The following is a 55,304-nucleotide window of genomic DNA, read 5'->3' as shown; positions in this document are numbered from 1 at the left end:
ATCCCGCCTGCGAAGTGGTCATCGAGATCAACTTCGCCGAAGCCGTGCGCGGCGCCGACCTGCTGCCCTACATGCAAAGCCTGCGCGCCGTGGGCCGCAAGCCCATGCGCGTGTTCGCCGAAACCGACCAGCGCCGCCACCGCGCGCGCGTCCATGCCGGCGAATCGTACGCGTCCATGCAACTGGCCGTGCTGCTGGCCAACCGCAGCGGTCCGCTCACCGCCATCGAATGGTCGCAGGCCTGGGCCCGCGCCCAGGACATGGCCGAACGCTTCGACGCCACAATTGAAGGCCCAGACCAGCAGGCGGTCCTGGAGCAGGGCGCTCGTCTGGACGACACCTGCGCCGCCCTGGATACCCAAGTCGGCCTGACCCTGCTGCTGGGTTCGGCCCAGCCGGCCGCCGAAGTGCTGGCCGTGGCGCGCGACACCGGCTTCGTGGCCGACGGCAACCGCCTGGCCTGGCCCGCCGAAAACGGCGTGGCGCGCTTCACGCTGGCGCGTGCCGACGGCGCCGCCTTTGATGCGGGCATGGGCGGTATCGAGCGCCTGTATCTGCTGCTCGACGTGCCGTGCAGCCCGGCGGACACCCGGGCGTTCGGACGCATGGTCGACGTGGGCCGGGATCTGGCTCAGCGCCTGCGCGCCGAACTGGTGGACGACCAGGGCAAGCCCCTGGCCGACGGTTCCGACATTGTCATCGACGAGCGCCTGCAGGTGTTGTTTGGCCAGCTTGAACAAGCGGGCCTGCCCGCCGGCAGCGAGCGCGCCCAGCGGGTGTTTTCCTGATGAGCAGCGGGTCTGGCGGTGAAAGCGCGGCGCAAGCCGCGGCGCGCCTGCGCACGGAAATCGAACAGCACAACGTCCGCTATTACGTCTACGACGAGCCTTCGGTCTCGGATGCCGAGTACGACGGGCTGATGCGGGAACTGCAGGCCCTCGAGGCCGAGCACCCGGAACTGGTGACGCCCGAATCCCCCACGCAGCGGGTTGGGGCCGCGCCCGTGTCCGCGTTTGGCAGCGTGCGCCATGTGGTGCCCATGCTGTCGCTGAACAACGCGTTCGACGAGGAAGAGGTCGCAGCATTCGACCGCCGCGTCGCCGACACGCTGCGGGGCGCCGGCATGCTGGGCCCGGCGCAGCAGCCCGACTATTTCTGTGAATTGAAGCTCGACGGTCTGGCCATCAGCCTGCGCTACGAGGACGGCCGCCTGGTGCAGGCCGCCACCCGCGGCGACGGCCAGACGGGCGAGGACGTCACGTCCAACATCCGCACGATCAAGGCGATACCCCTGCAGCTCAAGGGCGCGGCCCCGAGGGTGCTGGAGGTGCGCGGCGAAGTCCTGATGAACCGCGCCGACTTCGAAAAGCTGAACGAGGCCCAGGCCCGGCGTGACGAAAAGGTGTTCGTCAATCCGCGCAATGCGGCGGCGGGCAGCCTGCGCCAGCTCGATCCGCGCATCACGGCCAAGCGGCCCCTGCGCTTCTTTGCCTACGGCTGGGGCGAGGTCCACGGCCTGCCCGGCGCCCAGAGCGGCCTGTTCGACGAGGCATCGGCCGGCGCCGAACAGGCGTCGCAGCTGCCCGAAAAATCGCACGGCGCCATGCTGGAATGGCTGGCCAGTCTGGGCCTGCCGGTGAATGTCCTGCACAACCATCGGGCCACCGGCGCCGAAGGCCTCATGGCGTTCTACGCCAAGGTGGGCGCCATGCGCGCCAACCTGCCCTACGATATCGACGGCGTGGTCTACAAAGTGGACTCGCTGCCTGCGCAGAAGGTGCTGGGCTTCGTGGCCCGCGCCCCGCGCTTCGCGCTGGCGCACAAGTTCGCCGCCGAAGAGGCCACCACCACGCTGCTGGACATCGAAGTCCAGGTGGGCCGCACGGGCGCCATCACGCCCGTCGCGCGGCTCAAGCCCGTGTTCGTGGGCGGCGTCACTGTCACCAACGCCACGCTGCACAACGAGGACGAGATCCGGCGCAAGGACGTGCGCATCGGCGACACGGTCATCGTGCGCCGCGCCGGCGACGTGATTCCCGAAGTGCTGGCGCCGGTGCTGGAAAAGCGGCCGTCGGACGCACGGGAATTCGTCATGCCCACGGCATGCCCGGTCTGCGGATCCGCCATCGAACGCCTGGAAGACGAAACCATCGCGCGCTGCACCGGCGGCCTGTTCTGCGGCGCGCAGCGCAAGCAGACGCTGTGGCACGCCGCCAGCCGCAAGGCCCTGGACATCGAAGGTCTGGGCGAAAAGCTCGTGGACCAGCTGGTCGACAGCGGCCGCGTCAAGACGCTGGCCGACCTGTACAGCCTGCGCCCGCTGGAACTGGTGGGGCTGGACCGCATGGGCCAGAAATCGGCCGACAACCTGGTGGCGGCCATCGACAAGGCGCGGGCGCCCGGCCTGGCCAGGCTGTTGTTCGCGCTGGGCATCCGCCACGTGGGCGAGACCACGGCGCGCGACGTGGCGCGGCATTTCGGCAGCATCGACGCCATCATGGACGCCGATGAGGACGCCTTGTCCTCGGTGCCCGACGTGGGCCCGGTCGTGGCGGCATCCATCCGCCACTTCTTTGCCGAACAGCACAACCGCGACGTCATCGAACAGCTCAAGGCGCAGGGCGTGAACCCCGTGGCCGAAGCCGCGCCCCAGGGCACGACCCTGGCCGGCAAGACCTTCGTGCTGACCGGCACGCTGCCCAACTGGACACGCGAAGAGGCGTCCATGCATATCCAGGCGGCGGGCGGCAAGGTCAGCGGTTCCGTGTCCAAGAAAACGGCCTACCTGGTGGCGGGCGAGGATTCCGGCAGCAAGCTCGCCAAGGCCCAGGAACTGGGCGTGGCGGTGCTGGACGAAGACGGGCTGAAGGCGCTGCTGGGCATGTCCTGAACCCGGGTACGCGCCGTTAAAAAAAAACTGCCCGCATATGCGGGCAGTTTCTTGTCTGGCGTGGCCTTACTGGATCTTGGCCTTGTCGCGCAGCTGCTTCTGGTAGTCGGCCAGGGTTTGCTGGCGCAGCATTTCTTCCAGTTGCGGGCGAACCTGGTCCAGCGGCGGGAATTCGACCGGACGGGTGTCGTCGACCATGATGATGTGCCAGCCGAACTGGGTCTGCACCGGCTTGTCCACCAGTTGGCCCTTCTTCAGCTGGGTCACGGCCTGCGCGAACGGCTGGACGTAGTTCGTCGGGGGAGCCCAACCCAGATCGCCACCCTTTTCGGCGCTGCCGGGATCCTTGGAGTTCTTCTTGGCCAGGTCGTCGAACTTGCTCTTGTTGCTCTTGATCTGGGCCAGCAGGTCATTCGCCGTCTTCTCGTCTTCGACGAGGATGTGGCGGACCTTGTATTCCATCTTGCCGGCTTGTTCCTTCTTGATCTTCTCGTATTCGGCAGTGACCTTGGCGTCGGAAACCGGGTTCTTCGCCAGGTAGTCGGCCATCAGGGCGCGAACCAGGATGCCTTGGCGGGCGAGTTCGATTTCGGTCTGGACGTCGGCCTGCTTGGCGATTCCGCTGGATTCGGCGGCTTGCACGAAGATCTGGCGGTTGATCATTTCCTGCTTGACCTGTTCGCGCAGTTGGGGCGAATCGGTGGCGCCCTGGCTGACCAGGAGCTTGACGAATTGATCCAGACTCTTTTGCGGGATGGCCTTGCCGTTGACGGTAGCCACGTTTTGCGCAAAAGCCGGCACGGCGATGACGCAGGCCGCAGCCAGCATGACGATGCGTTTCATGAATATCCTTTTACTTTCTATTTGGGAGCCTGGGCGTCAAGCGCAAGCGCATGAATCGGATAGGGGATCAAATCTTGCAAATGATGATACACCAGCCGGTGTCGCGCGACCGGCGAGAGCCCCGCAAAGCAAGACGCTACGATGATTACGCGATAGTGGCCGGCGCCGTTATTACTGCCTTCGTGGCCGGCATGCAAATGCGAGTCGTCAAGGATGTCCAGGCTGAGCGGTTCCAGGGCGGCAAGCCGTTCCCGGATCAGGGCGATGCGATCGGTGGTTTCTGACATGGAGGCGGGGGGAAAGTTCCGGCGCGCCGGCCTGGCGGCCGGCGCATGGGAAGGAGGGGGATCAGGGCTTGCCGGGCGGCGTCGCGCCGGGGCCGGAAGGCGTGTTTTCCTCGGTCTGGATGTGCTTGCCCAGCCACAACGACTGCCCGATCACGAACACGATCATCAGGCCCATCAGGCCGAAGGCCTTGAAGCTGACCCACTGCGATTCGGTGAAGTGCCCCGAGAACGCTACATACAGATTGAGCGCGCCGGCGACCAGGAAGAAGGCTGCCCAAATCATGTTGAGCTTGTCCCAGGCCGCGTCAGGCAGCTGGATCTGTTTTTCCATCAGGCGCCGGATCAGGTTGCGGCCAAACAACAGGCGGGCGAACACCAGCGCGCCGCCGAACAACCAGTACAGCACGGTGGGCTTCCACTTGATGAAGACGTCGCTGTGCAGCCAGATGGTCGCGCCGCCGAACACCAGAATGACCGTGAGGTTGATCCAGTGCATGGCTTCGGTGGGGCGGCCGGTCGCCTTGAGCCAGACGATCTGAGCCACGGCAGCGGCCATGGCGACGCCCGTGGCGGTGAAGATGTCCGTGTACCTGTAAGCGATGAAGAACAGGAGCAGCGGAAAAAGGTCGAACAGAAACTTCTTCATTCAGTCTTCTATGGGTTCAAACGTCATCGACAGGGAATTGATGCAGTAGCGCAGGCCGGTGGGCTCGGGGCCGTCGGGAAAGACGTGGCCCAGGTGCGAGTCGCACACGTTGCACAGCACTTCGGTGCGCACCATGCCGTGGCTGGTGTCGCGTTCCTCGCGCACCAGTTCGGGGTCCAGCGCCTGGAAGTAGCTGGGCCAGCCGCAGCCGGCGTCGAATTTGGTGTCGGATGCGAACAGCGCCGTGCCACAGCCCACGCAGCGGTAGATGCCGTGCGTGAAAGTATCCCAGTAGCGCCCTGTGAAGGCGCGTTCGGTACCCTTTTGCCGGGTGACCACGTATTCTTCCGGGGAAAGCTGGGCGCGCCATTCGGCGTCGGTTTTGCGTACTTTTTCCATATCAGCTCTTGGAGTCGCGATGCCCGAAATGGTTCGGGCATAATCCCGCCCCATGTTAATCGAGTTTGACCAGGCGGTAGTATCCACGCCCCAGGCGGAAGTGCTGCGCGGGGTGAGCGCGACCCTGGCCGAGCGCCGCATCGGCATCGTCGGCCCCAATGGCGCCGGCAAGAGCACGCTGGCGCGCCTGATCAACGGGCTGGTCATGCCCTCGTCGGGCAGCGTTCGCGTGGACGGCCTGGACACGCGCAAGGATCTCAAGGCCGTTCGGGGACGGGTCGGCTTCGTCTTCCAGAACCCCGAAAACCAGATCGTCTTTCCCATCGTGCGCGAAGACCTGGCGTTCGGGCTCAAGCGCCTTGCGCCCGACCGCGGGCAGCGTGAATCCCTGATCGAATCCCGCCTTGGCAGCCTGGGCGTGGGCCATCTGGCGGATCGCAGCAGCCACACCCTGTCCGGCGGCGAGCGCCAGCTGGTGGCGCTTGCCGCGGTGCTCGTCATGGAGCCCGCGCTGGTCGTGTTCGACGAGCCCACCACCCAGCTGGACCTGCGCAACCGCAACCGCGTGCGCGCGGCCATCGCCGGGCTGCCGCATGACGCCATCGTCGTCAGCCACGACCTGGAGCTGCTGGAGGATTTCGACCGGGTGCTGGTCGTGCGCGACGGCTTGATCGCCGCGGACGACACGCCCGCGCAGGCTTTGCGCTGGTACCGGGAACACTGCGGATGATGGAGCCGCTGTACGTTCCCGGCGCTACGCCCTTGCACCGGCTGCCGGCCTGGCTCAAGCTGGCGGCCCTGATGGCGGCGGGGGCGGGCCTGTTCGTGTTGCGAGCCCCAGGCTGGCTGGCGCTGGCTTTTGGCCTGTCGGCGGCATTGGTCTGGTCCACGGGCGTGGCCTGGGCGGCCGTGTGGCGCCAGGTGCGCGGACTGCTCTGGGTGTTGCTGGCCGTGGCGCTCTTCACAGGCTGGTTCCAGGGCCCCATGGAGGCGCTGGCCGTGGTGCTGCGCGTGGCGGCGATGGTCGGCCTGGCGCTGGCCGTTACCCTGGCCACCCGCACGTCCGACCTGATCGCGGTCTGCGAGAAGGCGCTCAAGCCCCTGGAACGCACGGGGCTGGTGGATGCGGAAAAAGTGGCGCTGGCGCTGGCGCTGGCGCTGCGCTTCGTGCCCGAGATCTGGCGCAATTTCCAGGAAATCCGCGAAGCGCAGGCGGCGCGCGGACTGGGCGCGAATCCTGTCGCGCTGATCGTGCCGCTGATTGTGCTGACGTTGAAGCGGGCCCAGGAAGTTGCGGAAGCCATCGACGCGCGCAGTCCCTGACGGGGCGCGCACGGATTTTCAAAAAGGTCACAAGGGGGAAATCATGAAATCCAACAATACGGTGCTGGTCGCGCTGTTCGCGGCGCTGATCGTCGTCCTGAGCCTGATGCCGCCGATCCCGATGCCCGGCATCCCGGTGCCCATTACATTGCAGACGCTGGGGGCCATGCTGGCCGGCGCCATGCTGGGACCCGTCCGGGGGGCGCTGGCCTGCCTGCTGTACCTGGCGCTGGCGGCTGTCGGCCTGCCCGTGCTGCCCGGCGGCCGTGGCGGACTTGGCGCCTTCTTCGGCCCCACCGGCGGCTTTCTCTTTGGCATGGTGGCGGGCGCCTTCGTGACGGGTTGGCTTGCGCGCCGCCTGGCCGCGCGCGCATCGCGCACCTGGATGGGCCTGGCCGGCTACGTGGCGGCGTGCGTCGTCGGCGGCATCGTGGTCGTGTACGCCTTTGGGGTGCCATGGCTGGCGGTCGTGGCGAAGATGGACCTCGGCAAGGCCGCGGCCGCAGTGGCGGTTTTCCTGCCCGGAGACCTGGTCAAGGCCGTGGTGGCCGCGTTCGTCGCGTCGCGGGTGGAACGCGTGTGGCCGGTGCTGGGGCGCTGAGGGCGCCAAAGACCCTGGCGTGCCAAGGGAATCCCCCAACTGACGCCTGCCACCCTTTCAAGTACAAGTTCGCCATTAACAAATGCGTTCGCCAAAACGTGGTTTCCGTAGCACATCAGGGAATTACCGTAGTTGCGCCAGGTCATCTGATACTGTTTTAACCATATAATATTTTTTTCTGTATAACTTTAAACAGGCTCGCTTCGCCTCGTTCGAGGCACATAAGAGCCACCACAGGAGACAAAAATATGCGCAAGCACTTCGGCTTGTCCGCGGCCGCGGCCGCTGTAGCCCTGACTCTGCCGCTTCTGGCGAGCGCACAGGTCAAGGTAGGCGTCACGGTGGCCAGCACCGGCCCCGCCGCCTCGCTGGGGATTCCCGAGCGCAATACGGTTGCCCTGCTGCCCAAGGAAGTGGCCGGCCAGAAGATCGAATGGATCGTCCTGGACGACGCCACCGACACGACGCAAGCCGTCAAGAACTCGCGCAAGCTGGCGTCCGACGACAAGGTCGACGTGCTGATCGGCACGTCCATCACGCCGGGCTCGCTGGCCATGGTGGACGTGGCTGCCGAGGCCAAGGTCCCGATGATCAGCGTGGCCGCCAGCGCCAAGATCGTCGAACCCGTGGACGACAAGCGCCGCTGGGTGTTCAAGACTCCGCAGAATGACGCCCTGATGGCCGGCGCCCTGGCCGACGCCATGGCCAAGTCCAAGGTCAAGACCTTGGGCTTCATCGGCTTTGCCGACGCCTACGGCGACGGCTGGCTCGACGTGATGCAGAAGGCCGCCAAGGCCAAGGGCATCGAGATCGTCGCCATCGAAAAGTACGGCCGCACCGACACCAGCGTGACGGGCCAGGTGCTCAAGCTGGTCGGCGCAAAGCCCGACGCCATCCTGATCGCCGGCGCCGGCACCCCGTCCGCGCTGCCGCAAAAGGAACTGAAGGCCCGTAACTACGGCGGCACCATCTACCAGACCCACGGCGCCGCCAACAACGACGTGCTGCGCGTCTGCGGCAAGGACTGCGACGGCATGCTCCTGCCCGCCGGCCCGCTGCTGGTCGCCGCGCAACTGCCCGACAGCAACCCGGTCAAGAAGTCGGCCCTGGCTTACGTCGAAACCTACGAAAAGGCCAATGGCGCCGGTTCGACCAACACGTTCGGCGGCCACATGTGGGATGCCGGCCAACTGGTGGTCGCAGCGCTGCCGGTGGCGTTGAAGTCGGGCGCCAAGCCTGGCACGCCCGAATTCCGCGTCGCCATGCGCGATGCGCTGGAAGGCATCAAGGACCTGGCCGTCTCGCAAGGCGTGTTCAACATGTCGCCCACCGACCACGCCGGCTTCGACGAGCGTTCGCGCGTCATGGTCAAGGTGGAAAACGGCAAGTGGGTTTACCAGCCCGGTCTGTAAATTCCCAGGATTGCCCGATCGCGGGCCGCCCGATCCACGGGCGCCCGGTGCGCGGCGGCGGCTGAAAGGCAACCGCCGCGCAGGGCCCGGCAGTACTTCGCACCGGCCTTTCCGGCCGGTGTGTCGTATCAGTGTTCCGGGTGGGGCCGGAACACCAAGAAACCACAAGGTAGTTGTTAGATGGATTCATCAATTGCGCTGATCCTGCTGCAAGACGGTGTCGTCAACGGCGCCATCTATGCCCTCCTGGGCATGGCTCTGGTGCTGGTTTTCGCCGTTACGCGCGTCATTTTCATTCCCCAGGGCGAGTTTGTGGCGTTCGGCGCCCTGACCCTGGCCATGCTGGTGGACGGCAAAGTGCCGGGCACCGCCTATCTCCTGCCGCTGTTGGGCCTGGTGTGCCTGGCGCTTGAGCTGCTGCGCGCGCTGCGCACCCGCAGCGCCGCCGGCCTGCCCAAAGCCGTGCTTACGTGCCTCGTCCTGCCGCTGGCATTGTTCTGGCTCACGAAAAGCTATACCGCCGCGGACAACTCGCTGTGGCTGAACATGCTGCTGACGCTGTTCCTGGTGATCCCGATGGGGCCGATGGTCTATCGCGTCGTCTACCAGCCGCTGGCCGAAGCCACCGTCCTGGTGCTGCTGATCGTGTCCGTCGCCGTGCACTTCGCGCTCATGGGCCTGGCGCTCGTGTTCTTCGGCGCCGAGGGCTGGCGCACGCCGGCCTTCGTCAGCGGGCAAGTCGATCTTGGATTCATGACCTGGTCCGCGCAAAGCCTGTTCGTGGTCGCCACCTGCGCGCTGCTCATCCTGGCCCTGTGGCTGTTCTTCGGCAAGACGCTGTACGGCCGCGCGCTGCGCGCCACCGCCGTCAACCGCCGCGGCGCGCGCCTGGTGGGCATCAGCACCAACATGTCGGGTTCGCTGACGTTCACGCTTGCCGTGGGCATCGGCGCCGTGTCCGGCATGCTGATCGCGCCCATCACCACCGTCTACTACGACACCGGTTTCCTCATCGGCCTGAAGGGCTTCGTGGGCGCCATCATCGGCGGCCTGGCCAGCTATCCCATCGCGGCGGCGGGTTCGCTGCTGGTCGGCGTGCTGGAATCGTTCTCGTCCTTCTGGGCCAGCGCCTATAAGGAAGTGATCGTTTTCACCCTGATCATCCCGGTTCTGGTCTGGCGTTCGTTCAGCACCCATCACGCGGACGAAGAGGAATAAAAGCCATGAACCGCATTCTGCTTGCTGTATTTCTCGTCGTCCTGGCGGCATTGCCGCTGGTGTCGGCCACGCCCGAGTTCTGGGTGACGCAACTCAACTACATCGGGCTGGCCAGCCTGGTCGTGCTGGGCCTGGTGCTGTTGACCGGCGTTGGCGGCCTGACGTCGTTCGGCCAGGCGGCCTTTGTCGGCCTGGGCGCCTACACCACCGCCTACCTGACCACGCAGTACGACGTGTCGCCCTGGCTGGCGCTGCCCGCGGGGCTGGTGCTGACCGCCGTCGTGGCCTATCTGCTGGGCGCGATCACGCTGCGCCTGTCGGGTCACTATCTGCCCCTGGGCACCATCGCCTGGGGCCTGTCGCTGTATTACCTGTTTGGCAACATCGACTGGCTGGGCAAGCATGACGGCATCGCCGGCATCGAGCCCATCAGCATCTTCGGCATCTCGCTGGCCAGCGGCCGCCACATCTACTTCCTGATCTGGGCGTGTGTGCTGCTGGCGCTCTGGGCTACGCGCAACCTGCTCAACTCGCGTCCGGGGCGCGCCATCCGCGCGCTCAAGAGCGGGGCGGGCATGGCCGAGTCCATGGGCGTCAACACGGCGGCCTACAAGATCGTCATCTTCGTGTGGGCGGCCTTGCTGGCCTGCCTGTCGGGCTGGCTCTACGCCCACATGCAGCGTGCCGTCAGCCCCAGCCCCTTCGGCCTGAACTACGGCATCGAGTACCTGTTCATGGCGGTGGTCGGCGGCGCCGGTTACGTCTGGGGCGCCTTGCTCGGCTCCAGCGTCATCCTGGTGCTGAAGGACCAGTTGCAGAACCTGCTGCCCAAGTTGCTGGACACCAACGCCAACTTCGAGATGATCGTCTTTGGCGTCCTGCTGATCCTGATGCTGCAATTCGCCCGCAACGGCCTGTGGCCGATCCTGGCGGGCTGGTGGAGCAACATCACCGGCGCGAACGGCTCGCGGCGCAACCTGGCGCCGCCCGCCGCGGCGCCGGCGCTCCCGGCGCGCGAACGCCCGCAACCGGGCCAGGTGGTGCTGGAAGTCGACGCCATCCGCAAGGAATTCGGCGGCCTGGTCGCTGTCAACGACATCTCCTTCAAGGTCAGCTCTGGCGAAATCATGGGCCTGATCGGGCCCAACGGCGCCGGCAAGAGCACTACCTTCAACCTGATCAGCGGCGTGCTGCCGGTGACTCGCGGCCAGGTCACGTTCATGGGCCAGCGCATCGACAGCCGCTCGGCGCGCGAGATCGCCAAGCTGGGCGTGGGCCGCACGTTCCAGCACGTGCAGTTGCTGCCCGGCATGACCGTGCTGGAAAACGTGGCGCTGGGCGCGCATCTGCGCTCTGACGTCGGCGTGTTGTCCGGCGCCTTGCATTCGGACCGCGCCCGCGAGGCGCAGCTCTTGCACGAGGCCGCCCAGCAGCTCAAGCGCGTGGGCCTTGGCGAGTATCTGTACGAACAGGCCGGCAACCTGGCGCTGGGCCAGCAGCGCATCCTGGAAATCGCGCGGGCGCTTGCCTGCGATCCGGTGCTGCTGTTGCTGGACGAACCGGCCGCCGGCCTGCGCTACAAGGAAAAGCAAGACCTGGCGCGTGTGCTCGAGCAGCTGCGCGCCGAGGGCATGAGCATTCTGCTTGTCGAACATGATATGGATTTTGTGATGCGCCTGACCAACCACCTCGTGGTGATGGATTTCGGCACCAAGCTGGCCGAAGGCGTGCCGGCCGACGTGCAAAAGAACCCGGCGGTGCTGGAAGCCTACCTGGGCGGCATCGACGACGACCTGCCCGAAGCGGACCAGGCCAAGCCCGTGCCCGCGGGAGGCGTGTGATGAGCGCAACGAATTCCCCCGTCCTCGAAGTCAGCAACCTGTCGGCCCGCTACGGTAAGGTCGGCGCGCTGGTCGGCGCCACGCTGTCCGTTCCCGCCGGCAGCATCGTTACGGTGATCGGCGCCAACGGCGCCGGCAAGTCCACCATGCTGAACGCCATCATGGGATCGCTGCCCCAGACCGGCCATGCGGCCGGCACGGTCCAGTACGCCGGCAGCGACGTGTCGGGCTGGCAGGTCGAGCGCCGCGTGGCGGCCGGCATGTCGCTGGTGCCCGAGCGCCGCGAACTGTTCGGCACGATGTCCGTGGAAGACAACCTGCTGCTGGGCGGCTTTCGCCGTTACCGGGCCCGCGAAAGCGGCTGGCGCGACACGCTGAATGAAGTCTTCGACCTGTTCCCGCGCCTGCGTGAACGGCGCGCCCAGCAGGCCGGCACCCTGTCCGGCGGCGAGCGTCAGATGCTCGCGGTCGGCCGCGCGCTCATGGCCAAGCCAACCTTGCTGATGCTCGACGAGCCCAGCCTGGGCCTGGCGCCGCGCATCGTGCGCGAGATCTTCCACATCATCGCGCGCCTGCGCGAGACCGGCGTGGCGATCCTGCTGGTCGAACAGAACGCCCGCGCGGCGCTGCAGGTGGCGGACTACGGCTACGTGCTGGAAACCGGCGAAGTCATCCTGCACGGTCCTGCGCGCGAACTGGCCGGCGACCCCAAGGTCATCGAAAGCTACCTGGGGCTGGGCAAGGGCGCCGAGGCCGCCTGACCTCGCACGCGCACATGCGCAAGAACGCCGGAGGCCGCGAGGCGCCGGCGTTTTTTTTTGCGACCGGCCGCGGCCGCCCGGCACGACGCCGCGCCGGCCGGCTTCATGCGTGGGGTGTCCATTGCAGTATCAGTTCTTGTCCCATCGCGGGATCCGAAGTGGAATGGGCGCCGTTCTCGATGCGTCCGGCCAGACGGCGCAGGTATGACGGATCTTCTTTGTCATGCACGCTCAAGTCGTACCAGCCGCCGGTGCGGGACATATCCCACGACAGGCTGAGGGTCTGTCCGGCCGCCAGGGCGACCTCGGATTCGCGCGGGTAGTCATAGGCGTTGGCTGCAATGCGGCACGCGCGCGGGCGGGCGTCGGGATTGTGCAGCGTAAGCCGCAACGGCGCGCCTGGGCCCTCGTAGTCGGCGGCGGCCTGCAGCGCCGGCGCGGCAGCCTGCCCGGCATTCCCGGCGCAATGCCGGTGAAAGCCGTTTGGGCCCAGCACCCACAGGTCATAGCGGCCATCGCCGGCGGCGTTCCAGGATCCCTCCAGTTCCTTGCCGGACTCCACGGTATAGCGGCGGGGGCCGCTTTCCAGATCGAGACGGTTGTAGACGTGCAGCACCGCGCCGGCCGCGCCCGTATTCCTGAAACGCAGCTGGACGCGGCCGTCCTGCACGCGGGCATCCGTGTGCAGCGCGTAGGGCAGCGCGCGCGACGGCCGGACGCCCGTCTCTTGCCGGGCCAGGCCGGGCGACAGCGGCGCCGGCGGCTTGACCGTGCCGGGCAGCGCGGCGGCCTGCGCCGCGCGCTCGGCGGTGGCGGGCAGCCCGCGCAGGAGGTCCTGGTGGTCCGGCGCGGCGAAATCGAAGATTGACGTCAGGTCGCCGCAGACGGCCCGGCGCCAGGGCGAGATATTGGGCTCGGCCACGCCGAAGCGCCGCTCCACGAAGCGCAGCACCGAAGTGTGGTCGAACACCTGGGAATTGACCCAGCCGCCCTTGGTCCAGGGCGACAGCACATACATGGGCACACGCGGTCCCAGGCCATAGACCCCGTGCAGGTGCGCCGGCGTGTCATCCTTTTCCACGCCGGCCAGGTGCTCGTGGTATTCGCCGGCCGTGTCCGCCGTGGATGCGCCGGCGAGTTCGCCCGCGGCTTTGCGCGAGGGTGGCGCAGGCGGGGGCATGTGATCGAAGAAGCCGTCGTTCTCGTCGAACATCAGCAAGAGGACAGTCTTGCTCCACACTTCTGGATTCGCCGTCAGCGCGTCCAGCACGCGCGCCGTGTAGTCCGCGCCCTGGGCCGGGCTGGACGGGCTGGGGTGTTCGGAGCCTGCCTTGGTGGCGCAGATCCACGTCACTTGCGGCAGCGCGCCATCCAGCACGTCCTGGCGCAGCAGGTCCAGGTCGCGGGTGGTCAGCGCCTTGTCCTTCAATGCCGCCATGGATCCGGGCAGGCCCTGATAGGCGTCGCGGTAGGCCTTGAACCCGGCGGTGGGATTGAGCGAATAGTTGTCCGCCATGTTCTGGTAGATGCGCCAGGTGACGCCGGCGCGCTCCAGTCTTTCGGGATAGGTGGTCCAGGTATAGGCGCCCGCGGGATCGCCGCCCGTGAGCTTGTTGTAGACGTTCCCCAGGGCCGGTCCGTTGCCTTTGGCCAAGCCATCGTTGGTGCCGCTCCAGAGAAACAGCCGGTTGGTGTTGGTGCCGCCGGTGAATGAGCAGTGGTAGGCGTCGCACACGGTGAAGGCGCGGGCCATCGCGTACTGGAAGGGCATGTCCGCTTCCGTGTAGTACGCCATCGAATGGTTCTTCTTGGCGGCCGGCCAGCCGCCCATGCGGCCCGCGTCCCAGGCGTCCTGCGCGTTGGACCAGGTGTGCGGCGTGCTGGCCACGCGCATGGTCTCGTAGGCCTCGCGCGTGTCCAGGCGGTAAGGCAGTACAGTGCGCGGCGCGCCCTCGTCGGGCTTGCCGTTGTACTGCGCCCAGACCGTGCGATGGCGCGCATCCGGGCTGTCCGGCACGGGAATCGGAAAACGGTCGCCAAAGCCGCGCACGCCCGCCAGCCCGCCGAAGTAGTGGTCGAACGAGCGGTTTTCCTGCATGAAGATCACGATGTGCTCGACATCGCGGATCGTGCCCGTGCGGTGGTTGGCGGGAATGGCCAGTGCGCGGCGGATCGCCGCGGGAAACAGCGCCAGCGCGCTGCTGGCGCCGGCTAAGGCGGCGCTGTTGCGGAGGAAATTGCGTCTGCTGTTCATGGGCTGGCCCGACGATCGGAAGCCCACAGCGTACGCCGGATTTCCTGTTATTTGCCTGACGGCCAGCGTCCGCCCAGTGCGCGGGTGGCTTCGGCCGCGGCGTCCTGCACGAGCTTGGACATTTTCTTGACGGCGGCGGGCGTGTAGCGCTCTTTGGGGCCCGACAGGGAAATTGCGCCGCAGAGGTCGCCGTCGGGGCCGAACACGGGGCTGGCCACCGCCGCGCAGTTCGGATCGCGCTCGCCCATCGACGTGAGCATCAGGCCGGCCTGCGCGGCCGACTGGCCTTCAACCAGATAGGCGGTGAGCAGCTTGCCCGCCGCGCCCTTGTCCAGGGGCAGCAAGTCGCCGACACGGATGCGGTCCAGGGTGGAATGATGCGAATCCACCCGCAGCAGGCACACGCGCGATTGCGCGTCGTGGTAGACGTGGAACGATGCGCTTTCGGTGCCCTTGTCGACCAGCCCCTGCAACAGGGGCAGAATGGTTTCGGTAAGCCGGTAGGTGGCCTCATAGGCGCGGCCCAGATGGTGCGCGTAAGGCCCCAGGGCGTAACGGCCGTCGGCGCGGCGCACCACCAGGGCTGCCTTTTCAAGCGAAGCAATGAGCCGCAGGAGCGTGCTCTTGTAGAACCCCGTGGCCCGGGAAAGATCGGCAAGCGTGATCGGGTCGGTGCGCTGCGCGACGGCCCCGACGATGGTCAGGGCGCGTTCGACGGCGGCGACGCCGTCGGTGGAATTGTCCTGAGTAGGGGTGCGACTCATTGGATGGATGCGGGGGTAATTAGGCGTTGGTTCCCGACTCCGGGTCGATCACCCGGCTGATGACCGGGAAATAGCGGTTGCCGTGGCCCTGGGCGAGCGCCGCGTCGAACCAGTGGTCCACGTTGCGGGCCCCCAGCGCTGTTACGCCGGTCTGGTCGGCCAGCGCCAGCGCGTAGCGCAGGTCTTTGCGGGCGTAGTCCACAGGGAAGGCTTTTTCGGGAAAGTCTGCGGGCAGGATAGCCTTTAAGCCGTGGTTGCGCAACGCGAAGCTGTCCGCCGAGCCGCGGGTGAAGGTCTCCAGCAGCACCTTCGGATCCACGCCCGACCGGCGCGCGATGGCGCGCGCCTCGGACAGCGCCACCACGGTTTCGAACAGCACCATGTTGTTCAGGATCTTCACGACCTGCCCGCTGCCGACGGCGCCGCAATGGGTAATTTCGTTTGCGAAAGTGGAGACCAGCGGTTTGACGCGGGCGAAGACCTGTTCGTCGCCGCCGATCATGACCGACAGGGTGCCGGCCTCTGCGGCGGCGCGCGTGCGGGCCACGGGGGCGTCGATGAAAGTCGCGCCCTTGGCGGCGAATTCGCCGGCCAGTTCGCGCGTCACGTCCACTGGCGACGTGCTCAGGTCCACGATCAACTGGCCGCTGCGCGCGTTCGCCAGCAGGCCGTCGGCGGCGCGGGCAAGTTGCGCCACCACTTCGCCGGACGGCAGGGACAGGAACACCACGTCGCATTCGCGCATGATCTGCACGGCTGTCGCTGTGGTCACGCCGTGCGGGGCCAGGCGCTGCAGGGGCGCGGGGTCGTTGTCGCAGCCCAGCACGGGCAGGCCGCCCTTGACGGCGAGATTGCGGCAAATGGGCTCGCCCATGACGCCCAGGCCGATGAAGCCGGCTCGTTGAAATTCAGGCATGAGGATAGTCTCCAAAAAATACAGGGTGGCCGCTGTTGCGGCCTTGAATGATTTGCGGGAATGCGTCCGGCCTACATGCCGAAGTAGATGCCCTTGGATTGCTGGTACAGGCGCAGTCCGCTCACGCCTTTTTCGCGGCCGATTCCGCTTTGCTTGAATCCGCCGAATGGGGTGGAGATGGAAAGCTGCTTATAGGTGTTGATCCACACGCTGCCCGCTTCCAGGCGCTTGGCGACGCGCCAGGCGCGGCGGTAGTCCGCCGTCCAGATGCCGGAGGCCAGCCCATAGGCGCTGTCGTTGGCTTGATCGACCAGGTCGTCCTCGTCTTCGAACGTCAGCGCGCACAGCACCGGACCGAAGATCTCCTCGCGCACGACGTGCGCGTCGCGCGACAGGCCGCCCAGGATGGTGGGCCGGTAGAACGCGCCCGCGGCGAGCGCGTCGCCGTCGGGGCGTTCGCCGCCCAGCAACACCTGCGCACCCTCGCGCCGCGCCGAATCGACCATGCCTTCAATCTTTTCGCGATGGCCGAAAGAGGCAATGGGACCCATCTGCGCGCCCTCGGCGTCGGGCTGGTCGACCTTGAGCCGGGCGGCGCGCGCGACAAGCTTTTCGATGAACGACTCGGCGATGCTGCGCTGGACATACAGCCGAGAGCCGGCCACGCAGGACTGGCCGCTGCCCTCGAAGATGCCGCCGATGACGCCGTCTATTGCCGCGTCCTGGTCTGCATCCGCGAACACGATGTGGGGCGATTTGCCCCCCAGTTCCAGCGCAACGGGCATCAGCTTTTCCGCGGCGGCGTGCGCGATGGCGCGGCCGCTGGCGGTGCCGCCGGTGAACGAAACCATGCGTACGCCGCGATGTTCGACCAGGCGGCGGCCCACGGTGGACCCCAGGCCCGTCACCACGTTGAGGATGCCGGGCGGAAGGCCGGCCTCCAGCGCGATGCGGCCCAGTTCCAGGGCGGGCGATGAGGTGACCTCGGAAGGCTTGAGGATCACGGCGTTGCCCGCGGCCAGCGCGGGCGCGACCTTCTGCGCTTCCATCGTCAGTGGCGAGTTCCAGGGCGTGATCGCCACGACCACGCCGTACGGATCGTAGTGGGTCATGGACAGATAGTTGCCGCGCGTGGGAGTGACCTCGGCGCCCAGCGTTTCGCACACGCCCGCGTAGTAGCGGAAGGTGGCGGCGGCGCTGGCGACCTGCGCTTTGCATTCGGCCCAGACCTTGCCGTTCTCGATCATTTGCAGGCGCGCCAGCAGCGTGGCGTTGTGGTCCATGCCGTCGGCGATGCGGCGCAGGATGGCCGCGCGCTGGTGCGGCAGCATGTCGCGCCAGGCCGGCTGGCGCTGCGCCAGCCAGGCGGCTTCGACGGCCTGGTCCACCAGCGAGTCGGAGGCGGCGCTGACGCGGTAATTGCGGACGCCGGTGGCGGGGTTGACCGACTCGAACGTGGTGTCGCCGCAGGCGATCCATTCGCCGCCGATAAGCATGGATTTAAGGGTTTCCGATGATTCGGACATGAAGTGTGTTTCCTCTCTTGATGGCAATTCCGCGCCGGCCGTCCGCATTTATTCGTTGACAGTCCGGGATGCAAAAAATATAAAATAGAATAAGCGTTCTGTCTACTGGAACGATAAGAATAAAGCAAACCTTCAACCGATGACAAGAGGAGACCTCCCCATGCAACCCAATTGGCTGCGCGCGCTGGCTTGTGCCGCGGCGCTATTCGCGGGAACGGCGCATGCCGATTCCTATCCTTCCAAGCCTGTGTCGATGGTCGTGCCATACCCGGCCGGCGGCGCGACCGACGTGGTGGCGCGCGCCGTGGCGGAACGGCTCACACAGACGTGGGGCCAGACGGTGATCGTCGAAAACCGTGCCGGCGCGGGCACGACGATCGGCGCGAGCTCGGTGGCCCGGGCGCGCGGCGACGGGTACACGCTGTTCATGACCACGTCCGCCCACACGATCAGCGGGCATCTCTACGACAAGCTGAGCTACGACCCCGTCAAGGACTTCGCGCCCATCACGCTGGTCACCAAGGTTCCGCTGGTGCTGGTGGTGAACCCGTCCGTTCCGGCCAAGAGCCTGCCGGAATTCCTTGCCTACCTGAAGCAGAACGGCGGATCGGTGAATTTCGCGTCGCCCGGCAACGGAACCGCGCAGCATCTAAGCGGCGAACTTTTCAAGATCGCCACGAAATCCGCCATCACACACGTGCCGTACCGCGGGGACTCGCCCGCCTTCACGGACCTGGCGGGCGGGCAGGTGCAGATGATGCTGGCCACCATCACGTCGGCATTGCCGCTGATCGAGTCCGGCAAGTTGCGCGCCCTGGCGGTCGCCAACGGCAAGCGGGTGCAGGCGCTGCGCGACGTGCCGACCTTCGCCGAAGCGGGCATGCCCGGGTTCGAGGCCGCGACGTGGTTCGGGTTGCTTGCGCCCGCGGCCATGCCGCCCCAGCAGGCGCAGCGCATTTATGAGGACGTGTCGAAGATTGTCGCCACGCCCGAAATGCAGACCCGCATCGAAGGCCTGGGCGGGGAAGTGGTCAACAGCTCGCCCCAGGCCTTCGCAGCATTCATGAAGCAGGAAGAGCAGAAGTGGGGCCGGGCCGTCAAGGCCTCTGGCGCCATCGCAACGCAGTAGACACCCACGCATCCGCAGCCGCGCGCCAAAGCAGCGCCGGCGCGGATCCATCACGGAGGAGACACATCATGGCAGTTAGAAAGTGGCTGGCAACAGGCGCGTTCGCCTGGTTCACCGCGGTTCCCCTGGCCGCTGGCGCGGCGGAATATCCCAGCGCGCCCGTGAAGTTCGTCGTGGGCTTCAGCCCCGGCAGCACCATAGATATCGTGGCGCGCATCATTGGCGATGCGCTGTCCACGCGCATGGGCCAATCGTTCGTGGTGGAAAACAAGACGGGCGCCAACGGCATGATCGCCGCGCGCATGGTGGCGCAGGCCAAGCCGGACGGCTACACCATCCTGGTCAGCAACTCCAGCTCGATCACGGTCAATCCCTTGCTCTACAAGGATCTCCAGTACGACCCGCTGAAGGATTTCGCGCCGGTGACCACGGTGGTGTCCGTGCCGTTCATCCTGACCATCAATGCCGAGAATCCGCGCGTGGCGGGCGTCAGCGATGTGAAGTCTCTGGTGGAGCTGGCCCGCCGCAATCCCAACACGGTCAGCTACGGATCTGCCGGCAACGGCAATCTGATGCACCTGGCGGGCGCACAGCTCGCCACCATGTCCGGTGTGCAGATGCTGCATGTGCCGTACCGGGGCGCCGCGCCGATGGAGGCCGGGTTGATGTCCAAGGAGGTCGACTTCGGTTTCGACACGCTCTCGGGGGTGCCGCTCATCAAGGCCGGCAAGCTGAAAGCGCTGGCGGTTTCCACCGCGCAGCGCTGGCATGACCTGCCGGACATCCCGGCTGTGGCCGAGCTGGGGTATCCCGACTTCGACATTTCGTTCTGGGTAGGGGTGTTCGCGCCGGCGGGTACGCCACCCGCTGTTGTGGATCGCCTGAACCGCGAGATCGCCGAGGCGGCCAAGGATCCTGCCGTGCGCGCCAGACTGGCGGCTCAGGGCAATCCGTCGACCCAGACTCCTCAGGCGTTCCGGCAAAAGATCGCCGACGAACTCAAGCAGAACGAAGCGCTCATCAAGCGCGCCAACATCAAGGTCGATTGAACCGGCGGCGCAGGCCGCAACGGCAACTGGCAGGAAAGGAGCACAAGGTGTCCTGGGAAAAAGAACTGCAGGAATTGGCGCTGCGCAAGGAACTGGCGGCGCGCATGGGAGGCGAGGCGAAGGTGCGCCGGCATCGCGAAGGCGGCAAGCTGCCGGTGCGCGAACGCATCGCCAGGATGGTCGACCCGGAATCGTTCCGGGAGGTCGGGGCGCTGGCGGGCAGCGGCGAGTATGACGCTGAAGGCAGGCTGACGGATCTGACTCCCTCGAACCTGCTCATCGGCCGCGCGAAGGTGCAGGGGCGGCCGGTGGTGGTGGCCGCCGACGATTTCACCGTGCGCGGGGGCGCCAATGACGGCGCCGTCGGCGACAAGCTGGTCGAGGCCGAGCGAATGGCGCAGGACCTGCGGCTGCCGCTGCTTCGCATGGTGGATGGCACCGGCGGCGGGGGATCGGTGCGCAACATCGAGATCAAGGGCCACACGCTGCTGCCCAAGCTGCGCATGTGGCCGCTGATGGCGCAGAATCTGGCGACGGTGCCGGTTGTATCGCTGGCGCTCGGTTCGGTGGCCGGTCTGGGCGCGGCGCGCGTTGCGGCCAGCCATTACTCGATCATGGTGCGCGACACTTCGCAGCTCTTCATCGCGGGGCCGCCGGTCGTGGCGCGCATCGGCCAGAACCTGGACAAGAACGAGCTTGGCGGTAGCGACATCCACACCCGCAACGGCGTGGTCGACGACGAGGCCGACACGGAGGAGGCCGCTTTCGCCCAGGCCCGGCGCTTCCTGTCTTACCTGCCGCGCTCGGTGCATGAACTGCCGCCGCGCGCGGCCGAGCCGGGGCGGGCCGGCGAACAGGAGTGGCTGCGCGGCGCCATCCCGTCCGACACGCGCGCCGTGTACAAGATGCGCCCGATCATCGAGACGCTGGTCGACGAAGGGTCGTTCATGGAAATCGGCAAGCGCTGGGGCCGCGCGGTGATCACGGGCCTGGCCCGCATCGACGGCTGGCCGGTCGCCCTGTTCGCCAGCGATCCCTATCACTACGGCGGCGGCTGGGACGGCCCTGCCGCCGAGAAATTCACCCGGCTTCTGGACCTGGCCGAAACCTTCCACCTGCCCGTGGTCAATCTGGTGGACGTGCCGGGATTCCAGATTGGGTTGAACGCCGAGAAGGCCGGCGCCATGCGCTACGGCGTGCGCGCGCTGACGGCGGTCGCGCAGTCCACGGTGCCTTGGTGCTCGATCATCGTGCGCAAGGCCTTCGGCGTGGCGGCCGGCGGTCATCAGAGCGCCGGCCGCTTTAACTTCCGCTATGCGTGGCCGTCGGCCCAATGGGGATCGTTGCCCGTGGAGGGCGGGCTGGAAGTCGCCTACAAAGCGGAGATCGAAGCCGCCGAGGATCCGCAGGCCAAGATGCGGGAGATCGAGGCGCGCGTGCGCAGCCTGACCTCGCCATTCCGCAGCGCCGAAGCCTTTGTTGTCGAAGACATCATTGATCCGGCCGCGACGCGCCAGGCGCTGGAGGAATTCGTGGAACTGGCGGCGCCGCTGCGCGAGCCGGGGCCGCGCGTCTTCGGCTACCGGCCGTGAGGCCTCGCCAGGAGCTCAACATGAAACGTGTCATTGTGGCCAACCGGGGCGCCGTCGCCCGCCGCGTGATCCGCGCGCTGCGCGGACTGGGGATTGAGTCGGTGGCGGTCTATTCGGAGGCCGACCAGGATCTGCCCCATGTGCGCGAGGCGGACCTCGCGGTCCCGATCGGACCCGCGCCCGCGGCGCAGAGCTATCTGAATTGCGAAACGTTGCTGCGCGTCGCACGCGAGTCCGGCGCGGACGCCCTGCATCCGGGCTATGGATTCCTGTCCGAGAACGCGGCCTTTGCCGAGGCCGTCGAGCGGGCAGGGATGATCTTCGTTGGGCCGTCGCCACGCTGGATCCGCATGCTGGGGCACAAAACCCAGGCGCGCGACGCGATGCGGGCGCTGGGCATGCCAATGGCTCCCAGCAGCGCCGTGTTGGGGGACGACCTAGCCGCGCTGCGCAGCGCGGCCCAGGACCTGGGTTACCCGGTGCTGATCAAGCCGGCCTCGGGCGGCGGGGGAATCGGCATGATTCCCCTGGACGGTCCGGAGGACGCCGAAGCGCAGTGGACGCGGGCGCGGCTTATCTCGGAGCGCAGTTTCGGGGGTTCCGACCTTTATCTGGAAAAGCTGCTGCGCAATCCCCGCCATGTGGAATTCCAGTTCCTGGCGGACCGTCATGGACAGGTGCGCTGCCTGTACGAGCGCGACTGCTCCACCCAGCGCCGGCACCAGAAGGTGCTGGAGGAAGCGCCCGCGCCCGCGTTGGATCGTGCTGCGGTGGAAGAGATGGCCAGCCGCCTGGAATCTATGTTGGCGGGCATGGGTTACGACGTGATCGGCACCGTGGAGATGCTCTACACGCCCGAATCCGGCTTTTCATTCCTGGAGATCAATACCCGCCTGCAGGTCGAGCACGCCGTGACGGAAGCCGTGACCGGCGTGGACCTGGTGGCTGCGCAGCTCAGGCTGGCCGCTGGTGAACGCATGGCGGATGTGCTGCCGCGGGTGCCGCCTTTGCGCGGGCACTCGATGGAGGCGCGCGTCTATGCCGAAGATCCTGTGCGCTTTCTGCCGTCTCCCGGCCTGCTGCGGACCTACGCGCCGCCAGTGCTTCCCGGCGTGCGCATCGAGACCGGTTACGCGCAAGGCTGCCGGGTATCCAGCCATTACGACCCGATGCTGGCCAAGGTGATCGCGCATGCCGGGACGCGCGACGCGGCGCTGGACCTGCTGAAGGCGGCACTGGCGCAGTTTCGCGTGGAGGGCGTCAAGACCAACATTCCTTTCGTGTTGCGGGTGTTGGATGACCCGGAGTTCCGTGCGGGCCGGGTGTGCACCGGCATGGTGGAACGCATTCTGGAAGTATCGCGTGCCGCGGCGCAGGCCGCATAGCAATCGGCTGGTTCGAACCTGAAAAAGACAAAGGAGCAGGCAATGTTCAAAGTGGGAACCCCCGTGGTGGGCCGTGTGGTTGCGGTAACTGTCCGTCCCGGCCAGCGCGTCGAGGCGGGAGACAGCGTGGTCAAGGTGGAGTCAATGAAGATGGAGATCCCGGTCGAGGCCGAGCGCGCCGGCGTCGTCGCGCGCGTGCTGGTCGGCGAGGGCGACGAGGTCGACGAAGGCCAGGTCGTGGTCGAACTGGAGTGAGGGCGCCATGCTGATCCATACGGAACGGATGGAGTCCGGCCAGGTCGCGCTGCTGTCGCTGCGCAATCCCCCGGTCAACAGCCTCAGTGCGGCCCTGCGGGCGGAGCTGCATGCGGCGATCCAGGACGCGCTGGCGGACGACGCGGTGCGTGCGCTGGTGATTGCGGGCGATGGGCAGTTCTTCTGCTGCGGCGCCGAGATCCGCGAGTTCAATACACCAATGTCGGGGCGCGAACCGACGTTGCGCACTGTCATCGCACTGATCGAGGATGCCTCCAAGCCGGTGGTGGCGGCCATACACGGCGCGGCGCTCGGCGGCGGCCTGGAACTGGCGCTGGGCTGCCACTATCGCGTCGCCCAGTCCGGCGCGTCGTTGGGCCTGCCCGAGGTAAAGCTGGGCGTCCTGCCGGGCGCCGGCGGCACGCAACGGTTGCCTCGCATTGTCGACGTCGAGCGGGCGCTGACAATGATCTGTGGCGGCGATGCCATTGATGCCGAAACGGCAGCCGACTGCGGTCTGCTGGATGAAGTGTACGGAAGCGATCTTCGGCAACGTGCGGCAGCCTACGCGCTGAAGGTTTCCGCGGTCCCGCTGGACGGCCGCAGGGTGGGCCGGCAGCCGCTGGCCGCGCCCGCGGATGCCGGCGTGTACGAACGGGCCCGGCAGGAAGCGGCGCGGCGCTATCGCGGCTGCGTGGCGCCGCTGGCCTGCGTGGCCTGCGTGGAGCATGCGGCGGGCGCGACGCTGCAGGACGGCCTGGCCTTCGAGCGCGAGCGCTTCCTGGAACTGGTCAACGGCGGCCAGTCCAAGGCGCAGCGGCATTTGTTCTTTGCCGAGCGCGCCGCTGTCAAGCTGCCGCCCGAATGGCGGGCTGCGGGCGCCATCCGTAAGGTCGGCGTGGTCGGGGCCGGCACGATGGGCGGCGGCATCGCCATGAGCCTGGCCAATGCCGGGCTGGACGTGGTGCTGATCGAGCGCGATGCGCAGGCGTTGGAACGCGGCTGGTCGGCCATCCGCAAGAACTACGCCGCCACGGCGGCCAAGGGCAAGCTGTCGGCGGTGCAGGTGGAAGAAAGACAGGGCCGCATCCGCGCCAGCCTGGACATGGACGAATTGCGCGACGCCGATCTGGTGATTGAGGCCGCCTTCGAAGACATGGGCGTCAAGCGGCAGGTATTCGAGGCGCTGGACCGCATCTGCAAGCCCGGCGCGATCCTCGCGTCGAACACCTCGCGCCTGGATGTCGACCAGATCGCCGGGTTCACCGGCCGTCCGGCACAAGTGCTGGGCACGCACTTTTTCAGCCCCGCGAACGTCATGCGCCTGCTGGAAGTCGTGAAGGGCCGCGAGACCGACGGCAACGTGGTCGCGGCCGTATTCAAGCTGGCGCGCGCGATGGGCAAGCTGCCTGTGCTGGTCGGCGTGTGCGACGGATTCGTCGGCAATCGCATGGTCAGCCCCTACACGCGGGAAGCGCATTTCCTGCTGGAAGAAGGGGCGACCCCTTCGCAAGTGGACGGCGCCCTGCAGCGCTTCGGACTGGCGATGGGGCCGCTGCGCATGGCGGATATGGCCGGGCTGGACATCAGCTGGGCATTCCGCAAGCGTACGGCGTCCAGCCGGCCGGCCGACCTGCGCTATTCCCGCGTGGCGGACAGCCTGTGCGAACAGGGGCGCTTCGGCCAGAAAACGGGCAGCGGCTTTTACCGCTACGAGGCCGGCAGCCGGACGCCGCTGGAAGACGCGGACGTGCTGGCGCTGATCGAACGCTGCGCCCGCGAGGACGGTGTCGAGCGCCGCGCCGTGACTGACGAGGAGATCGTGCAGCGCACGATGTATGCGCTGGTTAACGAAGGTGCGCGCATCCTGGAGGAGGGCATCGCGCGCCGGGCATCGGACATCGACGTGATCTACGTCAACGGCTACGGCTTTCCCGCACACCGGGGCGGTCCGCTCTTCTATGCCGACCAACAGGGCCTGCCCGAGGTGCTGACGACGATCCGCCGATTTCATGCGGAGCACGGCGAGCTCTGGCGTCCGGCGCCGCTGCTGGAGCGGCTGGTGGCGGAAGGGAAGCGCTTCGCGGACCTGTAACCGGGAATGGGCGTGCCCGGAGGCGCGCTTCCAATAAAGACTCAGGAGACAAAGCATGCAGATGGAACAGGCGGGCGCCACTTCGCGCGGACCGCAGGAACATTATTTTTCGAAGCTGGCCGAGGGCCGCTTCCAGATCCAGCGCTGCGCGGGCTGCGGCGCGCACCAGTTCTATCCCCGCATCCTGTGCATGCACTGCGGCGGGGAGGATCTTGCCTGGACGGATCCCTCGGGCGCCGGCACGGTCTATTCGTTCAGCGTCGTGCGGCGCAAGCCGGAAGCGGGCGGCGACTACAACGTGGCGCTGGTCGATCTTGAAGAGGGCGTGCGCATGATGAGCCGGGTCGACGGCGTCGAGCCCGATAGGCTGCGCATAGGCATGCAGGTCGCAGCACGCGTGGTGCGCGACGAAGGCCAGGCGTTGGTGGTGTTCGTCCCTGCGGAGGAAGCATGATGTCGCTGGAATCGCTGCGAGGACAGGTCGCCATCGCCGGGGTGGGGCATGCGGGCCTGGGCGAGGCCCACGGCTACACGGAAATGGAAGTCCTGGCCCAGGCCGCGTCGCGGGCGGTGGCGGACGCCGGCCTGACGATGCGCGACATCGACGGCCTGGCGACGTGCAGCTCGTCGGCCACGATGTGGAGCATGCCGGTCGCCGAGTATCTCGGCCTGCGGCCGCGCTACATCGAAGCCACGATGCTGGGCGGCTCCAGCTTCGTGTCGCACCTGCTGCCGTCGGTGATGGCGCTGGTGTCGGGACAATGCAACGCCGTGCTGGTGTGCTACGGCAGCACGCAGAAAACGGCCGCGTTCGGTCGCAAGGAAGGCGTGAAGGCGCGCACCCTGCTGGATCCGCAGCCTTTCGAGCATCCCTATTCTCCGATGCAACCGGTGACGTCCTATGCGCTGGCGGCTGCCCGGCATATGCATCAGTACGGCACGACGCGCGAGCAACTGGCCGAGGTGGCGGTGGCCGCCAGGGCCTGGGCGCGGCTGAATCCCGAGGCCGCCATGCGCGATCCGCTGTCGATCGAAGACGTGCTGCGGTCCCGTCCGGTATCCGACCCCCTGACGGTGCGCGACTGCTGCCTGGTGAGCGACGGCGGCGGCGCATACGTGATGGTGCGGGCCGACCGCGCGCGCCATCTGAAGCAGGCGCCGGTGTATGTGCTGGGCAGCGCCACGGCGGTATGGAACCGTCAGATTTCGTCCATGGAGGATCTGACCGTCACCGCCGCGGCGGAATCGGGCAAGCGCGCGCTTGCCATGGCGGGCCTGCAGATCGGAGATGTGGATGTGGCCGAGCTTTACGACGCCTTCACCATCAACACGCTGCTGTTCCTGGAGGACCTGGGATTCTGCGGGAAGGGCGAGGGCGGCGCCTTCGTGCAGGGCGGCGGCATTGCCCCGGGCGGGAGGCTGCCGGTCAACACCAATGGCGGCGGCCTGTCCTGCGTCCATCCCGGCATGTACGGCATTTTCCTGGTCATCGAGGCCGTTCGCCAGTTGCGCGCGCAGGCGGGCGAACGCCAGGTGCACGGCGCCGACATTGCGCTGGTGCACGGCAATGGGGGCACCCTGTCCAGCCAGTCCACCGCCATTCTGGGCGGCCCGACCACGCGCTGAATCCACGCATTCCCACCAGGAGAGCAATTTATGCTGGACAAGACAGTCGATTCACTGGAGGCCGCCGTGGCGGGCGTGCGCGACGGGGCGGTGATCCTCATCGGCGGATTCGGCGCCTCGGGCGTGCCCACCGAATTGGTGTGCGCGCTGCTGGATCAGGGAGCGCGCGAACTGACCATCGTCAACAACAACGCCGGCAACGGCAGACGCGGTCTGAGCGAGCTGGTGCGGGCCGGGCGAGTACGCAAGATGGTTTGCTCGTTCGCGCGCTCGTCCGATCGCAAGAACCCGAATGCGGCCGAATTCGCCGACGCGTATCGCGCGGGCAAGGTAGAGCTCGAATGCGTGCCGCAGGGCACCATGGCCGAGCGCATGCGCGCGGCCGGCGCGGGCTTGGGCCCGTTCTTCACGCCCACGGCCTACGGCACGCCGCTGGCCCGGGGCAAGGAGACCCGCGTCATCGACGGAGTGGGCTACGTGCTGGAGTCTCCGCTCAAGGGCGACTACGCCTTCGTCAAGGCGCGCACCGGGGACCGCTGGGGCAATCTGGTGTACCGCTACGCCGGCCGCAACTTCGCGCCGGTGATGTGCATGGCGGCCGCCACGACCGTGGCGCAGGTGGATGAAATCGTGGAATTGGGCGGCATCCCGCCCGAGCATGTCATGACACCGGGCATATTCGTCAAACGGGTGGTGAAGGTGGGAGCAGGCCATGCAATATGAAAAACTCAGCCGGCGCCAGATCGCCCAACAGGTCGCCGCGGATATCGAGGACGGGGCCTACGTCAACCTGGGCATCGGGATCCCGACGCTGGTGTCTGCATTCCTGCCGGCCGGGCGCGACGTCATCCTGCATACCGAGAACGGCATCGTCGGCATGGGCCCCGCCGATCCCGACGCGCCGCTGGACCTGGACCTGATCAACGCCAGCAAGGAAGCGGTCACCTTGCTGCCCGGGGCGTCCATCACGGACCACGTGGTCTCCTTCGCGATGATGCGCGGGGGGCATCTGGACCTGACTGTGCTGGGCGCGTTCCAAGTGTCGGAAAAGGGCGACCTGGCCAATTGGGACACGGGCGCGCCCGACACGATCCCCGCCGTGGGCGGGGCCATGGATCTGGTGGCGGGAGCGCGCCAGGTCTACATCACGATGGAGCACGTCGCCAAGGACGGGCAGCCCAAGATCGTGCGCGAATGCACTTATCCCCTGACCGGCGCGGGGGTCGTGGATCGCATCTATACCGACCTGGCGATCATCGACGTATTGCCCGGGGGCATGCGGGTGAGGGCAATGGTCGCGGGCCTGGACTTCGAAACCTTGCAGGCGCTGACCGGCTGCCCGCTGGAGCTCGCCGCCGATTGGCGGACGCTGGCGCCGCGCTAGCAAGCCGTTCCCGTACTTTCCCCGTGTTGACACGGGGAGTTTTCGATACTTAGAATGTTCTTTCAGAAAGAATAATCGTTCTGTATATAAGAACGGTAAAACAGGAAGAGACAATGGAACCCCAAGCCATGCCCGCGCGGGACATGAGTGGTGCGCAGCTCGCGCAACGCTTCTGCAGCCGCGCGCTGTCGTTCTCGCGGCCCCGACTGGTCAACATGGATATGCTGCTGCGGTTCGGCGCTCATCCCGTCCTCGTGCGCATCCGCGACGGCCGCGTCGCCTCCGCTGAAACTCCGGCGGCGCCCCTGCCGTCCTGCGACGTATCGCTGCAGGCGTCGGAGCAGGCGTGGTCCCGCTTCTGGCTGGCGGTGCCGGAAGCCGGCTGGCACGACATCTTCGCGCTCAGCAAGCGAGGCGAGCTTTCGATCCAGGGCAATCTGCAGCCGCTGATGGCCCATCTTCAGTTCGTGAAGGACCTGCTGGCCATCCCCCGGGAGGCGCAGGCATGAGCGTCGAACTGGAACCCATCGTCGGCCGCTATGCGTCGTTCGACATCGCCGGCAAGCGCTGCCGCGTCTACTTCGAAGAGGCGGGCCAGGGCATCCCGCTCGTCTGCCTGCACACTGCCGGTGCGGACGGCCGCCAATACCGCCACATGATGTGCGATCCCGACATCACGTCGCGCTATCGCGTCATTGCCTTCGACATGCCGTGGCACGGCAAGTCCTATCCCCCTGAAGGCTGGCAAGACCAGGAGTACCGGCTTTCCACCGAGCTCTACGTCGAAACCGTGATGGCGTTCTGCCAGGCGCTGGCGCTGGATCGTCCGGCCCTCATCGGCTGCTCCATCGGCGGACGCATCGTGCTGCAGCTCGCTCATCTGCATTCAGAATTCTTCCGCGCGCTCATAGGCGTCGAGGCGGCCGATCACCAGGAACCCTGGTACGACACGTCCTGGCTGCACCGCGGCGACGTCCACGGCGGCGAGGTCTGCGCTGCGCTGGTGTCCGGACTGGTGGCGCCGCAGTCGCCGCCCGTGCATCGCGACGAAACGCTGTGGCAGTACATGCAGGGCGGCCCCGGCGTATTCCGTGGGGACCTGTACTTCTACCGGGTGGACAGCGACCTGCGGGGACGCCTGGACGGCATCCGCACCGACCGCTGCCCGCTGTACCTGCTGACTGGGGAATACGACTTCTCCTGCACGCCGGAAGACACCTTGCGCACCGCTGCCGGCATTCCCGGAGCGCAGGTGACCGTCATGCGCGAATTGGGGCATTTCCCGATGAGCGAAAACCCGCAGCAGTTCCGCGGCTATGTGCTGCCGGTGCTGGACGCCATCGCCCGTCAGTAGAAAGCGGGCATTCACGACGGGCCGCATGCGCCCGCATTCCCTCAGGAGACAACATGCGTTATCCGATCATTCTGGCCGGCGCTTTCGCTCTGGCCGCAGTCCCCGCCGTTCAGGCGCAAGAAACGTTGAAGCTGGGCGCCCTGGTCACGCTGTCCGGCGCGGGCGCCGCATGGGGGCAGGGCATGAAGAACGCCGCCGAGGTCGCGGCCGACCAGGTGAACGAGGCCGGCGGCCTGGAAGTGGGGGGCAAGAAGTATCGTGTCCAGGTCGTTGCGTACGATGACAAATACCAGGCCAACGAGGCCGTCACGGTGGCGAACCGCCTGGTGTTCGAGGACAAGGTGCGCTATGTGATCGGCCCGGTCGGGTCGGCGCCAGTGCTGGCCATCCAGCCGATGACCGAAAAGAACAAGGTGATCCTGCTGACGCTGGGCTTTACCGCCAAGGCGCTGGCCGCGGACAAACCCTACACCTTCCGTCCGAACGTCACTACCGCCGAGGTCTCGCAGCCGCAGATTGACTGGCTGGTCAAGGCGCAGGGCCTGCGCAAGGTCGGTGCGCTTTTCCCCAATGACGAGACCGGGCAGCAGATCGCCCTGGACCTGGAAGGCGCCTACAAGAAGGCTGGGGCGGCCCTGGCGACCAAGGAATTTTTCGAGCGCGACCGCGTGGACTTCGTGCCCATGCTGACCCGCATGATGGCGCGCGGCATCGACGCCATCGAACTGGACGGCAATTCGCCCACCACGGCGGGCCTGATCGTCAAGCAGGCGCGCGAGCTAGGCTTTGAAGGAAAGATTGTGCGCACCGGCGGGCCGGCCACACAGGAGATCGTCAACGTCGCTGGCAAGCAGGCCGCCGAAGGCATGCTGGTCCATACGCCCATTGATCCGGATTTGCCGGCCACCCAGGCCTATGCGGCGCTCTACGCCGCCAAGTACAAGCATCCGATGAACGGCTTCAGCCCGGCCTTTTACGACGGCACCAACATGCTGTTCGAGGCCATGCGCCGTGCCGGTACGGTAGAGGACACCGAGCGCGTGCGCGTGGAAATGGAAAAGCTGGATGGCTTCGACGGCTCGCTGGGCAAGCTGAGCTGGACGGGTCAGGCCATGTATGGCATCAACCACCAGCTGAACGCGCCTTTCTACGTCGCCGAGGTCAAGGACGGCCGCGAAGTGATCCGCGCCCGCTGCACCGTCGAGGGATGCCGCTAGCGCGGCGGGGGATACGACGTGGATTGGAGCATTCTGCTGACGCAGGCCACGATCAACGGGCTGATCGTGGGGCTGCTGTACCTGCTCATGGCCGTGGGCTTCACGCTGGTTTTTGGCGTGATGCGGATGGTGAACTTCGCCCATGGCGAGTTCTACATGCTGGGCGCCTTCGGCGCTTACTTCCTGACGACCCAGGCGGGCTTTTCCTTCCTGCCGGCCGTGGCGCTGACCTTCGCGCTGTCGGTGGCGGGCGGCGCGGTCCTGGAATGGGGCGTACTCAAGCCGTTCCGGCGCGACGAGCTCAACGGCATGATCGCCACCATCGGGCTGGCGATGATCCTGCAGAACCTGGCGCTGATGTTCTTCGGCCCCGACCCGCTGTCCATGCCGGCGGTCGCCCAAGGTACGGCGCGCATGGGCAAGGTGGTGGTGCCGCTGTCGCGGGTCTACGTGGTGGTGTTCGCGCTGCTCGCTCTGGCGCTGCTGTACGGATTCCTGCGGTATTCCCGGCCAGGGCGCGCGCTGCGCGCGGTCGTCGAGGATTTCCAGATCGCCGCCATTCAGGGCATCCGATCGCGCATCTACTACCCGCTGGGATTCGGCCTGGGCGTGGGGCTGGCGGCGGTGGCCGGCGCGCTGATGGCGCCTCTGTTCTCGGTGTCGCCCTTCGTCGGCGCGACCCCGCTGCTCAAGGCGTTCATCGTGGTGATTCTGGGCGGACTGGGCAGCATTCCGGGCGCCGCGGTGGCGGGGCTGGCGCTGGGGCTGGCCGAAAGCTACGGCAGCCTGCTGTTCGAAAGCAGCACGGCGGACATGCTGATCTTCGCCATTGTGATCGTGATGCTGGTCGTGCGGCCCAAGGGGCTGCTGGGCCGTGGGGAGGCATAAGCCATGACTGCTATTTCGCTTGATACCGGCCTTGCGCGGCCAGCGCCCCTGCGCTGGCTGCTGCGGGTCTTCCTGGCCGCGGCCGCGGCCGCGCCCTGGTTCGCGGGGCCGTTCGTGCAGCACCTGGCGGTGCTGACCTGCCTGAACATCCTGATCGTCAACGGACTGGCGCTGATCGCACGCTGCGGGCAGTTGTCGCTCGGGCATGCCGCCTACGTCGCGGTGGGCGCCTATGGCTCGGTCCTGGCCTCCCGCCACCTGGAGTGGGGCTTCATGCCGTCCACACTGGCCGGCGTGGCGCTGGCGGCGGTGGTCGCGCTGGCGCTGGGCGCGATCATCCTGCGGCTCAAGGGCGTTTATTTCGTCCTGGTCACGTTTGCGTTCGGCGAACTGGTCCGGCTGATCCTGCTGGACGGCGCATCGTGGTCCGGCGGCGCCAATGGCATTACCGGCATCCAGCCGGCCGCACTGGCGGGCATGGTGTTCGACACGCGCGCAGGCTTCTATGGCTTGGCGCTGTGCGTGGCGCTGGGCTCTGTCGCGCTGCTGGGCGCGGTGGCCAGGCGCCCGTTCGGCCACGCCATCGACGCCGTGGCCGAGAACCCCGCACTTGCCGAATCCACCGGTTTGAGCGTGCGCCGCATCCAGCTGTGCGCCTTTGTCGGAGGCTGCGCGCTGGCTGCTGCCGGGGGCGCACTGCAGGCGCGTTACGTGGGCTATGTGTCGCCGGAGTCCTTCAACGCCAGCATTTCCATCGGTTTCATCATCATGCTGGTTATCGGCGGACGCCGCTCGATCTGGGGCGGCCTGATTGGTGCCATGGTGCTGACGCCATTGCCAGAACTGTTCCGCGGCGCAGTGCAGACGCAGCATATTTTCTATGGCGCAGCGCTGATCCTGATCCTGCGTTTTCTGCCGGCGGGCCTCGCCGGACTGCCGGGGCCGTGGCAGGCGCGCCGGCGCAAGGAGTTGCAATGAACCAGCCTCTATTGCAGGTGCGGGGCCTGTCGCGCAGTTTCGGCGGCCTGGCGGCGCTGCGCGGCCTGGACTTCTCCGTCGCCCAGGGCGAAATCGTGGGCCTGATCGGGCCCAATGGCGCGGGCAAGACGACCGCATTCAACGTCATCAGCGGCACCATGCCCCCCTCCGCCGGCACGGTCCATTTCGAGGGCCGCGACATCTCCGGCGGACCGCCCAGCCGCGTGGTCGTGCAGGGCCTGGCGCGCACGTTCCAGTCCACGTCGACTTACCCCGACGTCACCGTGGCCGAAAACATTCATCGGGGCATGCTGTCGCGCGTGCGGCATTCGTGGCTGCGGCGCCTGGCGGGGCGCAACGAGGATCTGCTGTCGCCGCCCGAAATCGCAAGCGAGGTAGACCGGCTGCTGACGCTGCTGGATCTGCAGGCCTGGCGCGACGCCCCGGCGGGGGCGCTGGCCTATGGCCTGCAGAAGAAGCTGGGCATTGCCGTGGCGCTGGCGTGCCGCCCGCGCATGTTGCTGCTGGATGAACCCGCCGCGGGGCTGAACCACGAGGAATGCAACGAGCTCGGGCGCCTCCTGCGCCGCCTGCAGGCCGAAGAGGGGCTGACGATGCTGCTCGTCGAGCACCACATGGCGCTGGTCATGGAGCTTTGCCACCGCATCGTGGTGCTGGTCCAGGGCGAGAAGATCGCCGAAGGCTCGCCACAAGCCATCCGCGACAACCCCGCCGTGATCGAAGCCTATCTTGGAGCGCCCGACTATGCCCATGCTTGAAGTCCAGAATCTGAATGTGCGCTACGGGCAGCTGGAAGCGGTGCGCGGCGTCAGCTTCAATGTCGAACAGGGAGAGATCGTCGCGCTGGTCGGCTCGAATGGGGCGGGCAAGAGTTCCACGCTCAAAGCCCTGATCGGGCTGGAGCCGGTGGCGGGCGGCCGGATCCTCTTCGAGGGGCGGGACATCGCGCGGCTGGGATCGGCGGCGCGGGTATCGGCGGGCCTGTCTCTGTCGCCGGAGGGGCGGCGGCTCTTCGGCCGAATGACCGTGCTGGACAACCTGATGGCGGGCGCGCATACGGTGGGGTCGCGCGCCAACGTGCGTGCGCGCCTGGACGAAATTTATGCGCTCTTTCCTCGTGTGCAGGAGCGTCGCGCCCAGTTGGCCGGATCCTTGTCGGGCGGCGAGCAGCAGATGGTGGCGATCGGGCGTGCGATGATGGCGCAACCCCGTTTGCTGATGCTGGACGAGCCGTCGCTGGGCATCGCGCCCAAGATCGTGGCCGAGATCGCCGGCGCCATCCAGCGCATCAACCGCGAAAGCGGCATCGCCATTGTGCTGGTCGAGCAGAATGCGCGGCTGGCCCTGCGGTTGGCGCACCAGGCGCATGCGTTCGAGCACGGCCAGGTCGTGCGCAGCGGCAAGGGCGAGGATCTGCTGGCCGATCCATTTGTGCAAAAGGCCTATCTTGGAGTCTGAAATGAGCGCCGCGATGCCAGCCATGCCCCCCGAGTATGAGGTCTACGCCATCCGCTACGCCCGGATGCCGCGCCAGCGGCGCGACAATTTCCTGGGCGGCGACCCGCACGAGGGCGACATGCCCATGGATTTCTTCGTGTGGCTGGTGCGGGGAGAAGGCCGGGTCGTACTCGTCGACACCGGATTCAATGCGGACATGGCCCGCAGGCGCCGCCGCGAGCTTATCCAGTGCCCGATCCAGGCGCTGGCCGCGCTCGGGGTGCAGCCTGGCGATGTGCAGCATGTGGTGCTGACGCATCTGCATTACGACCATGCGGGCAACCTGGACCTGCTGCCCGAGGCGCGCTTCCATGTGCAGGACGACGAGATGGATTACGCCACCGGCCGCTGCATGTGTTTCGAGCCCCTGCGTCACGCGTACGCGGTCGAGGATGTCATTGCGCTGGTCCGGCGGGTCTACGAGGACCGGGTTGTCTTCCACGACGGCGACGGGGAACTGCTGCCCGGCATCGAACTGCTGAAAATAGGCGGCCATACCAAAGGGCTGCAGGCGCTGCGGGTGCATACCGCACGCGGCTGGGTCGTGCTGGCTTCGGACGCCAGCCATTACTACGAGAACATGGCGCAGGGGCGGCCATTCCCGATCGTCTACAACACCGCACAGATGCTGTCGGGCTACGCCAAGCTGTATGGCGCGGCGCAATCCGACCAGCACGTGGTGCCCGGCCACGACCCGGCGGTGCTGGAGCGCTATCCACGTTGGGATAGTTCCCCCCACGTGGCGATGCTGCATCTGCCGCCGCGGGAGGATTGAACCGCAGGCATTACCCGCGGCGAGTGCTTTCCGCGTAGTCCATATACAGCTGGTGCGCGCGGCGCGCCAGCGGACCGTATTCCAGGGGGCGCGCTTCCACGCGGTTCACGTGCACCACCTTGCCGTAGTTGCCCGACGAGAACACTTCGTCGGCTTCCTCGACGTCGGCGCGGGTCAGGCTGCGCTCCTGCACGTCGATTCCGTCTGCCTTCAGCAGCGCCAGCACGCGGCGGCGCGTGATGCCGTTCAGGAAGGTGCCATTGTCCACGGGCGTGGACACGACGCCATTCTTGGCCAGCCACAGGTTGCTGGTGGCGAATTCGGCGATGTTGCCTGCGCCGTCCAGCATGATGGCGTTGTCGAAGCCCTTTTCCGCGGCTTCGCGGATGGCGCGCTGGCCATTGGGGTACAGGCAGGAGGCCTTGGCGTCGGTGGGCGCCATGTTGGGCCACGACCGCGCAAAGCTGGAGAAGCAGGCCGAAAAGCCTTGGTCGCCCGGCATCGGCACCTTGAACACATGCAGCACGAACTGGGTCTTGTCGGCGTCGGGCAGCAGGAAGCCGTCGGCGCAGAAGAACATGGGCTTGATGTAGAGTTCGGCGCCTTCCGGAAACTTGGCGACCGCCTGCAGGCACAGCTTCTGGATTTCTTCCCAGTCCATCTGCGGCTTCATCAGCATCTTCTCGGCCGAGCGCACCACGCGCTGGCAGTGCAGGTCCAGGTCCGGCGTCAGGCCGCGGAAAGCGCGCGCGCCGTCGAAGACCATGCTGGCCATCCAGAAGGCGTGGTCGGCCGGGCCGAGCAGTTTGGGATTTTCTGTGGTCCAGTGACCGTTGTGCCAGAACAAGGCGTCCATGATTGTCTTTCCTTCGCTTGAATCGGGTTGGCGCCTGCGGGCGGCGCCTCGGCGGCTCTGCCGAAACGTCAGGATACCTGAGCCGGGCGGCCGCCGTGCGGCGGCCTGCAAGCGGTCCTATTCGCGCGCCAGCGCCGCCTGCACGCGGTCGGCGACGTCCGCGGGCATCCATTGCCGCCAGACGGCGGGGTACTGTTTGAGGAAGTAGCGCGCGGCGTCTTCGGGTTCCTTGCCTTCGGTTTCCAGCCAGCCCAGCGTCGCGTCGATGGCGTCGTCGGGCACGGTCAGCTTGGACAGGAACTCGGTGAGGCGCGGCGCCGACTTGGCAAAATCGGCGTTCACGCCCGTGACCACGGGATTGGGCTTGAACTCGGTGGCCACGGGTTTGGCGCATTTGGGATCGGTCATGCAGGTATAGGCGGCCTGATCGAACGGCGGCAGCTCCAGCTTCACCAGGTCCAGCGCGCCGACCAGCGACGTGGGCGTCCAGTAGTAGAAGACGATGTCGCGCTTGCGCTTATAGGCCGACACGATGGCCGCCTTTTGCGCGGCGCCCGAGCCGGGCGCGAACAGCGAGTAGTCCTTGTCCAGTTTCAGGGCCCGCAGCAGGTTGTCGTTCAGCGTGCCGCAGGCCCAGCCGGCCGGGCAGCCGTAGATGCGGCCGCGTCCCGGATCCTCGGGGTCGGCAAATACCTCTTTGAAGCGCGCCAGGTCCGCGGCCGACTTCAGGTCTGGATGGCGTTCGACGGTGTAGCGCGGAACATACCAGCCTTCGCCGGCGTCGTAGACGTGTCCCACACCCAGCACCTTGCCGCTGGCCAGCGCTTTCTTCCAGGCGCCTTCGATCTGGCCGGGCCAGACTTCGGGGGTGACGTCCACGTCGCCACGCTGCAGCGCGGCCAGCATGGGCAGGGTTTCGCCGATTTCGACGGTAGTCTTGCAGCCGTAGCCCTGTTCCAGCACGTAGCGTTCTATGCCGGCCAGGACCAGGTTGGATTCCCAGTTCAGGCCGCTGAAACGCACGGGGCGGTCGACTTCGCAGGCGGGGGCCGCGGCGGCGGCGGGGGATGGCAGCAGGGCGGCGGCCAGCGCGAGCGCGCCCAGGCCGGCGGCGAAATGCGGGTTGCGCATGATCGGCACCTGTGTAGTGGGGTGCCGGTCATTGTACGGGGCATTGTTGCAGCGGGGCGTCAGGGCGTCATGGCGTTCCGGAATGCAGACGGGGCCGCATTGCGCGGCCCCGTCGGTGTGTACTGCCGCGCCCGGATCAGGCGCGCGCGGCGCGCCGCCGGTTGATCAGCGCGCCCACTTCGCCCACGATGCCGCGGCGGAAGGCCAGCACGCAGATTACGAAGATCAGGCCGCTTACGATGGTGACGGATTCGCCCAGGCGCAGGAACCATTCCACGCCGGTCAGGTTGGCCATCATCTGGCCGAAGTCGCCGACCTTGTTTTCAAGCAGCACGACGATGAACGCGCCCAATACGGGTCCGGTCAGCGTGCCCAGCCCGCCGATGAGCGTCATCAGGATCACCAGGCCGGACATCTGCCAGGTGGCGTCCGACAGGGTGGCCGACACGAACACCAGGGTCTTGGTGGCGCCCGCCAGGCCGGCCAGCGCGGCCGACAGCACGAAGGCCACCAGCTTGAAGCGGTCTACGTCGTAGCCCAGCGAAATGGCGCGCGGCTCGTTTTCACGCAATGCCTGCAGCACCTGCCCGAAGGGCGAGTTCACGGTGCGCCAGATGATGAAATAGCCGATGATGAAAATCGCCATCACCAGGTAGTACAGGTTGATGTCCTTGGACAGGTCGACCAGGCCCAGCAAGGTGCCGCGCGGCACGCTTTGCAGGCCGTCTTCGCCGCCCGTGAACTTGGCCTGCAGGAAGAAGAAGAACACCATCTGCGACAGCGCCAGCGTGATCATGGCGAAGTAGATGCCGCTACGGCGGATGGCAAGCGCGCCCATCGCCAGGCCCAGCAGCGCCGCCACGGCCACGCCGAACAGCAGCCCGAGCTCGGTGGGCAGGCCCCAGACCTTCATGCTGTGTCCGGCGGCGTAGGCCGCGCTGCCCAGGAAGGCGGCGTGCCCGAACGACAGGAGTCCGGTAAAGCCCAGCAACAGGTTGAAGGCGCAGGCGAAGAGGGCGTAGCACATGACCTTCATGGCGAAGATCGGATACACGCCGGCGAAGGGAAGCAAGGCCACCACAATGGCCAAGACCGCATAGCCCAGGAATTGACGATTCATTTTTCTTTTCCGAACAGCCCGGCCGGGCGGATCAACAGAACAATGGCCATGATGATGAAGACGACCGTGCTGGAGGCTTCGGGCCAGAACACTTTGGTCAGGCCTTCGATCACGCCCAGGCCCAGCCCGGTGACGATGGCGCCGAAGATGGAGCCCATGCCGCCGATCACGACCACCGCGAACACGACGATGATGAGGTTGGATCCCATCAGCGGCGAAATCTGCAGCACCGGCGCGGCCAGCACGCCGGCGAAGCCCGCCAGCGCCACGCCGAAGCCGTAGGTCAGGGTGATCATGCGCGGCACGTTGACGCCGAAGGCCTCGACCAGTCGTGGATTCTCGGTGCCCGCGCGCAGCAGGGCGCCCAGGCGGGTGCGTTCAATGACAAACCACGTCGAAAAGCAGACGATCAGCGAAGCCGCGACGACCCAGCCGCGGTAGTTCGGCAGGATCATGAAGCCCAGGTTGGTTGCGCCGCGCAGGGCGTCGGGGGTGGGATACGGCTGGCCCGACACGCCGTAGAAGCTGCGGAACAGCCCCTCGATCAGCAGCGTCAGCCCGAAGGTGAGCAGCAGCCCGTACAGGTGGTCCAGCTTGTACAGGTGCTTGAGCAATAGCTTTTCGATGATGATGCCGAACAGCCCCACGATCAGCGGCGCCAGGATCAGCATGATCCAGTAATTCAGGCCAAAGTACGAAAGCCCCATCCAGGCGATGAAGGCGCCCAGCATGTAGAGCGCGCCATGCGCGAAATTGATGACGTTCAGCAGCCCGAAGATAACGGCAAGTCCGAGCGACAGCATTGCATAGAAGGAACCGTTGACCAGGCCCAATAACAGCTGGCCGAACAAGGCCTGTATGGGGATGCCGAAAATGTCAGTCATCTTGTGGAAATCCTGCGCGGTACGGAAGGAAGCGTGCTGGTTGGGATGCGGCGCGGCCTTCCGGGCCGCGTCGCATCCGGGATCAAACGGGCTGGTTACTTCTTGACCAGCTTGCAGGTGGACTCGGACAGCTTGGTGTAGACCTCGTCGCCGGGCAGCGTCGCCACCACCTTGTAGTAGTCCCACGGGCCCTTGGACTCGGCAGGGGTCTTCACTTGCATCAGGTACATGTCGTGGATCATGCGGCCGTCTTCGCGCACATAGCCGCCCTGGGCGAAGAAGTCGTTGACCTTGTTCGACTTCATCCACTTCATGACGTCGTCGCCGTTATCCGAACCGGTGGCCTTGACGGCGTTGAGATAGAACGTTGCCGACGAGTAGTCGCCCGCCTGCAGCATCGACGGCTTGCGGCCGACCTTGGATTCGAACTTCTTGGCCCAGGCGCGCGAGGCGTCGGATTGGTCCCAGTACCAGCCGTCGGTCAGGTACATGCCCTTGGTGGCTTCCAGGCCCAGCGAGTGGACGTCGTTGATGAACACCAGCAGGCCGGCCATCTTCATGGTCTTGGTCACGCCGAATTCGTTGGCGGCCTTGATGGTGTTGATGGTGTCGCCGCCTGCATTGGCCATGCCCAGGATCTGGGCCTTGGAGGCCTGCGCCTGCAGCAGGAAGGACGAGAAGTCCGAGGCGCCCAGCGGCGCGCGGACCTGGCCCTTCACCTCGCCGCCGGCGGCCTTGACGACCGCCATCGTGTCGCGCTCGAGCGCGTGGCCGAAGGCATAGTCTGCGGTCAGGAAGAACCAGCTCTTGCCGCCGTCCTTCACGACCGCGGAACCGGTGCCGCGCGCCAGCGCCACGGTGTCGTACGCATAGTGCACGGTGTAGGGCGAGCACTGGGCATTGGTCAGGTCGGAAGCGCCCGCGCCCACGGCGATGAAGGGCTTCTTCTTTTCCGCCGCGACGGCGGCCATGGCCAGGCTGGTGGCCGAATTGGTGCCGGCGATGATGACGTCGACCTTCTGCTGGTCGAACCATTCGCGCGCGCGGGCCGACGCCACGTCGGCCTTGTTCTGGTGGTCGGCAGAGACCACTTCGATCTTCTTGCCGTTGACCGTGCCGCCGAAATCTTCGATGGCCATGCGGATTGCGTCCAGGCCGGCTTTGCCGTCGATGTCGGAGTAGACGCCCGACATGTCGGTGATGAAGCCGATGCGGATGACATCGTCGGAGATACCTTGAGCGTGGGCGGTTGCCCCCGCGAATCCCAGGCCCGCCATGGCCAGTGCAGCAGTGATGGTGTGCAGCTTCATGGGATGACTCCTCTTCCCTACGGTGTGGTGTTGCCGGGGTTCCGGCGGATGACAGGTTGTTTTAGACGCCCAGCAGTTCGTTGAGCGTGTCCTGTTTTTCTGAAAGTTCGGCGGCTTCGAAATGCTCGACGATCTGCCCGTGCTCCATGACATAGAAGCGGTCGGCCAGCGGCGCGGCGAATCGGAAGTTCTGCTCCACCATGACGATGGTGTAGCCGCGTTGTTTGAGCGCGGTAATCATGCGCGCCAGTGCCTGGACGATGACGGGCGCAAGGCCTTCGGAGATTTCGTCCAGCAGCAGCAGGTTCGCGCCGGTGCGCAGGATGCGCGCCACCGCGAGCATTTGCTGTTCGCCGCCTGACAAGCGCGTGCCCGGGGAATTCCGGCGCTCTTGCAGGTTGGGGAACATGTCGTAGATCTCGGCGAGCGACATGCCGCCGCCCAGCGAGCCCACGACGGGCGGAAGCAGCAGGTTCTCTTCGCAAGACAGGCTTGCGAAGATGCCGCGCTCTTCGGGGCAATAGCCGACGCCCAGGTGGGCGATCTTGTAGGTGGGCAGGTCGATGGCCTCGGTGCCGTGTATGCGCACCGAGCCCTTGCGCGATCCGGTCAGGCCAAGAATCGCGCGCAGCGTGGTGGTGCGGCCGGCGCCATTGCGCCCCAGCAGCGTGACGACTTCGCCTTGTCCCACGCGCATGTCCACGCCGTGCAGGATATGCGATTCCCCGTACCAGGCGTGCAGGCCCGAGATTTCGAGTGCGGGGGTGCTCATGCGTGCGCTCCTTGAAGTTCGCCGTCGGTCGTGCCCATGTATGCCTGCATCACGGCCGGATGGCGGGAGACTTCGGCGTAGGATCCTTCAGCCAGCACCGAACCGCGCGCCAGCACGGTGATGGTGTTGGCGATGGAGGACACGACATTCATGTTGTGTTCCACCATGAGGATGGTGCGCCCGGCGCTGACGCGCTTGATCAATTGCGTGACGCGGTCCACGTCTTCGTGGCCCATGCCCTGGGTGGGTTCGTCCAGCAGCATGAGCTCGGGCTCCATCGCCAGCGTCGTGGCGATTTCCAGCGCGCGCTTGCGGCCGTACGGCAGGTTGACCGTGGTCTCGTCGGCGAAGCCGCCCAGGTCCACCTGGTCGAGCAGGGCGCGCGCGGGTTCGTTCAATGCGGCCAGTCGCTTGTCGCTCTGCCAGAAGTGGTACGACAGCCCCGTCTTGCGCTGCAGGCCGATCCGCACGTTCTCGAGTACGGTCAGATGTGGGAACACCGCCGAGATCTGAAATGAACGGATGATGCCGCGCCGGGCGATCTGCGCGGGCCGCTCGCCGGTAATGTCGATACCGTTGAACTTGATGCTGCCCGAAGTGGGAGAGAGAAATTTCGTCAGCAGGTTGAAGCATGTGGTCTTGCCCGCGCCGTTAGGCCCGATCAAGGCATGAATCTCGCCCCGCTTGATACGCAAGTCGACCCCATTGACCGCGACGAAACCGCGGAATTCCTTGGTGAGGCCTTTTGTCTCCAGGATTGTGTCATCCATGTCCGCTGCACCAGCGTTGTATTTATATGGACTCCGCCTGGCGTCATTGCGTCAGGCCCCCGCAGGGTCGGGAAAACTATCCGAGGGCTTAGTTTTCTTATGAGTTGCCGGCGAGTATGCGGACGTCGCAATCAAAATTCCATGAGGGTTTGTCATAGGTTTTGCACTGCGGAAAGGTGAATTGTCGGCATGCCGACAATGCTGTGCCTGCAAGGGTAGAAAGCCTTTCCAATATGGCAATGCATCGCAGCAAAATAATGTTGATCGTCATCAACATGCAATGCATTAGCGGGCGAGGGAAAACCCGGTTTATCGCTCGCCTCCAGGCGGATGCCGGCGCAAGGCCGGATCCATCATGCAGGGGTTTTCTGTTTGAATTCGCAGAGATCGGAAATGCCGCATTGGGGGCATTTTGGCTTGCGCGCGACGCAGACGTAGCGGCCTTGCAGGATGAGCCAGTGATGGGCGTCCTGCATATATTCGCGAGGCACGAATTTTTCGAGTTTCTGCTCGACTTCCAGCACGTTTTTGCCGGGCGCGATACCGGTGCGGTTGGACACGCGGAATATGTGCGTGTCGACGGCCATCGTGGGTTGGCCGAACGCGGTGTTGAGCACCACGTTCGCGGTCTTGCGTCCCACGCCCGGCAGGGCTTCCAGCGCTTCGCGCGTCTGCGGCACCTGGCCGCGATGTTGTTCGATGAGGATCCTGCAGGTGGCGATCGTGTTCTTCGCCTTGGTGCGGTACAGGCCGATGGTCTTGATGTAGTCCGACAGGCCTTCCTCGCCCAATGCCAGCAGCGCTTCTGGCGTGCCGTACTGCGGAAAGAACTTGCGCGTGGCGATGTTGACGGACTTATCGGTGGCCTGCGCCGATAACAGCACTGCGATCAGCAACTGGAATGGCGTGTCGTATTCCAGTTCGGTCGTCGGGTGGGGGTTGGCCGCCTGCAGGCGGGCGAAGATTTCTCGGCGTTTGGCTGCGTTCATGGCTGCGTGGGGTTGCGGCGCGCACGGGCGCGGGCCAGGGCGGATTCGATGGCCGAGCGTTTGCGGTCTTCTTTCTGCGCATCGTCGGCGGCGGGCGCCGCGGCAGCGGGGACGTCCGGCGTCTCGGGCGCCATCAGGCGCGCGTTATCGGCCGCCAGGCGTTCCGCGCGCGCCAGGTGGCTGCGGTGCCGTTGGCGGCTGACGGCGGCGTCCTGGGCGCTCCAGGCGCGTCCCGCAGGCACCATCTGAATGCAGTCCACGGGACAGGGAGCCACGCAGAGGTCGCAGCCGGTGCACCAGTCTTCCAGCACGGTGTGCATGTGCTTGTTGGCGCCCACGATGGCATCCACCGGACAGGCCTGGATGCACAGCGTACAGCCGATGCAATGGGATTCGTCGATGCGGGCGACCAGCAGCGGGCCGGGCTCGCCCCGGGCAAGGTCCAGCGGCAGGGCCGGCACGCCGAGCAGTTCGGAAAGCGCCGCGATGCCGTCGTCGCCGCCGGGCGGGCAGCGGTTGATCGGGGCGGCGCCTTCGGCGATGGCGTCGGCATAGGGCCGGCAGCCGTCGTACCCGCACTTGGTGCATTGCGTCTGGGGCAGCAAGGCGTCGATGCGGTCGGCAAGTGAGCGACAGGACATGTAAAGCCAATAAAAGAAAAGGGGCCGCTCGGGCCCCGTGGAAACGGATCAGGCTGCCGGCGGCGCGGGTGTTTGCCCGCGTTGCCTGGCGGACGGCGTGGCGCCGCTCTTATGCCGATTGCCGGATGAACTCCGCAATTTTAGGACAGATCATTTCGCGCCATCGCCGGCCCGAAAAAATGCCGTAATGGCCGCAGTTGGGCGCGGTGTAGTGCGACTTGCGCTCGGCCGGGATGTTCTTGCACAGCTTGATCGCGGCGCGCGTCTGGCCCTGGCCCGAAATATCGTCAAGTTCGCCTTCGATGGTGAACAGGGCGACGTTCTTGATGTCGGCGGGGCGCACCAGTTGGCCGTCCACTTCCCAGGTGCCGTTGGGCAGCGCGAAATCCTGGAACACCATGCGGATCGTGTCCAGGTAGAACTCGGCCGGCATGTCCAGGACCGCGTTGTATTCGTCGTAGAAGCGGCGATGCGCCTCGGCGTCGCTGTCGTCGCCGCGCAGCAGGTCCAGGTAGAAGTCGTAATGCGACTTCATATGGCGGTCGGGATTCATGGCCATGAACCCCGCGTGCTGCAGGAAACCCGGGTAGACCTTGCGGCCCGCTCCCGGATAGCGCGGCGGCACGGGGTGGATGACCTGGTTTTCGAACCAGGCGTAGGGCTTGGTCGTGGCCAGGCGGTTGACCTGCGTGGGCGACTGGCGCGGATCAATGGGACCGCCCATCATCACCATGCTGCGGGGCTGGCAGGGATCGTTGGCGGTGGCCATCAGGGATACGGCGGCCAGCACCGGCACAGTGGGCTGGCAGACGGAAATGACGTGGACGTCCGGGCCCAGGTGGCGGATGAAGTCCTGGACGTAGCGGACGTAGTCGTTCAGGTGGAACGGTCCGGCCGACAGCGGCACCATGCGGGCGTCGACCCAGTCCGTGACGTAGACGTCATGAGCAGGCAGCAGGGCGCGCACGGTGTCGCGCAGCAGGGTGGCGTGATGCCCCGACATCGGAGCGACCAGCAGCACCTTCGGGTCATTCTTGCCAGCGAGGCGGACGTCGCGTTGGAAATGCACCAGGCGGCAGAACGGCTTGTCCAGCACCCCGGCCTCGATCACGCGGGCGGACTTGCCGTCGATCTGGGTGGCGGGGAGATTCCAGGCGGGCTTTTGGTATTCCTTGCCGATACGGGTCATCAGCTCGTATCCGGCGGCCATCTGGCGGGAAATCGGGGTGTAGGCGAGCGGGCTGTAGGGGCTGGAGAACAGCTGGGAACCGGCGTCCGTGAATGCAGCAAACGGAGTCAGGAAGGCGCGCTGCATTTCGTGCAATTGGTACAGCATTTCGGGGAGTCCTTCTGGGTCGTGCGTGTGCCCCGATTATTGCTCCGGGGCGTAACGATATTTCCAATCAGACTGAAGAATGTCCGGCAAAGTCCCGGTTTTTGTTGCTAAAAAGCGACCCGTAATGCATTTGGCACCAGTTTAGGGCGGGTTTTATGCCTTGCGGAGATACCAAAAGGAGGATTTACGCACTAAGCCGGACAGTGCCAGATCACCAGTAGTTTTCTACCGCAAGATTGCCCGGGACGCCCCGCCGGCCGGGTTTGAAACCGCGTTCGCCCAGCAGCTTGCGGGCGTCGGCCAGCATGGCGGGGTTGCCGCACAGCATGACCTTGGCGGATTCGGGATCCAGGGGGGAGCCGGCCAATTGCTCCAGGCGGCCATCGGCGATGAGGGTGGTGATGCGTTCTTGGGGCGCGCCGGGCAGCGTTTCGCGCGTGGCGATCGGCAGGTAGACCAGCTTGCCGGGATCGGCGGCGAACAGCTCGGAAAGCTCGGGGTTGCGGCGCCAGGATTCGATTTCGTCCCGATAGGCGAGCTCAGCGGCGGTGCGTACGCCGTGCACCAGGATGATGCGGCGATAGGCGCGCCACACGGCGGGATCGCGCAGGATGGAAAGGTAGGCCGACAGGCCGGTGCCCGAGGCCAGCAGCCACAGGTCGCCGCCCGGCGCGAAGCGCTCGAGCGTCAGGAAGCCGTACGGCGCCTTTTCGACATAGAGGGCGTCGCCGGGCCGCAGGCGCGCCATGCGCGGGCTGAACAGGCCTTCCGGGACCACGATGGAATAGAACTCCAGCCAGGGCTCGTGCGGGGCAGAAACCATGGAGTACGCGCGCCACAGCGTGGGCGGACCGTTGGGGTCTTGCGCGTCGGGCAGGCCGACGCGGGCGAACTGGCCCGGCAGGAACGAGTAGGCGTCGTCCCGCGTCACGCGCACGGAGAACAGCTTGTCCGGCACCCAGGTATGGACGCTGGTGATGGTCTGGCGCGTGTATTTGGAGTCGTCGGTCATCGGGGCACCGCGCGGCGCGGCCGCCAGGAATGCGGCCGGCGCTCGCGGATTATTTTTCCAGGTATTGCAGCTTGTCCTGCTTGCCGTTCCAGTCGTCGGCGTCCGGCAGGGGCTTCTTGGCGCGGCTGATGCTGGCGAACTCGGGGGAGAGTTCGGCGTTCAGCGCGATGAAATTCAGCTGGTCCTGCGGCACGTCTTCTTCGGCGTAGATCGCATTGGCCGGGCATTCCGGGATGCAGACGGCGCAGTCGATGCATTCGTCGGGGTCGATCACGAGGAAGTTCGGACCCTCACGAAAACAGTCCACCGGGCACACGTCTACGCAATCGGTGTACTTGCACTTGATACAGTTTTCGGTGACTACGTGGGTCATTCAGGAACTCCGGGCTCAGCGGCATTTGTGTCTTGTTGGGCGGATTTTACCCAATGCCGCGACGATGTGTCGGCAATACCCGTATTGACAGAGGGGCCCAACGTGCCGAAGGGCGTCTGCTCTATGCTATGGTGTCGCGAAACGAAACGCGCAATCATGATTATTACTTCGCTGCTCGACACCGACCTGTATAAGTTCAGCATGATGCAGGTGGTCCTGCATCATTTTCCCGCTGCCCAGGTCGAGTACCGGTACAAATGCCGCACAAAGGGCGTGGATTTGCGTCCCTATCTGGACGAAATCCGCCAGGAAGTGCACCAGCTCTGCCAGTTGCGCTTCACGGAAGACGAACTTAAATATTTGGGCGGCTTGCGCTTTATCAAAAGCGACTTCGTGGATTTCCTCGAACTCTTCCACATGCCCGAGCGCTGCATCCACATCGGCGAAGGCGAAGGGCCCGGCGAAATCAGCATCGAGGTCAAGGGGCCGTGGCTGCACACGATCCTCTTCGAGATCCCGGTGCTGGCCATCGTCAACGAGGTCTATTTCCGCAATACCCGCAAGCACCCGGACTGGGCCGAAGGCCGCAAGCGCCTGCAGTCCAAGATGCACCTGGTGCTGGACGACCCGGCGCTGGAGGATTTCCGCGTGGCCGAGTACGGCACGCGCCGCCGCTTCTCCAAGGTCTGGCACGAAGAAATCGTGTCCACCATGAAGGCCGAGATGGGGCCGCACTTTGCCGGCACCAGCAACGTGCTGCTGGCCAAGGAGCACGACGTGCTGCCGCTGGGCACGATGGGCCATGAATACCTGCAGGCCTGCCAGGCGCTGGGGCCGCGCCTGCGCGATTCGCAGGTGTTCGCGCTGGAAGTCTGGGCCAAGGAATATCGCGGCGATCTGGGCATCGCGCTGTCCGACGTCTATGGCATGGATGCCTTCCTGCGCGACTTCGACATGTATTTCTGCAAGCTGTTCGACGGCGCCCGCCATGATTCCGGCGACCCTTTCATCTGGGGCGAGCGTCTGCTTGAGCACTACCGCAAGAACCGCGTCGATCCGCGCGCCAAGACGCTGGTGTTCTCGGACTCGCTGACTTTCCCGCGGGCTATCGAACTGGCCCGGCAGTTTTCCGGCCGCTGCAAGGTGTCCTTCGGCATCGGCACGAACCTCACCAACGACCTGGGCCACGAACCGCTGCAGATCGTCATGAAGATGGTCCGTTGCAACGGGCAGCCGGTGGCCAAGGTCTCGGATGCGCCTGAAAAAACCATGTGCGACGACCCGGCATACCTGGCCTATCTGCGCCAGGTGTTCCAATTGCCGCCCGCTTGAGCCCGGCTCGCGGTAAATTGCGGATTCCTTGTTCCAACCAACCCAAACGACTCTAGGGGATTATTCATGAGCAGCATCAAGCGCTTCCACGTCGCCAAGCGCCTGTCGGACATGGCCGTCTACAACGGCGTTGCCTATCTGGCCGGCCAGGTGCCGGACGACGCCACGCTGGACATCACTGGCCAGACCGAGCAAGTGCTCGCCACGATCGACCGCCTGCTGGCCGAGGCCGGCACCGACAAGACCAAGATCCTGATGGCTCAGATCTACGTGGCCAACATGAAGGAATTCGACGGCATGAACAAGGCGTGGGACGCCTGGGTCGCTGACGGCAATTCGCCTCCGCGTGCCACCGTCGAGGCCCGCCTGGCCAATCCCGACTACAAGGTCGAGATCGTCGTCACGGCCGCCATCTGAGGCCTGCCGCGCCGGCCCTCCGGGGCCTGAAGCGAGCATAAGAAAGTCCGGCAACGCCGGACTTTTTTTTCGCGAGTGTCCGTCCGCATCGCGTCACGCGCCCATCAGCATCATGCCCGCCAGCAGCCCGCCCAGTTCCTCGCAGCGGGTCAGGTCGGCTTGCGTCACCGTCTTGGGCGCCAGGATCTGCTCGGCCGTCTGCGCGCCCATGTTGACGATGAGGGCAGGCGCCACGGCGTTCAGGCGCCAGCCCGTGCAGATGCGCTCAATCTGCCGCGCCGCGCCCGAGCCGTCGCTGCCCGCGCTGATCATCGCGGCGTAGGGCAGGCCCTGTATGCGGTCCAGCACGGCGTAGTAGTTGCGGTCGAAGAATTCCTTCATTTCGCCGCTCAGGCTGGCCAGGTTCTCCGGGGCGCAGAACAGGTAGCCCTGGCTGGCCAGCAGCGCGCCGGCGTCGGCGTCCGGCGCGTATCGCATTTCGATCCGCAATGCGTCGGCCAGCTCCAGGCCGCTGGCCGCGGCCGCGGCCCCGCGCGCGGCGGCCTGCGCCATCTGCTGCGCCGCACCGGTGCGCGAATGCCAGACGATGAGCAACTGCTTCATGCGTAGCGCTCCATGGGGTCCTGGCGGTAGTAGGCCCGCAGCATTGCATACCATTCCGGCAGCGCCTGCTGCATGGGGTAAGGGTCCACGAAGAAGTGTTCCGAACTGACCGCGAAGAACTCCGCCTCGTCCGTGGCGGCGTAGGGATCCATGGGCAATTGGCCGTACCAGGCGTCGGCGTCCTCGCTTTCGGGATCGACGTCGCGCGGGATGGCGGCCTCTACCGCATCCACCGCAGCGATGAAACGGTCCAGGCTGTTATCCTGCACGCGGCGCCAGGCTTGGGGATTCAGTTCGGGGTGAGCCGCCAGCGACGGCATGCCGTCCGCATAGCCCGAGCGCAGGTCCAGTTTGTGGGCGAATTCGTGAATGACCACGTTGAAGCCGCCTTCGGAAAGCTGGGTGTCTTCCCAGGAGAGCACCAGCGGGCCGCCTTCCCAGGCTTCGCCGGCGGCGTCCTCGATGTATTCATGGACCACGCCGTCCTCGTCCTGGCGCGAACGCGGAATGCGGAAGCTCGCCGGATAGACGATGATCTCGTCCCAGCCTTCGTACAGTTCCGGCGCGAGGTTCAGGATGGGCAGGCTGGCCTGCGCCGCGATGGACAGGCGCATGAAGTCCGAGACCTCCAGGCCCTGCGCGCCGTTGATGGTCTTGCTGGCCAGCAGCCAGGCGGAGCGCGCCTGCAGCTGGGCGGCTTCGTCGGCGGTCAGCGCCGCCAGGAATGGGTGGGCGTCCAGCACCTGCCGCCAGAGTTCCGGCGGGATTCGGGCCTGCATGTCGGCCACCGCGGAGGGGCGGGCGCCCCGGCCCTTGAGCCAGCGCAACATAAGCTTTGGTTCCTTCTATATGCCGGGATGCGGCAGGGTGTTCAGGGTGACTGAACCCTAGTGTAGAGTGTCGGGATACTCAACCAAATACCTGCTCCAAGCCCGTCATGTCCGCCCCGCCTGTACCCGATGCGCCTACGCCTTTCGACGCTACCTGGCGGCAGGAAGCCGGGGCGGGCCTGGATGCCGACGGCCTGGCCCTGCTGGACCGGGCGGTCGCGTGGTCCGAGCCGCGCTTCGAAGGGCAGAATGCCCTGACCGGCGAGCCCCTGGCCGGGCATGGCGCGGGCGTGGTCCGCATTCTGGCGGCCTTGCATACCGATGCCGCCACGCGCGCCGCCGCGCTGCTGGCGGCGTTGCCCACCGATTTCATGGCGCCCGCGCCGTCCTTGCGCAACGACCCCGTCGCCACGGCGTTCGGCGCCGAAATCGCCCGCCTGGTGCAGGGCGCGCGCGCGTTGCTGCGGCTGGGCGTCGTCGCCCGCCAGGCCAGCGATGCCGCGGCCGAAAGCGGCTCCCAGAAGGAAATGCAGCGCAAGATGCTGCTGGCCATGGCGGCCGACCTGCGCATCGTGCTGATGCGCCTGGCGTCCAGGCTGCGCACCCTGCGCTGGCACGCGGAAAGCAAGGCGCCGTGTTCGCCCGATTTTGCCCGCGAGACCCTGGACCTGTACGCGCCCCTGGCCAACCGGTTGGGCATCTGGCAGATCAAATGGGAAATGGAAGACCTGTCTTTCCGCTTCCTGGAGCCCGACAAATACAAGCAGATCGCCCGCCTGCTGGAAGAAAAGCGGGTCGAACGCGAAGCCTTCATCGCCGGCGCCATCGAGCGCCTGCAGTCGGCGCTGGCCAAGACCGGCATCGACGCCGAGGTCAGCGGCCGGCCCAAGCACATCTACAGCATCTGGAACAAGATGCGCGTCAAGCGCCTGGACTTCTCCCAGATGTACGACTTGCGGGCGCTGCGCATCATCGTCGACGACGTCCGCGCGTGCTACACGGCGCTGGGCATGGTGCACGAAATGTGGACGCCGCTCTCGGACGAGTTCGACGACTACATCTCGCGGCCCAAGCCCAACGGCTACCGTTCCCTGCACACGGTGGTGGCCGACGATGACGGCCGCCCATTCGAGGTGCAGATCCGCACGCGTGAAATGCATCAGTTCGCCGAGTACGGCATGGCTGCGCACTGGCGCTACAAGGAAGCCGGAGCCAAGGGCGGTCAGGTGTCGGCGTCCAGCGAATACGACCGGCAGCTGGCGTGGATGCGGCAGTTGCTGGCCTGGAACAGCGATGTCGAAGGGGGCGCAGAGGCGGCGCCCGACACCGCCAAGGCCGCGCCGGTCAAGGCTTCGGGCAAGAGCCGCGGCGCCGTGGCGGCGCCCGCGCACACCGACGAGCGCATTTACGTGCTGACGCCGCAGGCGCGCGTGATCGAGCTGCCTGCGGGCGCCACGCCGGTCGACTTCGCCTACCACCTGCACACCGATCTGGGCCACCGCTGCCGGGGCGCCCGCGTCGACGGCCAGATGGTGCCCTTGCAGACGCACCTGTCCACGGGACAGACCGTCGAGATCATCTCGGCCAAGTCCGGCGGCCCGTCGCGCGACTGGCTCAACCCGCAACTGGGGTTCCTGGCCAGCCCGCGCGCCCGGGCCAAGGTCCGCATGTGGTTCAACGCCATCGAACTGCAGCAGCGCATCACGCAAGGCCAGGCGCTGGTTGAAAAGGAATTGCAGCGGCTGGGCAAGACCGCGGTCAACCTCGAGCAACTGGCCCAGAACCTGGGCTTTGCCCGCGCTGATGACCTCTACGTCGCCGCGGCGAAGGAAGAATTCAGCCTGCGGCAGATCGACGCGCTGTTCCAGCAGCCGGCGCCCGTGGCCGAGCCTACGCCAGCCGCCCTGCGGCACGCCACGGCCGGCAGCGCCGAGAAAAGCGGCAAGAGCGGCGTGCTGGTGGTGGGGGTGGGGTCGCTGCTTACGCAACTGGCGCGCTGCTGCCGCCCGGCGCCGCCCGACGCGATTTCCGGTTTCGTCACGCGGGGGCGCGGCGTGTCCATCCATCGCAGCGACTGCCACAGCTATCTGGCGCTGGCGGCGCGCGAGCCCGAACGCGTCATCGAGGTGGCGTGGGGCGAAACCGCCGACAATTTCTATCCGGTGGACGTCAGCGTGCGCGCGCACGACCGCTCCGGCCTGCTGCGCGACCTGTCCGAAGTGTTTGCGCGGCTGCGCCTGAACGTGGTGGGCGTGAACACCCAGAGCAAGCAGTCGCTGGCCCATATGGTGTTCACGGTGGAAGTGCGCGGCGGGGAGTCGCTATCCCGTGCGCTGGATGCCCTGGCCGAAGTGCCGGGCGTGTCCTCGGCAACCCGGCGCTAGGCCGGGGGCGAAAGGACGGGAGGGGGTGTTCGGCCTGCCCCGCCCGGAAGCCGGGCGGGCAGGAATGGGCCGATCGGCCCGGACCTCAGTGCTCCAGGTCCTCATGCGCGCGGTCGCGCATATAGAACGCGGCGATCAGGCCCAGGGCCACGCCGAACATCACATAGTAGGCTGGGGCCATCGGCGAACCGGTGGTCTTGATCAGCCACGTCACGATGAACTGCGCGAACCCGCCGAAGATCATCACGGCCACGTTGTAGGCCAGCGACAGGCCGACCGAGCGCACGCGGGCCGGGAACAGCTCGGCCATTACGGTGCTGAACACGCCGAAGAAGGCCGACACGAAGAGGCAGACCACGACCTGCACGGTCAGAAGGCGGCCGATCGACGGCGCGTCCGACAGCCAGAAATACAGCGGATACAGCGCGATCAGGTAGCCGATCAGGGAGCCGATCACGAGGGGGCGGCGGCCGATGCGGTCCGACCAGGCGCCCATGAACGGCGTCAGCAGGACCATCAGCGCCGCGCCTACCATCTGCACCATGAAGGTCTGGTTCAGCGGCAGTTTCAGGATCTGCGTCGAGTAGGTAACCAGATAGGTGAAGGTGATGTAGATGGACACCGTGGCCGTCACGACCAGGCCCACGCCGATCAGCGTCTCGCGCGTGTGGGTCTTGAGCATCTGGCCCAGGCTCATGCGCTTGACCTCGCCGCGTGCGGCAGCCTGGCGGTCGTCTTCCTTCATCTGCTTGAAGGCTTCGGTTTCGTCGACGTTGCGGCGGATATAGATCGCGATGGGAACAATTACCAGACCCAGGGCGAAGGGCAGGCGCCACGCCCAGTCGGCGATCTGCTGCTCGGTGAAGAACTCGGTGATCAGCGTGCCGCAGGCTGCGCCGATCAGCAGCGCGAGCATCTGGCCGGCCATTTGCCACGATCCGTAGAAGCCGCGCTTGCCGTTGGGCGCCATTTCGATCAGCAGGGCCGTCGAAGTGCCGAACTCGCCGCCCGCCGAGAAGCCCTGGAGCAGGCGCGCGATGAGGATGAAGATGGGCGCCAGGATGCCGGCGGCGTGGTAGGTCGGGGCGACCGTGATCAGCGCGATGGACACGGCCATCAGCGAGGTCACCAGCACCATGGCGGCCTTGCGGCCCTTCCTGTCGCCGTACAGGCCCAGGATGATGCCGCCGACCGGGCGCATGAAGAACCCGACGCCGAAGATGGCCGTGGTCATGAGGATGGCGTTCAGTTCACTGCCCGGGATGCTGGGATCCGTCGGGAAGAACAACTTCGCGATGATGGGCGTCATGAACGCGAACACCAGGAAGTCATACCATTCGAGGGCGTTGCCTATCACTGCTGCCACGATGTTGCGCGTGGGGACTGCTTTGTGCTGCACGGTTTCTCCTTGGGGGTGTTTTCAATCCGGGCGCCATTCTAGGCTAGTTGGCCAGGCAGCCCGGGACGCGGCCGCTTCCTGGCGATACACTGCGTCTTTTCCCCAAGAGAGTAGTGACATGAACGCGCGCACCTGGCTGGAAACGCTGGTTGGCTTTGACACGACCAGCCGAAATTCCAATCTTGCCCTGATCGAAACCGTCCGTGATTGGCTCAAGGGCCAGGGCGTCGACGCATGGCTGGCGCACAATCCCGAACGCACCAAGGCCAATCTGTTCGCCACGCTGCCCGCGCAGGACGGCAACCAGCAGGGCGGCATCGTCCTGTCGGGCCACACTGACGTGGTGCCCGTGGATGGCCAGGACTGGAGCTCGGATCCGTTCAAACTGGTCGAAAAGGACGGGCTGCTCTATGGGCGCGGCGCCTGCGACATGAAGGGCTTTATCGCCGGGTCGCTGGCCCTGGTGCCGGAATTCCTGGCCATGCCGCGCAAGAAGCCCATCCACCTGGCGTTCTCCTACGACGAGGAAGTCGGCTGCGCGGGGGCGCCCTACATGCTGGCCGACCTGCACGAGCGCGGCATCCGCCCCGAAGGCTGCGTGGTGGGCGAACCCACGGGCATGCAGGTGGTGGTGGCCCACAAGGGTATCAACCTCTTCCGCTGCAAGGTGCACGGCAAGGCGGCCCATTCGTCGCTGACGCCCCGCGGCTGCAATGCCATCGAGTACGCAGCGCGCCTCATCTGCCGCATCCGCGACCTGGCCGACAGCTTCAAGGCCAACGGCCCGTACGACCAGTTCTACGATGTGCCGTTCTCCACTATGACGACCAACCAGATCCGCGGCGGCATCGCGGTCAACACCATCCCGGAACTGTGCGAATTCACCTATGAATTCCGCAATCTGCCGGGGATGCAGCCCGACGCGATCCAGGCGGAAGTCGAAAAATACGTGCGCGAAGAACTGCTGCCGCGCATGCAGGCCGAATTCGACGGCGCCAGCATCGAAATCGAAACCGGCGCCGCGGCGCCCGCCCTGGAGGCCTCGGAAGAAGCGGCCATCACCCAGCTGGTGCGCGCCCTGACCGAAGACCGCGCCACGCGCAAGGTCGCGTATGGCACCGAGGCCGGCCTGTTCCAGGGCATCGGCATCCCCACGGTAGTGTGCGGCCCCGGCCACATCGAACAGGCCCACAAGCCCAACGAATATGTGGCCCTGGATCAACTGGCCGCTTGCGAGACTTTCCTGCGCCGTATGGGGCAGTCGCTCTGAGGGCAGGGGGGCGCCCCGTAGGCGGGCGCCGCCCCGCCTACGCCCGCGTCAGGTAAAATGACGGGTTGCAAACCGGATTTGCGGCCGGCACTGGCCTGCCGCGATGCCGGGGGAGAATGCTTGGTGAAACCTTACGACTTTCCGGATGACAAGGGCCATTTCGGGCCTTATGGCGGCGTTTTCGTGGCGGAAACGCTCATGCACGCGCTCGATGAGCTGCGCGCGGCCTATGACCATTGCCGTGTCGACCCCGCCTTCCTGGAAGAGTTCAACTATGAACTCAAGCATTTCGTCGGCCGTCCCAGCCCGGTGTATCACGCCCGCCGCTGGTCCGACCTCCTGGGCGGCGCCCAGATCTGGTTCAAGCGCGAAGACCTGAACCACACCGGCGCCCACAAGGTGAACAACTGCATCGGCCAGGCGCTGCTGGCCAAGCGCATGGGCAAGCCGCGCGTCATCGCCGAAACCGGCGCCGGCCAGCACGGCGTGGCCACGGCCACGGTCGCGGCCCGCTACGGCATGGAATGCGTGGTGTACATGGGCAGCGAAGACGTCCGCCGCCAGGCCTCCAACGTCTACCGCATGAAGCTGCTGGGCGCGACGGTGGTGCCGGTCAATTCCGGCTCGCGCACCCTGAAGGACGCGCTGAACGAAGCCATGCGCGACTGGGTCACCAACATCGAGAATACGTTCTACATCATCGGCACGGTGGCGGGGCCCGACCCCTATCCGCGCATGGTGCGCGACTTCCAGACCGTGATCGGCAATGAATGCCTGACGCAGATGCCCGAGGCCATCGGCCGCCAGCCCGACTATGTCGTGGCGGCGGTGGGCGGCGGCTCCAACGCCATGGGCATCTTCCATCCCTACATCCCCTACGAGAACGTGCGCCTGATCGGCGTCGAGGCCGCCGGAGAGGGCATGGACAGCGGCAAGCATGCCGCGTCGC

At 66.3% G+C, this 55,304-nt stretch carries 55 protein-coding genes (2 of these 55 only partly in view); 32 read left to right on the top strand and 23 right to left on the bottom strand.

The genetic code is table 11. From position 1 onward, the window contains the following. Both KYC_RS11400 and ligA read left to right on the top strand, forming a co-directional pair. Positions 1-788: the 3' portion of a cell division protein ZipA C-terminal FtsZ-binding domain-containing protein gene (locus tag KYC_RS11400; RefSeq protein WP_043518130.1), read on the top strand. It extends 292 nt beyond the left edge of the window; only the last 788 of its 1,080 coding nucleotides appear in the window; its start codon lies off the left edge, out of view; the stop codon is at positions 786-788. Beyond that, on the top strand, positions 788-2,890 hold the full coding sequence (ligA, locus tag KYC_RS11395; RefSeq protein ID WP_008162156.1) for an NAD-dependent DNA ligase LigA: 2,103 nt from the start codon (positions 788-790) through the stop codon (positions 2,888-2,890). Before KYC_RS11400 ends, ligA begins: the two co-directional genes overlap by 1 nt. A 66-nt stretch (positions 2,891-2,956) precedes the next feature. Here the strand turns inward: ligA and KYC_RS11390 are convergent, their stop codons facing one another. From KYC_RS11390 to msrB, 4 genes are all read right to left on the bottom strand, one after another. Next, on the bottom strand, positions 2,957-3,733 hold the full coding sequence (locus tag KYC_RS11390; protein ID WP_008162154.1) for a peptidylprolyl isomerase: 777 nt from the start codon (positions 3,731-3,733) through the stop codon (positions 2,957-2,959). Between the two features lie 17 nt (positions 3,734-3,750). Continuing rightward, positions 3,751-4,020, bottom strand: coding sequence for a BolA family protein (locus KYC_RS28655; RefSeq protein ID WP_008162145.1), 270 nt, complete (start codon positions 4,018-4,020; stop codon positions 3,751-3,753). A gap of 61 nt (positions 4,021-4,081) precedes the next feature. Continuing rightward, positions 4,082-4,666: a septation protein A gene (locus KYC_RS11380; RefSeq protein WP_008162144.1), complete on the bottom strand. Its 585-nt coding sequence runs from the start codon at positions 4,664-4,666 to the stop codon at positions 4,082-4,084. Further along, the gene (gene msrB / locus KYC_RS11375; RefSeq protein WP_008162143.1) at positions 4,667-5,065 is read right to left on the bottom strand and encodes a peptide-methionine (R)-S-oxide reductase MsrB; all 399 of its coding nucleotides are present in this window, start codon (positions 5,063-5,065) and stop codon (positions 4,667-4,669) included. It lies immediately after the preceding gene. 52 nt (positions 5,066-5,117) lie between these two features. Between msrB and KYC_RS11370 the strand changes: the two genes are divergently transcribed. From KYC_RS11370 to KYC_RS11340, 7 genes are all read left to right on the top strand, one after another. Then, the gene (locus tag KYC_RS11370; protein ID WP_008162142.1) at positions 5,118-5,795 is read left to right on the top strand and encodes an energy-coupling factor ABC transporter ATP-binding protein; all 678 of its coding nucleotides are present in this window, start codon (positions 5,118-5,120) and stop codon (positions 5,793-5,795) included. Further along, on the top strand, positions 5,792-6,388 hold the full coding sequence (locus tag KYC_RS11365) for an energy-coupling factor transporter transmembrane component T family protein (RefSeq protein WP_008162138.1): 597 nt from the start codon (positions 5,792-5,794) through the stop codon (positions 6,386-6,388). Before KYC_RS11370 ends, KYC_RS11365 begins: the two co-directional genes overlap by 4 nt. A gap of 43 nt (positions 6,389-6,431) precedes the next feature. Next, a complete protein-coding gene (locus tag KYC_RS11360; RefSeq protein WP_008162136.1) occupies positions 6,432-6,989 on the top strand; it encodes a biotin transporter BioY in 558 nt (185 codons plus the stop codon). Positions 6,990-7,237: 248 nt separating this feature from the next. Next, positions 7,238-8,401, top strand: a complete 1,164-nt coding sequence (locus KYC_RS11355; protein WP_008162134.1) for an ABC transporter substrate-binding protein — start codon at positions 7,238-7,240, stop codon at positions 8,399-8,401. 180 nt (positions 8,402-8,581) lie between these two features. Further along, on the top strand, positions 8,582-9,619 hold the full coding sequence (locus tag KYC_RS11350; RefSeq protein ID WP_008162131.1) for a branched-chain amino acid ABC transporter permease: 1,038 nt from the start codon (positions 8,582-8,584) through the stop codon (positions 9,617-9,619). 5 nt (positions 9,620-9,624) lie between these two features. Next, entirely contained in the window at positions 9,625-11,460 is a 1,836-nt protein-coding gene (locus tag KYC_RS11345; RefSeq protein ID WP_008162130.1) for a branched-chain amino acid ABC transporter ATP-binding protein/permease, read from the top strand. Then, positions 11,460-12,221 (top strand): ABC transporter ATP-binding protein, encoded by a 762-nt coding sequence (locus KYC_RS11340; RefSeq protein WP_008162129.1) that lies wholly within the window; start codon positions 11,460-11,462, stop codon positions 12,219-12,221. The genes KYC_RS11345 and KYC_RS11340 overlap by 1 nt, the downstream gene beginning before the upstream one ends. 103 nt (positions 12,222-12,324) lie before the next feature. Here KYC_RS11340 and KYC_RS11335 read toward each other — a convergent pair whose 3' ends face one another. The 4 genes from KYC_RS11335 to KYC_RS11320 form a co-directional block, all read right to left on the bottom strand. Beyond that, positions 12,325-14,475: a phosphocholine-specific phospholipase C gene (locus KYC_RS11335; RefSeq protein WP_043518161.1), complete on the bottom strand. Its 2,151-nt coding sequence runs from the start codon at positions 14,473-14,475 to the stop codon at positions 12,325-12,327. A 47-nt stretch (positions 14,476-14,522) separates the two neighbouring features. Further along, positions 14,523-15,239: an IclR family transcriptional regulator gene (locus KYC_RS11330; protein WP_008162119.1), complete on the bottom strand. Its 717-nt coding sequence runs from the start codon at positions 15,237-15,239 to the stop codon at positions 14,523-14,525. Between the two features lie 19 nt (positions 15,240-15,258). Further along, the gene (locus KYC_RS11325; protein WP_008162117.1) at positions 15,259-16,155 is read right to left on the bottom strand and encodes an NAD(P)-dependent oxidoreductase; all 897 of its coding nucleotides are present in this window, start codon (positions 16,153-16,155) and stop codon (positions 15,259-15,261) included. Between the two features lie 71 nt (positions 16,156-16,226). After that, positions 16,227-17,681: an aldehyde dehydrogenase gene (locus KYC_RS11320; RefSeq protein WP_008162116.1), complete on the bottom strand. Its 1,455-nt coding sequence runs from the start codon at positions 17,679-17,681 to the stop codon at positions 16,227-16,229. Between the two features lie 160 nt (positions 17,682-17,841). Between KYC_RS11320 and KYC_RS11315 the strand changes: the two genes are divergently transcribed. The 18 genes from KYC_RS11315 to KYC_RS11230 all read left to right on the top strand — a co-directional run bounded on the left by KYC_RS11315 (position 17,842) and on the right by KYC_RS11230 (position 34,926). Further along, the gene (locus KYC_RS11315) at positions 17,842-18,810 is read left to right on the top strand and encodes a tripartite tricarboxylate transporter substrate binding protein (protein WP_008162107.1); all 969 of its coding nucleotides are present in this window, start codon (positions 17,842-17,844) and stop codon (positions 18,808-18,810) included. Positions 18,811-18,878: 68 nt separating this feature from the next. Further along, the gene (locus KYC_RS11310; RefSeq protein ID WP_008162105.1) at positions 18,879-19,859 is read left to right on the top strand and encodes a Bug family tripartite tricarboxylate transporter substrate binding protein; all 981 of its coding nucleotides are present in this window, start codon (positions 18,879-18,881) and stop codon (positions 19,857-19,859) included. A 104-nt stretch (positions 19,860-19,963) separates the two neighbouring features. After that, positions 19,964-21,451: an acyl-CoA carboxylase subunit beta gene (locus KYC_RS11305; RefSeq protein ID WP_420796112.1), complete on the top strand. Its 1,488-nt coding sequence runs from the start codon at positions 19,964-19,966 to the stop codon at positions 21,449-21,451. 20 nt (positions 21,452-21,471) lie between these two features. Continuing rightward, positions 21,472-22,836 (top strand): acetyl-CoA carboxylase biotin carboxylase subunit, encoded by a 1,365-nt coding sequence (locus tag KYC_RS11300; protein WP_008162099.1) that lies wholly within the window; start codon positions 21,472-21,474, stop codon positions 22,834-22,836. A 42-nt stretch (positions 22,837-22,878) separates the two neighbouring features. Continuing rightward, on the top strand, positions 22,879-23,091 hold the full coding sequence (locus KYC_RS11295; protein WP_008162098.1) for a biotin/lipoyl-containing protein: 213 nt from the start codon (positions 22,879-22,881) through the stop codon (positions 23,089-23,091). Positions 23,092-23,098: 7 nt separating this feature from the next. Next, on the top strand, positions 23,099-25,186 hold the full coding sequence (locus KYC_RS11290; protein ID WP_008162096.1) for a 3-hydroxyacyl-CoA dehydrogenase NAD-binding domain-containing protein: 2,088 nt from the start codon (positions 23,099-23,101) through the stop codon (positions 25,184-25,186). Between the two features lie 55 nt (positions 25,187-25,241). Further along, positions 25,242-25,640 carry a Zn-ribbon domain-containing OB-fold protein gene (locus tag KYC_RS11285; RefSeq protein ID WP_008162094.1) on the top strand — a complete coding sequence of 133 codons (399 nt, stop codon included), beginning with the start codon at positions 25,242-25,244 and terminating at the stop codon, positions 25,638-25,640. Next, positions 25,640-26,812 carry a thiolase gene (locus tag KYC_RS11280; protein WP_043518126.1) on the top strand — a complete coding sequence of 391 codons (1,173 nt, stop codon included), beginning with the start codon at positions 25,640-25,642 and terminating at the stop codon, positions 26,810-26,812. Before KYC_RS11285 ends, KYC_RS11280 begins: the two co-directional genes overlap by 1 nt. Positions 26,813-26,842: 30 nt before the next feature. Continuing rightward, positions 26,843-27,535 carry a 3-oxoacid CoA-transferase subunit A gene (locus KYC_RS11275; protein WP_008162090.1) on the top strand — a complete coding sequence of 231 codons (693 nt, stop codon included), beginning with the start codon at positions 26,843-26,845 and terminating at the stop codon, positions 27,533-27,535. Further along, positions 27,525-28,196, top strand: coding sequence for a 3-oxoacid CoA-transferase subunit B (locus KYC_RS11270; RefSeq protein WP_008162088.1), 672 nt, complete (start codon positions 27,525-27,527; stop codon positions 28,194-28,196). The genes KYC_RS11275 and KYC_RS11270 overlap by 11 nt, the downstream gene beginning before the upstream one ends. 113 nt (positions 28,197-28,309) lie before the next feature. Next, positions 28,310-28,705 (top strand): hypothetical protein, encoded by a 396-nt coding sequence (locus KYC_RS28385; protein WP_008162086.1) that lies wholly within the window; start codon positions 28,310-28,312, stop codon positions 28,703-28,705. Then, positions 28,702-29,550, top strand: coding sequence for an alpha/beta fold hydrolase (locus KYC_RS11260; protein WP_008162084.1), 849 nt, complete (start codon positions 28,702-28,704; stop codon positions 29,548-29,550). The genes KYC_RS28385 and KYC_RS11260 overlap by 4 nt, the downstream gene beginning before the upstream one ends. Positions 29,551-29,603: 53 nt before the next feature. After that, a complete protein-coding gene (locus KYC_RS11255; protein WP_008162082.1) occupies positions 29,604-30,767 on the top strand; it encodes an ABC transporter substrate-binding protein in 1,164 nt (387 codons plus the stop codon). An 18-nt stretch (positions 30,768-30,785) separates the two neighbouring features. Continuing rightward, positions 30,786-31,655 (top strand): branched-chain amino acid ABC transporter permease, encoded by an 870-nt coding sequence (locus KYC_RS11250; protein WP_008162079.1) that lies wholly within the window; start codon positions 30,786-30,788, stop codon positions 31,653-31,655. Between the two features lie 3 nt (positions 31,656-31,658). Next, complete coding sequence (locus KYC_RS11245) at positions 31,659-32,633, top strand: branched-chain amino acid ABC transporter permease (RefSeq protein ID WP_008162078.1); 975 nt, start codon at positions 31,659-31,661, stop codon at positions 32,631-32,633. After that, positions 32,630-33,412 (top strand): ABC transporter ATP-binding protein, encoded by a 783-nt coding sequence (locus tag KYC_RS11240; protein ID WP_008162077.1) that lies wholly within the window; start codon positions 32,630-32,632, stop codon positions 33,410-33,412. The genes KYC_RS11245 and KYC_RS11240 overlap by 4 nt, the downstream gene beginning before the upstream one ends. Further along, positions 33,399-34,112 carry an ABC transporter ATP-binding protein gene (locus KYC_RS11235; RefSeq protein ID WP_008162076.1) on the top strand — a complete coding sequence of 238 codons (714 nt, stop codon included), beginning with the start codon at positions 33,399-33,401 and terminating at the stop codon, positions 34,110-34,112. The genes KYC_RS11240 and KYC_RS11235 overlap by 14 nt, the downstream gene beginning before the upstream one ends. 1 nt (position 34,113) lies before the next feature. Next, entirely contained in the window at positions 34,114-34,926 is an 813-nt protein-coding gene (locus KYC_RS11230; RefSeq protein ID WP_008162075.1) for an N-acyl homoserine lactonase family protein, read from the top strand. A 10-nt stretch (positions 34,927-34,936) separates the two neighbouring features. Here KYC_RS11230 and KYC_RS11225 read toward each other — a convergent pair whose 3' ends face one another. From KYC_RS11225 to fdxA, 12 genes are all read right to left on the bottom strand, one after another. Continuing rightward, positions 34,937-35,782, bottom strand: coding sequence for a branched-chain amino acid aminotransferase (locus KYC_RS11225; RefSeq protein ID WP_008162074.1), 846 nt, complete (start codon positions 35,780-35,782; stop codon positions 34,937-34,939). Positions 35,783-35,899: 117 nt separating this feature from the next. Next, positions 35,900-36,913, bottom strand: a complete 1,014-nt coding sequence (locus KYC_RS11220) for an ABC transporter substrate-binding protein (protein ID WP_043518123.1) — start codon at positions 36,911-36,913, stop codon at positions 35,900-35,902. A 136-nt stretch (positions 36,914-37,049) separates the two neighbouring features. Next, positions 37,050-38,033, bottom strand: coding sequence for a branched-chain amino acid ABC transporter permease (locus KYC_RS11215; protein ID WP_008162072.1), 984 nt, complete (start codon positions 38,031-38,033; stop codon positions 37,050-37,052). Then, a complete protein-coding gene (locus tag KYC_RS11210; protein WP_008162071.1) occupies positions 38,030-38,917 on the bottom strand; it encodes a branched-chain amino acid ABC transporter permease in 888 nt (295 codons plus the stop codon). Before KYC_RS11210 ends, KYC_RS11215 begins: the two co-directional genes overlap by 4 nt. A gap of 95 nt (positions 38,918-39,012) precedes the next feature. After that, positions 39,013-40,227: an ABC transporter substrate-binding protein gene (locus KYC_RS11205; protein ID WP_008162068.1), complete on the bottom strand. Its 1,215-nt coding sequence runs from the start codon at positions 40,225-40,227 to the stop codon at positions 39,013-39,015. Between the two features lie 61 nt (positions 40,228-40,288). Continuing rightward, entirely contained in the window at positions 40,289-40,999 is a 711-nt protein-coding gene (locus KYC_RS11200) for an ABC transporter ATP-binding protein (RefSeq protein WP_008162066.1), read from the bottom strand. Continuing rightward, positions 40,996-41,769, bottom strand: a complete 774-nt coding sequence (locus KYC_RS11195) for an ABC transporter ATP-binding protein (protein WP_008162064.1) — start codon at positions 41,767-41,769, stop codon at positions 40,996-40,998. Before KYC_RS11195 ends, KYC_RS11200 begins: the two co-directional genes overlap by 4 nt. Positions 41,770-42,122: 353 nt before the next feature. After that, complete coding sequence (gene nth / locus KYC_RS11190; RefSeq protein ID WP_008162062.1) at positions 42,123-42,758, bottom strand: endonuclease III; 636 nt, start codon at positions 42,756-42,758, stop codon at positions 42,123-42,125. Further along, positions 42,755-43,399, bottom strand: a complete 645-nt coding sequence (gene rsxB / locus KYC_RS11185; RefSeq protein WP_008162060.1) for an electron transport complex subunit RsxB — start codon at positions 43,397-43,399, stop codon at positions 42,755-42,757. Before rsxB ends, nth begins: the two co-directional genes overlap by 4 nt. 109 nt (positions 43,400-43,508) lie before the next feature. Further along, positions 43,509-44,735: a polyhydroxyalkanoate depolymerase gene (locus KYC_RS11180; protein ID WP_008162059.1), complete on the bottom strand. Its 1,227-nt coding sequence runs from the start codon at positions 44,733-44,735 to the stop codon at positions 43,509-43,511. Positions 44,736-44,946: 211 nt separating this feature from the next. Then, positions 44,947-45,747, bottom strand: coding sequence for a ferredoxin--NADP reductase (locus tag KYC_RS11175; RefSeq protein WP_008162058.1), 801 nt, complete (start codon positions 45,745-45,747; stop codon positions 44,947-44,949). Between the two features lie 49 nt (positions 45,748-45,796). Beyond that, on the bottom strand, positions 45,797-46,120 hold the full coding sequence (gene fdxA, locus KYC_RS11170; RefSeq protein ID WP_006218015.1) for a ferredoxin FdxA: 324 nt from the start codon (positions 46,118-46,120) through the stop codon (positions 45,797-45,799). 156 nt (positions 46,121-46,276) lie between these two features. On the opposite strand from fdxA, the gene pncB reads away from it, so the two are divergent. Both pncB and KYC_RS11160 read left to right on the top strand, forming a co-directional pair. Further along, positions 46,277-47,452 carry a nicotinate phosphoribosyltransferase gene (pncB, locus tag KYC_RS11165; RefSeq protein ID WP_008162057.1) on the top strand — a complete coding sequence of 392 codons (1,176 nt, stop codon included), beginning with the start codon at positions 46,277-46,279 and terminating at the stop codon, positions 47,450-47,452. 66 nt (positions 47,453-47,518) lie between these two features. After that, positions 47,519-47,869, top strand: coding sequence for a RidA family protein (locus tag KYC_RS11160; RefSeq protein ID WP_008162053.1), 351 nt, complete (start codon positions 47,519-47,521; stop codon positions 47,867-47,869). 93 nt (positions 47,870-47,962) lie between these two features. Here KYC_RS11160 and KYC_RS11155 read toward each other — a convergent pair whose 3' ends face one another. Continuing rightward, entirely contained in the window at positions 47,963-48,472 is a 510-nt protein-coding gene (locus KYC_RS11155; protein WP_008162051.1) for a flavodoxin family protein, read from the bottom strand. Next, a complete protein-coding gene (locus tag KYC_RS11150) occupies positions 48,469-49,302 on the bottom strand; it encodes a M90 family metallopeptidase (RefSeq protein ID WP_008162049.1) in 834 nt (277 codons plus the stop codon). Before KYC_RS11150 ends, KYC_RS11155 begins: the two co-directional genes overlap by 4 nt. Before the next feature lie 107 nt (positions 49,303-49,409). On the opposite strand from KYC_RS11150, the gene KYC_RS11145 reads away from it, so the two are divergent. Further along, the gene (locus KYC_RS11145; RefSeq protein ID WP_008162048.1) at positions 49,410-51,686 is read left to right on the top strand and encodes a RelA/SpoT family protein; all 2,277 of its coding nucleotides are present in this window, start codon (positions 49,410-49,412) and stop codon (positions 51,684-51,686) included. An 85-nt stretch (positions 51,687-51,771) separates the two neighbouring features. Here the strand turns inward: KYC_RS11145 and KYC_RS11140 are convergent, their stop codons facing one another. Further along, the gene (locus KYC_RS11140; protein ID WP_008162047.1) at positions 51,772-53,085 is read right to left on the bottom strand and encodes an MFS transporter; all 1,314 of its coding nucleotides are present in this window, start codon (positions 53,083-53,085) and stop codon (positions 51,772-51,774) included. Positions 53,086-53,203: 118 nt separating this feature from the next. Here KYC_RS11140 and argE point away from each other — a divergent pair, with 118 nt between their 5' ends. Continuing rightward, positions 53,204-54,355, top strand: coding sequence for an acetylornithine deacetylase (gene argE, locus KYC_RS11135; protein WP_008162046.1), 1,152 nt, complete (start codon positions 53,204-53,206; stop codon positions 54,353-54,355). Between the two features lie 123 nt (positions 54,356-54,478). Next, positions 54,479-55,304, top strand: partial view of a tryptophan synthase subunit beta gene (gene trpB, locus KYC_RS11130; protein ID WP_008162038.1) — the 5' portion only. The gene runs 374 nt beyond the window's last position; 826 of the gene's 1,200 nt are visible here — the first part of the coding sequence; its start codon is at positions 54,479-54,481; its stop codon lies off the right edge, out of view.

Source organism: Achromobacter arsenitoxydans SY8 (genome assembly GCF_000236785.1).
Taxonomy (GTDB): Bacteria; Pseudomonadota; Gammaproteobacteria; order Burkholderiales; family Burkholderiaceae_B; genus Achromobacter; species Achromobacter arsenitoxydans.
This window is presented reverse-complemented; position numbering and strand designations above follow the sequence as displayed.

What these genes read in the sequence shown, in the direction of transcription:
- KYC_RS11390 (WP_008162154.1), bottom strand. Translation starts at nt 3,733, where the DNA reads ATGAAACGCATCGTCATGCTGGCTGCGGCCTGCGTCATCGCCGTGCCG.
- KYC_RS11340 (WP_008162129.1), top strand. Translation starts at nt 11,460, where the DNA reads ATGAGCGCAACGAATTCCCCCGTCCTCGAAGTCAGCAACCTGTCGGCC.
- KYC_RS11145 (WP_008162048.1), top strand. Translation starts at nt 49,410, where the DNA reads ATGTCCGCCCCGCCTGTACCCGATGCGCCTACGCCTTTCGACGCTACC.
- KYC_RS11235 (WP_008162076.1), top strand. Translation starts at nt 33,399, where the DNA reads ATGCCCATGCTTGAAGTCCAGAATCTGAATGTGCGCTACGGGCAGCTG.
- KYC_RS11275 (WP_008162090.1), top strand. Translation starts at nt 26,843, where the DNA reads ATGCTGGACAAGACAGTCGATTCACTGGAGGCCGCCGTGGCGGGCGTG.
- KYC_RS11220 (WP_043518123.1), bottom strand. Translation starts at nt 36,913, where the DNA reads ATGCGCAACCCGCATTTCGCCGCCGGCCTGGGCGCGCTCGCGCTGGCC.
- KYC_RS11215 (WP_008162072.1), bottom strand. Translation starts at nt 38,033, where the DNA reads ATGAATCGTCAATTCCTGGGCTATGCGGTCTTGGCCATTGTGGTGGCC.
- KYC_RS11205 (WP_008162068.1), bottom strand. Translation starts at nt 40,227, where the DNA reads ATGAAGCTGCACACCATCACTGCTGCACTGGCCATGGCGGGCCTGGGA.
- msrB (WP_008162143.1), bottom strand. Translation starts at nt 5,065, where the DNA reads ATGGAAAAAGTACGCAAAACCGACGCCGAATGGCGCGCCCAGCTTTCC.
- KYC_RS11315 (WP_008162107.1), top strand. Translation starts at nt 17,842, where the DNA reads ATGCAACCCAATTGGCTGCGCGCGCTGGCTTGTGCCGCGGCGCTATTC.
- KYC_RS11295 (WP_008162098.1), top strand. Translation starts at nt 22,879, where the DNA reads ATGTTCAAAGTGGGAACCCCCGTGGTGGGCCGTGTGGTTGCGGTAACT.
- KYC_RS11380 (WP_008162144.1), bottom strand. Translation starts at nt 4,666, where the DNA reads ATGAAGAAGTTTCTGTTCGACCTTTTTCCGCTGCTCCTGTTCTTCATC.
- KYC_RS11325 (WP_008162117.1), bottom strand. Translation starts at nt 16,155, where the DNA reads ATGCCTGAATTTCAACGAGCCGGCTTCATCGGCCTGGGCGTCATGGGC.
- KYC_RS11210 (WP_008162071.1), bottom strand. Translation starts at nt 38,917, where the DNA reads ATGACTGACATTTTCGGCATCCCCATACAGGCCTTGTTCGGCCAGCTG.
- KYC_RS11260 (WP_008162084.1), top strand. Translation starts at nt 28,702, where the DNA reads ATGAGCGTCGAACTGGAACCCATCGTCGGCCGCTATGCGTCGTTCGAC.
- KYC_RS11195 (WP_008162064.1), bottom strand. Translation starts at nt 41,769, where the DNA reads ATGGATGACACAATCCTGGAGACAAAAGGCCTCACCAAGGAATTCCGC.
- KYC_RS28385 (WP_008162086.1), top strand. Translation starts at nt 28,310, where the DNA reads ATGGAACCCCAAGCCATGCCCGCGCGGGACATGAGTGGTGCGCAGCTC.
- KYC_RS11335 (WP_043518161.1), bottom strand. Translation starts at nt 14,475, where the DNA reads ATGAACAGCAGACGCAATTTCCTCCGCAACAGCGCCGCCTTAGCCGGC.
- KYC_RS11200 (WP_008162066.1), bottom strand. Translation starts at nt 40,999, where the DNA reads ATGAGCACCCCCGCACTCGAAATCTCGGGCCTGCACGCCTGGTACGGG.
- KYC_RS11155 (WP_008162051.1), bottom strand. Translation starts at nt 48,472, where the DNA reads ATGAAGCAGTTGCTCATCGTCTGGCATTCGCGCACCGGTGCGGCGCAG.
- KYC_RS11320 (WP_008162116.1), bottom strand. Translation starts at nt 17,681, where the DNA reads ATGTCCGAATCATCGGAAACCCTTAAATCCATGCTTATCGGCGGCGAA.
- KYC_RS11360 (WP_008162136.1), top strand. Translation starts at nt 6,432, where the DNA reads ATGAAATCCAACAATACGGTGCTGGTCGCGCTGTTCGCGGCGCTGATC.
- KYC_RS11160 (WP_008162053.1), top strand. Translation starts at nt 47,519, where the DNA reads ATGAGCAGCATCAAGCGCTTCCACGTCGCCAAGCGCCTGTCGGACATG.
- KYC_RS11280 (WP_043518126.1), top strand. Translation starts at nt 25,640, where the DNA reads ATGTCGCTGGAATCGCTGCGAGGACAGGTCGCCATCGCCGGGGTGGGG.
- KYC_RS11240 (WP_008162077.1), top strand. Translation starts at nt 32,630, where the DNA reads ATGAACCAGCCTCTATTGCAGGTGCGGGGCCTGTCGCGCAGTTTCGGC.
- KYC_RS11350 (WP_008162131.1), top strand. Translation starts at nt 8,582, where the DNA reads ATGGATTCATCAATTGCGCTGATCCTGCTGCAAGACGGTGTCGTCAAC.
- KYC_RS11245 (WP_008162078.1), top strand. Translation starts at nt 31,659, where the DNA reads ATGACTGCTATTTCGCTTGATACCGGCCTTGCGCGGCCAGCGCCCCTG.
- KYC_RS11255 (WP_008162082.1), top strand. Translation starts at nt 29,604, where the DNA reads ATGCGTTATCCGATCATTCTGGCCGGCGCTTTCGCTCTGGCCGCAGTC.
- KYC_RS11305 (WP_420796112.1), top strand. Translation starts at nt 19,964, where the DNA reads ATGGGAGGCGAGGCGAAGGTGCGCCGGCATCGCGAAGGCGGCAAGCTG.
- nth (WP_008162062.1), bottom strand. Translation starts at nt 42,758, where the DNA reads ATGAACGCAGCCAAACGCCGAGAAATCTTCGCCCGCCTGCAGGCGGCC.
- argE (WP_008162046.1), top strand. Translation starts at nt 53,204, where the DNA reads ATGAACGCGCGCACCTGGCTGGAAACGCTGGTTGGCTTTGACACGACC.
- KYC_RS11365 (WP_008162138.1), top strand. Translation starts at nt 5,792, where the DNA reads ATGATGGAGCCGCTGTACGTTCCCGGCGCTACGCCCTTGCACCGGCTG.
- rsxB (WP_008162060.1), bottom strand. Translation starts at nt 43,399, where the DNA reads ATGTCCTGTCGCTCACTTGCCGACCGCATCGACGCCTTGCTGCCCCAG.
- KYC_RS11270 (WP_008162088.1), top strand. Translation starts at nt 27,525, where the DNA reads ATGCAATATGAAAAACTCAGCCGGCGCCAGATCGCCCAACAGGTCGCC.
- KYC_RS11345 (WP_008162130.1), top strand. Translation starts at nt 9,625, where the DNA reads ATGAACCGCATTCTGCTTGCTGTATTTCTCGTCGTCCTGGCGGCATTG.
- pncB (WP_008162057.1), top strand. Translation starts at nt 46,277, where the DNA reads ATGATTATTACTTCGCTGCTCGACACCGACCTGTATAAGTTCAGCATG.
- KYC_RS28655 (WP_008162145.1), bottom strand. Translation starts at nt 4,020, where the DNA reads ATGTCAGAAACCACCGATCGCATCGCCCTGATCCGGGAACGGCTTGCC.
- ligA (WP_008162156.1), top strand. Translation starts at nt 788, where the DNA reads ATGAGCAGCGGGTCTGGCGGTGAAAGCGCGGCGCAAGCCGCGGCGCGC.
- KYC_RS11225 (WP_008162074.1), bottom strand. Translation starts at nt 35,782, where the DNA reads ATGGACGCCTTGTTCTGGCACAACGGTCACTGGACCACAGAAAATCCC.
- KYC_RS11370 (WP_008162142.1), top strand. Translation starts at nt 5,118, where the DNA reads ATGTTAATCGAGTTTGACCAGGCGGTAGTATCCACGCCCCAGGCGGAA.
- KYC_RS11180 (WP_008162059.1), bottom strand. Translation starts at nt 44,735, where the DNA reads ATGCTGTACCAATTGCACGAAATGCAGCGCGCCTTCCTGACTCCGTTT.
- KYC_RS11300 (WP_008162099.1), top strand. Translation starts at nt 21,472, where the DNA reads ATGAAACGTGTCATTGTGGCCAACCGGGGCGCCGTCGCCCGCCGCGTG.
- KYC_RS11175 (WP_008162058.1), bottom strand. Translation starts at nt 45,747, where the DNA reads ATGACCGACGACTCCAAATACACGCGCCAGACCATCACCAGCGTCCAT.
- KYC_RS11290 (WP_008162096.1), top strand. Translation starts at nt 23,099, where the DNA reads ATGCTGATCCATACGGAACGGATGGAGTCCGGCCAGGTCGCGCTGCTG.
- fdxA (WP_006218015.1), bottom strand. Translation starts at nt 46,120, where the DNA reads ATGACCCACGTAGTCACCGAAAACTGTATCAAGTGCAAGTACACCGAT.
- KYC_RS11150 (WP_008162049.1), bottom strand. Translation starts at nt 49,302, where the DNA reads ATGTTGCGCTGGCTCAAGGGCCGGGGCGCCCGCCCCTCCGCGGTGGCC.
- KYC_RS11230 (WP_008162075.1), top strand. Translation starts at nt 34,114, where the DNA reads ATGAGCGCCGCGATGCCAGCCATGCCCCCCGAGTATGAGGTCTACGCC.
- KYC_RS11330 (WP_008162119.1), bottom strand. Translation starts at nt 15,239, where the DNA reads ATGAGTCGCACCCCTACTCAGGACAATTCCACCGACGGCGTCGCCGCC.
- KYC_RS11285 (WP_008162094.1), top strand. Translation starts at nt 25,242, where the DNA reads ATGCAGATGGAACAGGCGGGCGCCACTTCGCGCGGACCGCAGGAACAT.
- KYC_RS11355 (WP_008162134.1), top strand. Translation starts at nt 7,238, where the DNA reads ATGCGCAAGCACTTCGGCTTGTCCGCGGCCGCGGCCGCTGTAGCCCTG.
- KYC_RS11310 (WP_008162105.1), top strand. Translation starts at nt 18,879, where the DNA reads ATGGCAGTTAGAAAGTGGCTGGCAACAGGCGCGTTCGCCTGGTTCACC.